Below are 50,466 nucleotides of genomic sequence, written 5' to 3' on the forward strand. Positions count from 1 at the left end.
AACTCCCCCGTCAGACGGCCGGGTCACCGTCAGACGGGTCACGGTCAGGCGACTGCCGGTCAGGCGGCCGGGTCCCCGGCGGGTGCGCCCGGCGGGATGAACGGCAGGCCCGACGGCGGACCGGATTCGATCAGCCGCCACAGTGCGGCCGTGTCCAGGTGCTCCTCGACCAGGTCCCCGAGCAGGTCCAGGGAGCGTTCGCGGGCGCCGGCGAAGGAGATGTCCGGGGCCGCTCGGAACCCATGTCGGCCCGCGTGCCGGGCCACCTCGGTCAGGAAGCGACGGCGGAACCCGTCCGACTCGAAGGCGCCATGCCAGTGGGTGCCGTACATCGCCCCGGCGATCGCGCCCTCACCGGTGCCGTCGGCATACGCGAAGAGCGGGGAGAGGTCGGGGTCGGCGGCCGAGACGTACCCGTGGTGAATCTCGTAGCCGCGGACCGGGACGCCATCCCACCCGGTGCCGGCCGACTGCCGGACCGTCTTGCTCGGGTCGAAGGTGACCTCGACCGGCAGCAACCCCAGACCGGGTACGCTGCCCTCCCCGCTCTCCACTGGATCGTGGATGCGGCGGCCGAGCATCTGGAAGCCTCCGCAGATGCCGAGCAGGGGCCGTCCGGCGGCGGCGTGGGCGAGCACGGCATCCGCGAGGCCGGTCTGGCGCAGCCAGGCCAAATCCGCCACCGTCGCCTTGGAACCAGGTAGCACGACCAGGTCGGCGGCGGCGAGTTCGGCAGGCTCGACGGTGAGGCGCACCCGCACACCCGGCTCGGTGGCGAGCGCTTCGACGTCGGTGGCATTGCTGATCCGGGGCAGCCGGACCACGGCCACGTCCAGCCAGTCGCTGCCGCGGGGTGCGGCCGGACGGCCGAGTACCCGCCCGTACGCCAACGAGTCCTCCGCGTCGAGCCAGAGGTCGAGCGACCAGGGCAGCACCCCGTAGGTGGGCCTTCCGGTGACCTGGTGCAGCATGTCCAGGCCCGGCGCCAGCAGGCCCGGATCGCCGCGGAACTTGTTGATGACGAAGCCGGCGACCAACGCCTGATCGGCCGGTTCCAGCAGGGCCACCGTGCCGAACATGGAGGCGAACACCCCACCCCGGTCGATGTCCCCGACCACGATCGCGGGCAGCTCGGCGTGCCGTGCCAGCCCCATGTTGACGTAGTCCCCGGCCCGTAGGTTGATCTCCGCCGGGCTACCTGCTCCCTCGCAGATCACCACGTCGTAGGCCGCCCGCAGGTCAGCCAGGGCCGCGTACGCGGTTTCGGCGAGGCGGGGTCGAAGCTGCCGGAACGACCCGGTGGTGAGGGTGTCGACCGCCTCGCCGAGCAGCACCACCTGGCTGCTCCGGTCGCTGCCCGGTTTGAGCAGCACCGGGTTGAACCGCAGCTCTGGGGCGAGACCACAGGCCGCTGCCTGCATCGCCTGCGCCCGTCCGATCTCACCGCCGCGCCCGTCCGTCCCGACCACGACTGCCGAGTTGTTGGACATGTTCTGCGCCTTGAACGGCGCCACCCGTACGCCCTGCCGGTGCAGCCAGCGGCAGATCCCGGCGGTGAGGACGCTCTTGCCGGCGTCCGAGGTGGTCCCGGTGACCACCAGTCCGCCGCTCACCGCCGCCACCCGCGCAGGGCCCGTTGGCTGCCGCCGCTCATCGCCCGGCGACCCGCGGCGGAGAGCAGACGCCCCACGGTCAGCGGGTACGCCGCGGCAAGCCCGAGCGTGGCGAGCCCGACGGCGGCGGAGATCCGGGCCACCCGGGGCAGGTGTCCCGCGTCTGGGCGTGGGCCGTCGCCGAGGAACGGACGCACCTCGACCCGGCCGGCGTAGATGTTGCGCCCGCCGAGCCGGACACCGAGCGCCCCGGCGACCGCCGCTTCGCACTGCCCGGCGTTGGGGCTGGGGTGGTCGTTCCGGTCCCGGCGCCAGACCCGCCAGGCCCGATCCCGGTCCCCTTGGGCCAACGGCGCCACGGCGACCGTCAGCAGCCCGGTCAGCCGGGATGGAACAAAGTTGAGCAGGTCATCGAGGCGGGCCGCGGGGGTGCCGAAACGCGCGTACCGGGAGGAGCGGTGGCCCACCATCGCGTCGAGGGTGTTCGCCGCCCGGTAGCCCAGCAGCCCGGGTAGGCCGGCGACCGCGCCCCAGAGCAGCGGGGCGACGACGGCGTCGGAGGTGTTCTCGGCGACCGACTCGACGGCGGCGCGGGCCAGCTCCGGCTCGTCCAGCGTTGACGGGTCCCGCCCGCAGAGGTGTCCCAGGCGTTGCCGCGCGGACGGCAGGTCACCATCGGCCAGCGACGCGCCGAGCACCGCCGCCTCCCGGCGCAACGTGCGCCCGCCGAGCACAGCCCAGGTGCCGGCAGCCACGACCGCGCCCCGCGCCAAGGGGCGCCCTCGGGTGGCGACCATTGCCGCGGCGCCGAGCGCCACCGGCGCTCCCACCGACAGCGCGGTGTAGGCCGCGCCGGCCGCCCGGTCCGGCCGGTAGATCCGCCGCTCCAGGGCACTCGCCGCGCGGCCGAACCCGGCCACCGGATGCCACCGGCGAGGGTCACCGACCAGCGCGTCCACCGCGTATCCCGCGACGAGCCCCGCTACCGTCGCCTGCCGCAACGCCCATCACCTCCGGCCGGTCAGCGTAGCCGAGCCCCATGCCCGGCCCGCCCGACCGTCTCGCTTGCTCCTTCGGCGGTGTCCGGAGCCGGGCGGCGACCCGGACGAAGGGTGCCGGGTGGGTTGCGGCCCGGTGGACGTGCGGGGGTGACCGCTGGCGGCAGGTGTGGGGTGACCGCCCGGTGGACGCACGGGGTGACGGCTACGCCAGCCGGCACCCCGCCCCCGTCGCGCCCTTCCCCACCAGAGCTTCACCGGCCGGCACGAACCACCGCCCGAGACCGGTTGACGTCAGGCGGACACCCGCCCGCGGCCCCGCCGAACCCGGCTACCGCTGGGGGCCGGCTCGGCACCCTGGCCGGCCGAATCGACGTGGCGGGCTCCGTCGGCCGCCTCCGCGGGCGGGTGCGGGATCCCGGCGGCGGACCCGTCGGTCTGACCAGAACCAGCGTCGCCCCGGCCCGGGTCAGCAATCGGAGCGTCCGGGAGACCCATGTCAGCACCGGCAACGGGTGGGGGGTCGGGCAGTGCGGGCAGCTCAACCCCCTCGGCGACTTGCTGGTCGGCTTGCTCGTCGGCTTGCTGGTCGGCGGGAGCAGCCGATGCCGACTCGATCTGCGCATCGGGCACCTGTAGCTCCGCTGCGGGGTCCACCGTGGGATCGGCTGTGGGATCCGCCGTGGTGCCGGTCGCGGCCACTGGTCGGTTGCGTAGGAACCGACCCCGACCGCGGGACAGATCGTGCCCGACCGCGACGGCCTCCAGTTCGTAGTGGGTCCGGGGGCTGCCGGCATCGTCGGTCCAGTCCCGGGTGTGGATCCGCCCCGAGACGATCACCGGGTCGCCGACCATCACCGAGGTCACGACCCCCTCGGCGAGCCGACGCCAGCAGTTGACCCGAAGGCGGAGGCTGTTGCCGTCAACCCAGCGACCGCTCTCGCGGTCCAGTCGGCGCGCGGTGGAGGCCACCTTGAAGTTGGCCACCAGGGTCTGGCTCTGGTTGGTGCGCCGCCACTCGGGCGCGGTCACCGCAGTGCCGATCACCGTGACGTGGGTGTCAAACATCGTCCCTCCCGGGTCAGGTTGTCATCGCGATTGCTCGACCTGAGCCTGTCCGGCCCCGTCCGGCACTGCCATTGCATGGGGGTGAGCTGTGGACAACGGAGCAGGGTGTGGACAACAACCTGTTCAAAGGCCCGTGTGCTAGGGGCCTCTGGCCCTGGGACAGCAGCGGAGCAAGCAGCAGAATTGACCATGTTCCGGAACGCAAGCAATTAGGTACACCTAGATCAGAAATAACGTAACCGGACGAAGGGGTCAGTGATCATGATGACGATCACCACCGGCACCGGCCAGGCGCAGTCATGAGCGGGGTCACCAACCCGGCCACCGTCAACGAGTGTCTCCGGATGGGGGCCGGCTTCGCGCAGGGCGACCGGGCCTGGATCGCCGACCATTTCGGCATGCTCGATGCCCGGCTCGCCAGCTTCCACGCCGACGCCACCGAGCTGGAGGTGTCGGTCAAGAACCGGGAGACGAAGGGCCAGAAGGTCACCCTGGAGTGCTGGATCGCCGGCCGGCAGAAGATCGTCACCACCTCCGCGGAGGAGGACCTGCAGGCGGCACTCAACGACGTCCGGGACGACCTGCGCCGCCGCCTCAACGACGCGAAGACCCGACAGGAGCCCCGGCACAACAAGCACCTGCGCGACATCGGCCCGCCGCCCAGGGCAGCACAGGACCCCGACGACTGACGGTCCGCATCACCACCAGCTCGGACGTACCCGGCCCTCCTCCCGCACATGGCCGGGGAGGAGGGCTACCGTCCGGTAGCTGGCCGGCGTACCGTCGCAGTCGTGGAACCAGACGTGCTGGGGCCGCCCTACGAGCGGCACACAATCGACCTGGGCACCGACGACGAGGGGCCGGTGGTGGCGACCCTGGTGCGCCGCCGCGCCGAGCGGCCCACCCACCGTGCGGTGCTCTACGTGCACGGATATGTCGACTACTTCTTCCAGACCCACGTCGCCGATCACTTCGCCGCCCAGGGCTGGGACTTTTACGCCCTGGACCTGCGCAAGTACGGTCGCAGCCTGCTCCCGCACCAGACGCCGAACTTCTGCCTGGACCTCGGTGACTACTTCGCGGAGCTGGACGCCGCCGTAAAGATCATCAGATCGAACGACGGGCACGACACCCTACTCGGCATGGGCCACTCCACCGGTGGCCTGATCATCTCGCTCTGGGCGCACGCCCGGCGGGACGCCGGTGTGGTTGACGGACTCTTCCTCAACAGCCCCTTCTTCGACCTGAACCTCCCCTGGGCGCTACGGCGCCCGGGAGCGGCGGCCGTCGCCCGCCTCGCCCACCGGTCACCCAAGCGCACCCTCGCCAACGGCCTCAGCACCGTCTACGGCGAGAGCCTGCACGCCACCCACCGCGGCGAGTGGAACTACGACCTCGCCTGGAAGCCACTCGGCGGCTTCCCGATCCGGGCGGGCTGGCTGGCCGCGATCCGGCGGGGCCAGCAACAGCTCCGCGCCGGGCTGAAAATCCCGGCACCGATGCTCGTGGCCGCCTCAACGCGCAGCTTCAAGGGACTGAAGTGGCGGGAGGCGGCCGCCAGCGCCGACTCGGTGCTGGATGTGGAGCACATGGCGCGCTGGGCGCCTCGGCTCGGCCGGCACGTCACCCTGCTCCGGGTGGACGGTGGGCTGCACGACCTCACGCTCTCCGCGCCCACCGTCCGCGACAGAGTCCTGACGGAGGTCGGACGATGGGCTGACGGCTTCCTCGGCGCCGAAAGAATCGACCGCGGCCGCCTAACAGCGCAGGCGGCACCACCGACGCCCGACCAGACCGCCGAGGCAGAGTCGCCGGCGCCGCAGGCCTGATTGCCGCCGGGAGCGGTCACCACCACCCGCTCCCTCGCCGATCGGGCCCGCGGCGGTACCCTTCTCGGGCGACGTTCCGTGGCACGCGCCCGTAGCTCAGCGGATAGAGCAGGGGACTTCTAATCCCAAGGCCGCAGGTTCGAATCCTGCCGGGCGCACAGGCACCTCTTCAATCTGAGTGGCGTTGTCAGGCTGTTCGTGGCGTACCGCTGGTCCTGGTGCCGCACCTCGTGACCGAGGCCGCACTGTCACGCGCCACCAGCTCTGGAAATAATCAGCTCACCGCCCCACGCGATGCCGACACTCAGCGGCGGGCGCGGTGGGTCACCGTGCGTTTCACCGTGCCGTCCGGGTTGAAGGTCGTCCACTCACCGACCCTTTGTCGGCGCCATAGTCGCCCCGGTCGATCATTTCGCCGGCTGCGTTCCACCTCGTCCACGTGCCATGCTTGCGTCCGTGGTCGAATCCGCTCCGCTGCATGATTCCGCCAGACGAGCGATACCACACCCACTCACCGTGCACGGTCCCGTCGTCGAAGCCGCCCTCCGCACGCAACCTGCCATCGGTGCAGAAGTGCCCCCAGGTGCCCTGCCGCTCACCCTCGACATACTCGCCCACCATCACACCGCCGTGCGGGTCCGGGGCGGTCCAGAGGCCGGTCTTGCGGCCCTGCGCGTCCTCTTCGTCCAAAGTCGGTGGAGTACTCACGTGCGTTCTCCTATCCGCTTAAGGGCCACCGCTCATGGTCGAGAGCGCAGTGGTGCGGCACCGAGATGATGGACCTGGGCACGGCCCGCCGACATCGCGCAGCTCCCCGAGCAGCCCTGACCCCCTCACCCAGGGCAGACCCCAACGCGACGAGAATCCCCAGTCCAGGTCCGACCGGGCCGGGTTTTCTCGACGGTGACGGGAGGCTAGCAAGAAAGCGCGGCCCGGGCAATTGCGTCCGCATTCTCGAGAATCGCGGACCCAACGCCAGGCCGGATTGTTTCGTTCAGCGACCAGGAAACCGACTCGATCGGCGGCCCGTAGGCGAAACGGTTCGGATGGGGGACGCCGGCGGCATCAATCAGCCGAAATGGCCGTGGGGTGACGTCGAGCCCGCCACTCTCGTAGGCACCGCTGGCGTCTGGAATACGGTACGGTCGGCACTTGCCGGCATCGAGCAGGGAACGCAGCAGCGGGTTGGCGCTGTGTGGTAGGTCTGGCTTGGGAATGCGCGCCTCTATCAGTGCCGTGGCCCGGGTTGGCTGCCCCGGGATCATGGTAGACCGTACGGTGAAACAGCCACCTTGCGGATCTGTTCGTATCTCCGGCTCGGGGCCCACCACCTGCAGCAAGCCGCACTCGATGAGCGCCACCATCTGCTCGACCCGCAACGGCGGTGGACCGGCGGAAAAAAGAGTGCTCAGCGGCGTGAACCAGTGGACCACCTCGTCGCGATACGAGGACCCGGTGACTCCGGACAGGTCGATGGCCAGTCGGATCTCCCCGTGCAGGTCGCGTATCACATCCAGCGCGGTCTTTATCGGGTCGTCAATATTACCAACCTTGGCACGGTCGATATCCTTGCGGAGGTGATCGAGCAGCCAATGATTGAAGTCAGCCCGTTCGGGAAAATCACGCGAACGCCAGGGCCGGCCGACGTTCTCCCAACTCCACTCGTCCGACTCGGTCACGCCGTGCCGTCGAAGAATCCCGGAGTCATCCGGCGCGGCAAGATACTCTTCCTGGAATTTGCTGGCGGCAGCTGATCCATGACGTTGCGTAACGAGAGCCACGTAGTAGACCATGCGAACCTCTGCATCCAGCAGGGGCCACACGTCTTGCCGGAAGGTGGATTCTGGAGCTTCACGAATACGATGGGCCGCGCTGGCGGTCAGGAACCGGGGGGTGTGCTTGCCCGCAGCGCCCTTCTGGTTCCGCCCCCGGGTATAGTCCGGAATGCCGTGATGTGCCCCGGCATAGAGAACTGGCTCCCGACCGGAGGGTTCATACCGTAACCCCTTTTCCAGCGGTGTGAACCGGCCACCACGCCCCTCCGTGACCAGGGCAAGAACGTCGAAGAAGGCAAGCCCGAGCCCCCGGACGGCGACCGCCTCCCCGGCATCGATTCCATCCAGGTCGAAATCCGCCGGATTTCCGGGCGGGAAGTAGCGCAGACCGTGACTCTCGGCGAAATCCGCCAGCTCACGCTCATCACCCGTGAGTTCCGTGTCGAGGTGACCGAGCGACAGCACCACGGCGTCCATGTCCGGCAGGCGCTCCCCGTTATCCAGCGTGACGCACTGACCGTCACTCCCGTCCTCCAAGGCCACTGCGGTGGCGCGGTGGACATTAACGCGGACGGTGTCGGGCGCACCGGACACCACGCGTTCAAAAGCCCATCTCAGATAGCGGCCGTACAATCTCCGCGAGGAGTATTCGTCCGGTCCCCGGTGCCCCTGGTCCGCCCCGGCGGCACGGCTGTCCATCCAACCGTGCAGACTCGGACCCGGCCTGATCGGACCCGCGCAGTTGACACTCTCATCGGTAAACTGACTCACCTGGGCGGTAACCGTGTTCATCAACAGATGGGGTGACTGCTGCTCCCGCCATATTCTTCCTGACCCCGGCGGAAAGGGATCCACCAGGTGGAGCACCAACTTGTTCTCACCGTCGTGGTTGGCACACAGTCGCTCCAGGACCGCGAGCCCCCGCGGCCCCATCCCCACCAGGCAGATCTTTCTGGTACGCACCGCGCGCAACCTTTCACGTTTTCTGACCTACCCAGTGGGCAGGAGCGAGCTCGCAGCGCCTCTCAACTTACCGCTCCTGCCTCGGGTGGCAGCCCAAACCGATGAACCGGAGATATTCGCGTCTCTTCGCCAGGATCGTGATTGACAGTCGGCCTGTAGGGCCTGGTCGACGACCTCGGACCGGTGTCATTTCCCCGGTTTTCCAGCTGGCCCACAGGCCGCACACAGTCACCACCTGAGATCAGCGGCCACAGTAGTGGCATGACTTCTCCTCAACACGATTCTGGTCGACCCACCCGCCGCGTCTTCCTGCTCGGTGGGCTCGCCGCCGCCCTCGGGGTCTCGGCGTGTGGCCGGACGACGGTCACCGGGGTCACCGACCCCTCGACGTCAGCCACCTCCATCGACGCATCGACCACCCCGGTGTCGACCGAGTTGACGGGCAACTACTCGATCGCCGACAGCGCCACCGGGACCCAGATCGACGTGACGGTCACCGGGGACAGTCGAATCATCCGCGCCAACGGACTGCCAAACCATCCAAGGGGCAGCTTCCCGAACGCCCACAACCCCCACACCGTCTCGGCCCAGGCATACGAGTTCCACCTGCCCCGCAACGGCACCCGGGCCAGCCGCGCCACCCCACTCGTCCTGCCGCAACCCTTCGGCATCGCGATCAACGGTGTCCCCTTCGACCCGCTCGCCGCCGAGTGGTACCGACGCGATCCGGCCTCCGGCTGGACAGTCGAGGCGATCAGCCCCAAGACGAATCTCGGTTTGGATGACAACAACGCGCATGTCCAACCGACCGGGGCATACCACTACCACGGGCTACCCACGGCAGTGGCCGGCCAGCGGGACGCGAGTCGCCACTCCCCGCTGATCGGCTGGGCCGGCGACGGCTTCCCCGTCTACGCGGGACTCGGTTACGCCGACGCGACGGACCCGGCCTCCGGCATCACCGAGTTGACCTCCTCGTACCGACTCCGCTCCGGTGTCCGACCGGACGGCCCGGGCGGAGCATACGACGGCACCTACAGCGAGGACTTCGAGTTCGTGGCGGGCCACGGCGTGCTGGACGCGGCCAACGGCCGACACGGAGTCACGCCCGAGTATCCCGACGGTACCTACTACTACGTCCTCACCGACACGTTCCCGTTCATCCCGCGACAGTTCGTCGGCACCCTCGCAGAGAGCTTCCGCCACTCCGGACCCGGCGGTAGGCCCCGGTAGCCGCCGGCCGTACGTCGGCTCCCGGTGACGGCCCCGGTCTCCGCCACCCGCGCGGCCCGGAGCCGTTTGTCATACCAGGGCTCGACAATCAGCCATCCGGTACGACGGCCGAGGAGATCTGCATGCGTAAGCTCGTGCTCTACACCCTGATGTCAATGGACGGGGTGGTGGAGGCACCCGACCGCTACATTTTCGACTTCGACGAGGTGATGTACGCCAATCTCGCCCGCACGATCAAGGCCCAGGACACGGTGCTGCTCGGCCGACGGACCTACGACGAGTGGGCGCCGTACTGGCCGAGGGCGGAGGAACAACCCTTCGCCGACTTCATCAACGAGGTGCCGAAGTTCCTGATCAGCTCGGCGGCTCCGACCGTGCCGTGGGCCAACACCACGGTCGTCTCGAGCCCGGTCACCGATCTCGTTCGCCGGCTCAAGGAGCATCCGGGTGGCGACATCGGCGTCCACGGCAGCATTCGCCTCGCCCAGTCCCTCCTGGCGGACCATCTGGTTGACGAGCTCCGACTCGTCATCGCCCCGGCGGTGCTGGGCTCCGGGCGGCGACTACTCGGCGAGAGAGGCGAGCAGCTACGACAGTGGAATCTGCTGCGGCTGGAGGGAACCCCCTCCGGCGCCGTGCTCGCCGACTACGAGCTCAACCGAAGCCGCTGACCGACCCACGTCCACCGCCCAGGCCGTCGGTGCCGACCACCCGGGCCAGCCCCGAGGGGTCACCTGCTCGCCGCGGCCACGAAGGCGGGCGGGTGAGCGGGTCCGCTCCGAAGCAATCCAGACCCGTGAGCGGCTCAGGAACGATCCAGGGCGCCCGCCTCGGCCGGGGTGGGTGCGCTGCCGCCGAGGTGCGCCGGGAGCCACCAGGTGTCGTCGGGGCCGGCCGGGCGCTCCGGGTACTCCCGTTGGTTCCGGTCGACCAGTGCGCTCAGCCGCTCGGCCAGGTCGGTGGTCATCGCGTTCGCGTCCGGGTAGGCGGCCGGCTTCATCGGCTCCCCGATCAGGATCGTGATCGGGGTGTGCCGCCGGCCGAGGGTGCGCGGCCGTCCCTTGGTCCACAGCCGCTGGGTTCCCCAGACCGCCACCGGCAGCACCGGCACGTCGGCTTCCCGGGCCATCCGGGTCGCCCCGCTCTTGAGCTGCTTGACGGTGAACGACCGGCTGATCGTCGCCTCGGGGAAGACTCCGACCACCTCGCCCCGCCGCAGCGCGGCGACCGCCTCGACGAAGGAGCCGGTTCCGGCCCGGCGGTCGACCGGGATGTGCCGCATGCCCCGCATCAACGGCCCGGAGATCCGGTGCGTGAACACGGACTTCTTGGCCATGAACCGGACCAGCCGCTTCGACTCGCGCGCGCCCAGGCCGCAGAAGATGAAGTCGAGGTAGCTGACGTGGTTGCTGGCGAGGACCGCGCCGCCCGTCCGCGGTACGTGGTGGGCGCCCTCAATGGTGATCTTCAGATCGAGTACCCGAAACATTGTCTTGGCGGCGGCGATCACGGGCGGATACACGAGTTCCGGCATCCGCCGACCTTACCCCGGTTTCGGTGACCGCTCGGTGGGTGGAAGCCCCCGTTGTTGGCACCGTCCGCCCGCCCCCCCGGCCCGGGGTCGGGCTGGGCCGGCTCACCTCACTCGCCGGGCCGGCTCAGGTCGGGCTGGGCCGGCTCACCTCACTCGCCGCGCCGCCGCAGTTCGAGCCGGCCGCGGGCGAACGCGTCCACCCGACCCCACCGGCCCGGGATGTCCAGCACCTCGATCCGCCCCATCCCCGCTGGCAGGCGCGGCTCGACAACCAGGTGGCCCTGGTGTGGCTCCAGCCCGAGCATCGTGCGCAGCAGCAACAGTGGGGCGCCGGTGGACCAGGCCTGGGGCGTACACGCGGTCGGGTATTCGACCGGGAACTTGGTCAGCTCCCGTGGGTAGCCGCCGAACGCCTCCGGCAGCCGACCGTCGAAGTAGCGGGCGGCGTCGAGGATGCCGTTGGCGACCGTCGCCGCCTCCTCCGTGAAGCCATACTTGCGCAGGCCCCAGGCGACGAACGAGTTGTCGAACGGCCAGATGGTGCCGTTGTGATAGCCGATCGGGTTGTATCGGGCCTCCCCCCTGGCCAGCGTCCGCACCCCCCAGCCGGAGAAGAGCCGTGGCCCCACCAGGTGTTCGGCGATTCTCGGGGCTCGCTCGTCGTCGACGATTCCGCTCCAGAGCAGATGCCCGATGTTGGAGCTGAGCACGTCGCACTGCCGGCCGTCCGGGTCCAGAGCGAGCGCATAGTACTCACCGTCCGCCACCCACCACTCCCGGTTGAACCGTTCCTTGAGGTCGGCCGCCTCCCGCTCCAGTTGCTCGGCGTAGGCCGGGTCGTCCCAGAACTCGCGGGCCAGCCGAGCGGCCCGCATCTTCGCGTCGTACGCATATCCCTGCACCTCGCAGGTGGCGCGGGGGAACGGTGGCAGGGTGCCGTCGCGGTAGGAGATGGAGTCCCAGGAGTCCTTCCAGCACTGATTCTCCAGCCCGGTGTCGGTGTTGCGTCGTTCGTACCAGATGTAACCGTTGCCCACCAGGTCGGCGCAGCTATCGATCCATTTCAACGCAGCCCGACACTCGACCTGCAGCGCCCGCACCAGTTCGGCGTCCCCGCTCCACCGCTCGTACTCGTCGAGGAGCACGATGAACAGCGGGGTGGCGTCCACCGAGCCGTAGTACGGCGAGTGGGGCTGCTCCTCGAAGGCCGCCGTCTCGCCGTACCGCATCTCGTGCAGAATCCGGCCCGGATCCTCCTCCCGGAAGTCGTCGAACCGGGTGCCCTGAAGGGCGGCGAGGATCTGAAGCGTCGTCTTGGACAGCTCCGGGGTGAACGGCAGTACCTGCAGGCAGGTCAGGATGCTGTCCCGGCCGAACATGGTCATGAACCACGGCAGGCCGGCGGCCGGTAGCGCCGCCCCACCCAGCGAGAACGGAACGAAGCGCAGCGCCGCCAGGTCGACCAGGCAGCGGTGGTACGTCGCGGTCAGATCCTCGCGTTCGCTGTTGACCTTGGGAGCGTTCGCGATCCACTCCTTGAGGTCCTGTTCCAGGGCGAGCCGCTCGTCGCCGTGCGCACGCAGGCCCCTGCGCAGGTCGCGGCCGCTGGGGCCAAGGGTCAGGGTCCGGACGTCGATCTCCGCCACCCACTGCTCATTCGCTGCCAGATCGATGGTGTACGCGAAGCCGCCCTGGTCGAACCGGGCCGGCACCGACGAGGTGATCGTGGTTTCGCGCCGGAAGTTGCCGCGCCGGTAGCCCAACCGCAGCCGGTCCGACTCGGCCTCGGTGTAGAGCTCGCCCTTCTTGTTCAGCTGGTCGTCCTTGATCTCGAACAGGTCGGCGAAGTCGGCTGCCGCCGCCATCCGGACCTCCAGCTCGACCGGATTCTCGTCGTGATTGAGGATGGTGAGCGTCTCCCGAAAGCTTCCCCCCACCGCCCGTTCCCGGATGACCGAGAGCTTGGCGTCCACGTAGTGCGTCGCCGCCCCCGGCACCAGGAAAAACCGCGCCTCGTAGTACTGCAGGTCGTCATAGGAGAGCGGGTTGAGCCGTTCGCCGTTGACCGTCAGCACCCAGGTGGACAGGAAACGGGTGTCGAGGGAGAAGAGACCGGTCGGCTCGGTCGGCGTCGCCTCGATGTCCCCACTCTCCGCGGAGACCACGAAGGTGTTGCCGTCGAGGATGCGCACCGTGTTACCCGGCATCAACGCACCTCCCGCTCGAAGGCTCGACGCGGTCCACGCGCGCGTGGGTCGCCCGGGAAGAGCCGCTCCACCTGGACGAAGAGCCGTGGATCACCGCTGACCCTCAGGTCTCCCCGCAGGCTGGCCGCGATGGCGTGTTCTCGACCGGCGGCCAACTCCTCAAAGAGCGCCGGGCTGAGCCCGATGACCGCGTCGGCCTCCAGGTCCTCCCGACTCACCCGCAACCGCCCCCGGTCGATCCGGAGGAACCAGTGCGTCGTGTGCGCCCCCTCGTGCAGGTCGAACCGGACCGTCGCGGTGGCCCGCATCAGCAGCGGCTCGTAGCCCCGCCGGTCGAGATCCTTGAAGAAGGCCGTGGTCGCTTCCGACATGGGTCCCCACCTCCCGCCGGCCCGTCCGTATGCGCGACTGGGCCACCCATGGCACCACCCCAACGTCGTGCCATCGCCTCCGGGCACGGGTCCCCCGATCCGAGGCGGCCAACCTCGCCCGGATCGGGTGAGACCTGACCGGGCCGCGCTAGTTGTTCGGGTCGTCCGCGCTGATGTCCGCGAGCACCGACTGTGGTTCGCGCTCCACCGCCAGATCCCCCATCGACACCAGGCCGATCAGCTGCCCGTCCTCGACCACCGGCAGCCGACGCACCGCGTATGTCCGCATCAGATCGGCGGCGGCCACGGCGTCGTCGTGCTGGCTGACCGTGATCACATCCCGAGTGGTGATCTCATTCAACCGGGTCGAGGCCGGGTCCATGTTCTCCGCCACCGCTCGAACAGTAATGTCACGGTCTGTTACGATACCAACGACGTCGTCACCATCCGTGACCACGACGTCACCGATGGCGCAGTCCCGCATCTCCTGGGCGGCCGCAATGAGCGTGTCGTTGCCGTCCATCGTCACCAACCGGGTCGTCATGAACTCTTCGACCGTTGTCATGGTGCTCCCCTCTCGCTGTCGGCACCGCGGACTACCCCCACGAGGGCGGCAGGTAACGAGCACGGACGCGATGGGGCGGCCGTCAGCCGCGCGGGGGCAGGCCGTAGACGCGCTCGACGTGCAGTCGCAACACCAGCCGGCGCTGCGCCACCATCTCCCGGCGGAAGTCGTCCCAGTCCGGGTGTTCACCCTGCATCGCCCGGTAGAGGGCGACCAGTTCCTCGACCGTGGGATCGTCCCCGCGCTCGGCGACCGGGGTCAGCTCGGCCCGCCCCTCGGCGACCGCGTACGCCCAACCGGCGCCGCTGCTGACGTGGAAGCTGGCCCTCGGGTCCCGGCGCAGATTGGCGACCTTGGCCCGGTTGTCGGTGACCGAGCTCCGGATCAGCCCGGCCGCCGGGTCGTACTGGTAGAGCACGGTGGAGAGCTGCGCCGGCCCGTCCCGCCGCAGCGTCGCCAACACACCCATCCGGTGCTCCGCGAGGAGTTCGAGCAGCGGCGCCTGGCTCTGGTCGGTCACGGTTGCCTCCCTCGTCGGGTCACCCATCATCCAAACACGTCGGCACCGCCCCGGGGGAAGAGCGGTGCCGACGGTTGGGCTCAGGCGCGTTCGGCGGCGACCAGTTCGGCGATCTGCACGGCGTTGAGCGCCGCCCCCTTCCGCAGGTTGTCGTTGGCGCAGAAGAGGGCGAGACCATGTTCGACGGTCTGGTCGGCGCGGATTCGGCCCACATAGGTCGGGTCCTGACCGGCGGCCTGCAGTGGCGTGGGCACCTCGGAGAGGGCGACGCCGGGCGCGTCAGCGAGCAGCTCCCGGGCCCGCTGCGGGGTGATCGGCCGGGCGAAGCGCGCGTTGACCTGAAGTGAGTGGCCGGTGAAGACGGGTACCCGGACGCAGGTGCCGGAGACCTTCAGCTCGGGGATCTCGAGGATCTTGCGGCTCTCGTTCCGCAGCTTCTGCTCCTCGTCGGTCTCCTCAGACCCGTCGTCAACGATCGAACCGGCGAGCGGGAGCACGTTGAACGCGATCGACTGGGCGAACGACCGGGACACCGGGAAGTCTACGGCCGCGCCGTCGAAGGTGAGGCCGCTCGCGTGCTCGGCCACCTTCCGGACCTGCTCATCCAGCTCAGCCACGCCGGCGAGGCCGGCCCCGGAGACCGCCTGATAGGTCGAGACGACGAGACCCACCAGCTCCGCCTCGGCGTGCAGCGGACGCAACACCGGCATCGCGGCCATCGTGGTGCAGTTCGGGTTGGCGATGATCCCGCGGGGCCGTTGCCGCGCAGCGTGCGGATTCACCTCGGCAACGACGAGCGGCACCGCCGGGTCCATTCGAAAAGCCGACGAATTGTCGATCACCACAGCTCCGGCTTCGGCGACCCGGGGAGCCAGATCCCGGGCGGATTCCTTGCCGGCCGAGAAGAGAACGATGTCCAGCCCCGAGTAGTCGGCGACGGCGGCGTCCTCCACCGTCAACTCGCCACCGCGCCAGGGCAGGGTCCGCCCCGCCGACCGCGCGGAGGCGAACAGCCGAACCTGTTCCGCGGGGAACTCCCGCTCTGCCAACACCTGCCGCATTACCCCACCGACCTGGCCGGTGGCCCCCACAATGCCGATCCTCATACCCGCGAGGCTACCCAGCGGAGCCCGCCAACCAAGAATCCTTTCCCACCGCCCGGACCTGGCGATCCGGGCGGTGGGCGGTCAGCGTGTGCTGGTGATGACCTCCCCCAGGTCGGTCGCCGCCAGCTCGGTCCGGATCAGGGCGGCGTCCCCCTCGACCACCAGGGTCAGCTCCTCCGGGTGCAGGTGCGCGGCGGCGGCCGCCGAGACCTCCTCGACCTCGGCGGCGAGCAGCGCCGCACGCAGCCGGGCGTGGTAGTCGTCGGGCAGGTCATGGACGACCAGCGTGGTCAGCGCCGCGGCGATCGCCCGCGGGGTCTGCAGCTCGACCGAGAGCTGGCCGGCCAGCCAGGAGCGGGCCACCGCCAGCTCCGGCTCGGTCACCCCGGTCTGCTGGGTACGGGTGATCTCGCCGACCGCCTCGACCAACGCGGGCGCGGTCACCGCGGTCTGCACGCCGGAGCTGACCGCGAACCGCCCGAACCGACGCGACGACACGAAGTCACCCCGGATCCCGTACGTGTAGCCCCGCACCTCACGGATCAGATGGTTGAGCCGGGAGGTGAAGGCGCCACCGAGAACGGTGCCGGCGAGCCGCATCGGCACATGGTCGGGGTGTGCGCGGTGCGGCGACGGATGCCCGAGCCGCAGCGTCGACTGCACCGAACCCGGCCGGTCCACCAAAATGATCTTGCGACCGTCACGCGGGGTGACCTGGACCGGGCCGCCCCGGTCCACCGCGCCGCCACCGGTGCCGGCGAACGCCGTCGCCGCGAGCGCGTCCAGGTCGAGGCGCTCCAGGTCCCCGGCGACGATCAAGGTGCCCGGCCGAAGGAACCACTCCGAGTGGAAGATGCGGATGTCCTCGACCTCCAGCACGGCCACCGTCTCCGGGTCGCCGTACAGCGGTCGGCCCCAGCGGTTCTCGACACCGAACAGGTCAGCCCGCAGCGCCGCATCGGCCCGCGGGCCCGGATTCGCCCAATCCATGCGCTGGGCGGTCGCCTCGTCGTCGCGGACCCGCCGGACGTCGTCCGGTTCCAGCCGCGGCGTACGCACCGCCTCCGCCAACAGCTCCACGGCGGCGGGCAGCCGATCCACCGGCGCCTGCACGCTCACCTGGAAGGAGTCCCAGTCCAGGCCGGCCACCAGCTCGGTGCCGAGCGCCTCGATTGCCAGCGCGTACGACGTCGCGTCCCGCTGCGCTGTCCCCTCTTCCAGCGCCTTGGCGAGCACCGCGCCCAGCCCCTCCCGCCCCGGTGATTCGCGGCCGGCGCCGGCGTCGAGTAGCAACAGCGCCACCGCCAGCGACTGCCCCGGCAGGTGCGCGGCGACCAGTTGCCCACCCGCGACACCGCGGCGGACCACCTGCGGAAACCGGTACGGTCGGGCGGCCCCCGGACCGGGCCGGGTGCTGATCAGCGTCATGAGCTCTCCTCGGGCAGGTAGGTCAGGGTCACCCGGTCGGCGGGGGCGAGCACCTCGGATGCCACCGCCGCGATCTGCTCGGCGGTCACCGCCAGCCACGCCGGCAGCCGCTCGGCCGCCCGGCGCGGGTCGCCGAACTGTGTCGCGTACCGGCCGAGGGTGTCGGCCCGGCCCTCCACCGTCGACATCTGCCGCCACCAGGCAGTGCTGAGCAGCGCCTTGGCCCGGTCCAGCTCCGCGGCGGTAACCGGCACGGTGGCCAACTCGTCAACGACCTCGCCCAACCCGGCAGCCAACCGCTCGGCCGACACCCCGGGGCGGGCCGTGGCGGTGGCGATCAACGGCGCCGGGGCATACGCCAGGTCCACCCCGTACGCCCCGACCAGGTCCGGCTGCGCGATCCGTTCCCCGTCGGCGAGCCGCTGGTAGAGCCGGCTCCCCCGCCCGCTGCCGAGGACGGTGGCGAGCACGCTGGTCACGTCGTAGCCGGCGGTGCCGAACGGGTGGGTCCGGTGCGCGACGTACACCCGGGGCGCGGGCACCTCGGTGACGACCGACTCCGTCGTCGCCACGCCGCTGCCGGGAACATGCTGGCCGTCCGGCGCGCCCGGGATCTCCGATCGGGCCGGGATCGCGCCGAAGTACTTCTCGGCCAGGGCGAACACCTCGTCGGCGGAGGTGTCGCCGACGACCGTCAGAACAGCGTTGTTCGGCGCGTAGTACGCGGAGTGGAACGCCTGGAAGGTGGGGAGGTCGGCGGCATTCAGATCGGCCATCGAGCCGATCGTCGCATGGTGGTAGGGGTGGCCCGGCGGGTAGAGCAGCGGCAGCAGCCGCAGCCAGGCGTCGCCGTACGGGACGTTCTCGTAGCGCTGCCGTCGCTCGTTCTTGACCACGTCCCGCTGGTTGTCCAGCGTCTCCTGGGTCAACGCCGGCACCAACCCGCCCATCCGGTCGGCTTCGAGCCAGAGGGCCAGCTCAAGGTGCTCGGCGGGGACCGTCTCGAAGTAGTTGGTGCGGTCCGGGTTGGTGGTGGCGTTGAGGGACCCACCACACCCCTGGACCAGCTTCATGTGTTCGGTCTTCGCCACGTTTGTCGAGCCCTCGAACATCAGGTGCTCGAAGAGGTGGGCGAAGCCGGTCTGCCCCTCCGGTTCGTGCCGGGAGCCGATGTCGTACCAGAGGTTCACGGCCACCGCCGGGGCGGTTCGATCCTCGCTCACCACCACGCGCAGGCCGTTGTCCAGTCGGGTTGTCTCGATGGGCCAGGGAAAACCGCTGTCGGGCATGGGAGGACGCTATCCGATCTCCGGGGCGCGTGGACGGTGCGCCGCGGGACGGGCCCGACGCGGGGACCGTCCGCCGCGGGACGGGGCCCGGCGCGCCGGTTCAGCCGCGGGCCCCGCCGGCTCGCTCAGCGGAACGGGCCGCGCACCTCGTAGGTGATGCCGCCGGAGGACGATCCGGAGGTGCCGCGCTGGGACGAGAAGTAGAACCGGGTGCCGTCGGGGGAGAACGCCGGACCACAGATCTCCGACCGGGACTGACCGGTGATCCGCAGGAACGGGGCGACGACCTCGTCCGGGGTAATTACGTTGATCTCCATGTTGCCGCCGTCCTCGGCGACGTAGAGGTCACCGCCGGCGGTACCGGTGATGTTGTCCACCCCGGTCAGCGGGGCGGTGCCGGAGACCAGCGAGTCGTCGTACGCCAGGTCGATCCGCTCGTTGACCGCGTCGTACGCCCAGACCCGGTTGTCCCCCTTCGTGGTGAACCAACAGGTCCCGTCGGCGTACCAACAGCCCTCCCCGCCGTTGAACCGCTTCGCCCCGGAGACCTGGTCACGCGTGTACGTCGGTGAACCGTCCGGGTCGGGCACCGGGGCCCAGGACACCGGGCCGCTGGTGGCGGCGCCGCCCACCAGTACCTCCAGGGTGCCGGCCGAGAGGTCACCCCAGGCCGTCGGCCGGAACCGGTAGAGGCAGCCGTCACGCTCATCCTCGGTGAGGTAGATCACCTGCCGACGTGGATCGCAGGCGGCGGCCTCGTGCTTGAACAAACCCATCGCGTCCCGCCGCAGGGCGTTCACCCCACCGGTCGGGTAGGTCTCGTAGACGTAGCCCCGGCTGACCTCCTCGCAGGAGAGCCACGTCTCCCACGGTGTCGCCCCGCCGGCGCAGTTCTGCCGGGTACCCGACAGGATCTGGTAGGCCGAGGCGATGCTGCCGTCAGCGTTGAACCGGACCGCCGACGCGCCGCCGCCCGGGGTGATCTCCGAGTTGGAGACGTAGATCCAGCCGGCACCGGCGGCGAAGCAGGCGCCACCGTCGGGTGCGTCGTGCCAGGTGTAGGCGGTACCGGTGACGGCCTGCCGGGAACGGGCCACGATCCGACTGGTGAATCCCACGGGCAGCTGGATACCCAGGGCGTCGGCCGACCGCAGGGGCCCGTAGGGGCTCTCCCCGGGCTGGGCGGGATCGGCCAGCGCGGCGCCAGCCCAGAGGCTGCCGGAGAAGGCGGCGGCGCCACCGGCGACGCCAGCGCGGAGCAGAGTACGACGATCCATCGAAACCTCCGGGAGAGGGAGTGGTCGGTCGTTGGCGTCACAAACCTATCGATATCAGCATCGAAGCTGGTGAAAATCAGATGAGTACTTCCGTACGGGCGGGTGGCCATCGTCGTCGAATCAGGTAGACTCAACGACGTGACACACTCGTATCGATGGTTTAGGCAGCCGGCTCTCCCGCCGGTGACCTCATCGTGAGCTGAAGTCACCCGCACGAGCCGGCAAGGCAGGAGCTTCCGCTCCTGCCTTTTTGCGTACGAGCAGCCGGCTCTCCCGGGCACCGGCCCCGGGCACGGTCGGCGAAGGGAAGCCCACCGTGACCACCTCCGAGACGAACCGGCTCAGCGACCAGCGGATCGACCGCGTGGTGCCGCTGACCACCCCGGCCCTGCTACACCACGAGCTCCCCCTGGACAGTTCGCTAACCTCGGCCGTACTTGCTGGCAGACGGGCCGTCAGCCAAGTGTTGGACCGCGCCGACGACCGCCTCCTGGTGGTGGTCGGCCCCTGCTCGGTGCATGACCCGGTCGCTGCCCTCGCCTACGCGCACCGGCTCCGCGAGCTCGCCGATCGGCTCGCCGACGACCTGCTCGTGGTGATGCGGGTCTACTTCGAGAAGCCGCGCTCGACCGTCGGCTGGAAAGGGCTGATCAACGACCCCGGGCTGGACGGCTCCGGTGATGTGAACACCGGCCTGCGTCGGGCCCGGGCACTCCTGATTGACGTGCTGCGCCTGGGTCTTCCGGTCGGCTGTGAGTTCCTGGACCCGATCACCCCGCAGTACATCGCCGACACGGTGGCGTGGGGCGCGATCGGCGCCCGGACGGTGGAGAGCCAGGTGCACCGCCAGCTCGCCTCCGGCCTGTCGATGCCGATCGGCATGAAGAACCGTCCTGACGGCAGCATCTCCACCGCGGCGGACGCCATCCGAGCGGCCGGGGTGCCGCACGTCTTCCCCGGCATCGACAACTCCGGCACCCCGGCGATCATGCACACCCGCGGTAACACCGACGGCCACCTGGTGCTACGCGGTGGCGGCAACCAGCCGAACTACGACGCCGAGTCGGTAAGCAACGCGCTGGCACTGCTGCGCGCCGCCGGGCTTCCCGAACGACTGGTCATCGACGCCAGCCACGCCAACAGCGGGAAGGACCACCGCAACCAGCCGCTCGTCGCCGCCGACGTGGCCGCCCAGATCGCCGGCGGCCAGCACGGCATCGTCGGCGTCATGCTGGAGAGCTTCCTGCTCCCGGGTCGGCAGGACCTGGACCCGACCCGCGAGCTGACGTACGGACAGTCGATCACCGACGCCTGCATCGGCTGGGACACCACGGAGGAGGTCCTGGCTGATCTGGCAGCCGCCGTACGCACCCGGCGTCGGGCTCCGGCCGTCACCCCTGCCTGACCACCGGGCGGGTGGTTTACGGGGTACGGCCCCGGGTAGGTGGGCGCCGTGACCGACAACCCACCCGTAACCGCGGTGCCCAAGACCGAGTCGGACCTGCGCCGTCTCGACGACCTACTCGAGGATCTCTACCGCGGCCAGGAACGGATCAGTCAGGGTGACATCTACCGGCGGGCGGTCGCCGCCCAGATGCCGGCGGCGCTCCTCACCCGCATCGGCGGACTACCCGAGGGCGAGTACTCCGTGGATGAGGCGGCCGACCTGCTGGGCGGATCGGCCGCCTGACGGGACCGCCGCCGAGGAGCCGGTCCGTGGGGGCCGGCAATGCACGGGACGGGGCGCCCAGCCCGGTGATCCGACGTGAAGGAGAGTGACATGTCCCAGCCCGCCCAGCGACGCTCGGAGCAGCAGGAGCAGCAGGAGCAGCTCGCGGCTCTCGGCCAGCCGCCGGAGGGTCGGGACACGCTACCGGAGCCGGACTTCGCCCGGGAACACGATGTAACGGCGGTTGATCGAGACATCATCACCGGCGCGGACGCCGACGAGCGGGAGGCGGAGTCCCCCCGAGGTTGGTCGGGGGAGGAGAGCTGAGAGCCTGCTCCGCTCGGCATGGACCGCCAGAACACCCCGTCTGCGGTCGTGGGCGGGGCCGGTAGCCCGGCCCCGCCCACGACCGCACGTCGGATGTCTCGATCGGCCGGGCTGACTAACTAACCCTCGCTCCGCTCGGCGCGCTGCTGCGCCGTCGCGTACGCCAGCTGGATGAAGTCTGACGCCGTCATGGCGGTGAGAGCAGTGGCGACGAGACGGGTCAGCCGCGGCGCCAGCACCAGGCCACCGGTGAGCCCGGTGGCCACCCAGACAGCCAGGCAGAACGGGCAACTGAGCAGCTCACCGACGGCGTGCCGGGTGGGACTGCCCGAGTCGCGCACCTCCTCCATCACCTCGCCGCTGCCGATCGGCCGGGCGTAGCGGGTGAACGGGGCCCGCAGCGGGCTGGTCACGGCCTTCTTGGAGAGCAACCGGCTGAGCTTGTGGGTGGCGATGGCCAGCAGGACCACGTCGGCCGTCGCCGGTCGCTCCGGCAGCGGCCGCCGAGTCACCTTCACCAGCCCGACGATCGCGGCCGTCGCCCCGGCGTAGGTACCCAGGGCCACGAGGTATCCGCCGAGCGGCCGGTACTCGTGCGGCGCGTAGGCTCGACGCAGACGGGTCACTTTCGCCTTCAACTCGGTCCCCGCTCCCTCGGTCTGGTCGCCGAGCCGAACAGCTCGACGGTTGCGCCCGGCTCAGCCCGCCTGCAGGTTGTCGGCCACCGCTTCGGCGAGGTCCGCCAACGCCTCGTCCACCAGCCGGTCGGCGGTACCACCGGTCAGATCGAGCCGGATCCACGCCCCACCGGCATCTGCCGGGTCAACCCGGATCTCGGCGGTCCAGTCCCCGGTGGCCCGCCAGCGGGCCGTCAGCTCCGCCGGACGGATATCCGTGGCCGGCCGGCCGCCGGCGCGGAGCGGCTCGGGGAGCCACGCCGACATCCGGTCGGGGTCGATTGCCGTGTTGAACACGACCTCCGGGGGGGCCGACATCCCCCGCTCGGCTGACGCCATCACGACCCCCGCAGTCGACTCGGGTCAACCTCCCGCCCCGGACGCCGGGCGAGGTACTCGGTCTCGAGCTCGGCGGTCCGACGCAGATGGGTGGCGAGCGCCGCGTCGGCGGCGTGCCGCAGGGTGTCCAGCCGCGTTCGGTGCAGGCTGTGCAACTCACGGATCAGGTCGGCCTCACCGAGTTCGGCAGCGTCGACGCCGAGCACCTCGCCGTCGGAGTCCGCGGTGCCGGAGGCCCGGTCGTGCAGGTGGTCTCCATCCCATTCGGGCATCCGCTGCTCCGGGCTCTGGTACTCATCCCGCCGCACAGATCCGGTCATCATCGCCCCCTTCGCTGTTCTGGGCTGGCGTCTAGCCGGATGCCCACCCGAGGTGCCGACAAACCAGCCCGCCGCCAGGACACGGCTGTCGGAACGCGCCCCCGTCCCCGGTACTCTCGAGGCCATGAAGCGGCTCTGGACCCCGGCGTGGATCGTGCGCCATGTGGCCATGGTCGTGCTCGTCGTGGGCTTCCTCGGGCTCGGCTGGTGGCAGCTCAGCCGCGCGGCCGGCGGCAATCCGATCAGCTGGGGATACGCCGTGGAGTGGCCGGTTTTCGCCGGCTTCGTCGTCTTCGTCTGGTGGCGGGAGGTCCGCCAAGAGCTCCGCGGGCCCGAGACGCCGGGCGCAGCGGCGGAAAGCACCGAGTCGTCCGCGACCGCCGAGCCCACCCAGCTGGCGGTGCGCCGGCCGGTGCGGGTCAGCCGTACGGCGACCACCGTGCCGGACAGTGACGATCCGGAGCTCACCGCCTACAACCGCTACCTGCGGTGGTTGACCGACAATCCGGGTGCTCGGCCCGGCGACTACCCCGGCTAGGCCGGGTCGGAAGGACGGACGACGGTGGGCGCAGCCCTGACCCGGTACCGCGTGATCGCCTGGATCGTCGGCGTGGTGCTGATCCTGCTCATGGTGATCGGAATGCCGCTCAAGTACGGGTTCGACTATCCGATCGTGGTGGAAACGGTGGGCCAGGCCCACGGATTCCTCTACATGGTCTATCTGGTGGCCGCCTTCGACCTGTCCCGGCGGGCCGGCTGGCCGTTGTCACGCATGATCTTGGTGATGTTGGCGGGAACCGTTCCGTTCGTCTCCTTCTTCGCCGAACGGCGGGTGAGCAGGTGGGTGACCGGACAGGCCTCGATTCCGGAGCCAGCGACCAAAACCCCCGTCTGACAGACGTTCACACGCTTCCGTTCGGCAACAATCGCCTCGACTTCCCCTGCGGTTCACTCCTGCCCCGGGTTACCTTGTCCAGGTCGGCCCGCCCAACGCCATCCGTCCGGAGGGCACGGGCCCGGCGCCGCCGGGCCTGCGCCCTACCCGGTGGCTGGTGGGGAGAAGGAGCCGTCACACTTGTCGTCCATCCGGAAACGACTACCCACCCTCGCCGTCGCGGCGATCTCGGCCATGCTGGTCGCACCGGTCGCGCCCGCCCAGGCCGAGCCCTCCCCCGCCGAGCTGACCCAGCGGATCGACAAAGCCTCCGCCGAGCTGGAGCAGGTCGTGGAGGCGCACAACACCCTTGCCGAAGACCTCAAGGCGAACAAAGCCACCCTGACCCGGTTAACCGCCCAGCTGAGCCCGCTGGAAGAACAGGTCGCGCAGCGCCGGGCCGAGGTCAACCAGCTGGCGGTGGCCGCGTACAAGACCGGTGAACTCGGCACCGCCACCGCATTGCTGAGCCCAGACGACAGCACGACCCTTGTCAACCGGCTCACCACCGTCGACCAACTCGCCCGGGAGCGGCAGAAACGGATCACCGCCTTCACCAACGACCAGCGTCAGCTCCTTGCGCAACGGAGCCGGGTGGAGGCGACCGTGGAGAAGGCGACCGCACAGGCCCGAGGGCTGGCCAGCACCCGCAAGCGGATCGAGCGCGACCTAGCCGACCTGTACGAGCTGCGACGGCAGGCGTACGGCCGGGCAACCGAACGCTCCACGGCCAGCCCAGACGACGTCCAAGCGGCACCGTCAGTCTCCGGCGCGGCCGGGGTGGCGGTGCGGTACGCGTACGGGGCGCTGGGCAAGCCCTACCGGTGGGGTGGGGACGGCAGCGGCGGTTACGACTGCTCGGGCCTGACCTCGGCGGCGTGGCGAGCGGCCGGAAAATCGCTTCCGCACAGCACTCGCCGGCAGTGGGGGGCGGTGGCGCACATCAAACGCCACGACCTGAGCCCCGGCGATCTGGTCTTCTACCGCGGGCTCGGGCATGTCGCCCTCTACGTGGGCAATGGTCAGATCATCGACGCCCCCACCGCCGGGCGTAACGTGCTCAAACGCGACATGAACATCATGCCGATCGTGGGGTACGGCCGGGTCCGCTGACCAGCCCGTCCGAGTAGGGCCGGGCCAGCGTCCCAGCGGACGCCGGCCCGGTACCACTCAGGCTGCTGCCTGCAGCCCCTCGGCGCGGGCCAGCTCGCGCAGCCGGCCGAGCGCCTGAATCTCCAGCTGTCGGATCCGCTCCCGCGAGAGCGAAAAGCGTGAGGCCACCTCGGTCAGCGAGTGCTCCCGACCGTCCTCAAGGCCGTACCGGGCGCGCATGATGCCCGCCGACCGGTCGTCCAGGTGACTGAGGAGGCCCTCGATGCGCTGCCGCTCCAGACCGGTGAGGACAATGTCCTCGGGGGACGGCGCATCGCTGTCGGCGACCAGGTCACCGAGGTTGGTGTCGCCATCGTCACCGACCGGGGTATCCAACGACACGGTGTCCTGCGACCAGCGAACCAGCTCGTTGACCCGCTCGACAGTGACGCCGAGGGCCGTGGCGATCTGCTCCGGCTCCGGGTCGCTGCCGAGCTCACGGGTGAGCTGGCGGGCCACGTTGCGCATCCGGTTGACATCCTCGACCAGGTGCACCGGCAGCCGCACGGTGCGCTCCTGCTGGGCGATCGCCCGGCTGATCGCCTGGCGGATCCACCAGGTCGCGTAGGTAGAAAACTTGAAGCCACGCTCGTAGTCGAACTTCTCCACCGCCCGGACCAGACCGGTGTTGCCCTCCTGGATCAGATCCAACATGGGCATCCCGGAACGGACATACCGTCGGGCGATCGACACGACCAGGCGCAGGTTGGCCCGGATGAACAGGTCCTTGGCCCGCGCCCCCTCAGCGACCAGCCGTTGGAGGTCCGCTTTCTCGACGCCGGCCGGGACGCGATCCTCGTCGAGCAGATGCTCTGCGTAGAGGCCAGCCTCGATCGCCTTGGACAGATCGACCTCCGTGGCGGCGTCCAGCAACGGCGTCCGGGAAATCTCGTGAAGGTAGACGCCGACCAGATCGCGCTCCTCGGCGACCTCGTCGGTCCGCATGCCGATATTCTTGTCCACGTTGCCCACGGTCCCCTCGCTCGCGCCGGTTGCCCGGTTCCTTGCCATCCCCACGTCCGCCAGCTCCCTCCCCGTACCCTCCGCTGCTGCTCATCGGCGCTGACACCTGAACAACAGTTGAGACGCGTCAGGGATTCCATATCGTGAGTCGAACGTGTCACGAATGCCTGATAATTTGCTGAGAGCACGATCCATATTTGCTGTCAGCACCTCAGGTGGCAGCCCTGAGCTGAGCACGACGTCCGTTAGCCTGGATCGACGGCCACCGGGCCTGGGTCAATGGCAACACCACCCCGACCAAGGGCACAGCGACCCGGGTCACCACCGAACTGCGATCCTGGTCACGCCCGGATCTGCCACGGCGGCCCGGTCGGTTCATCCACAGCCGTAGTGATACCCCGCGCCCGGGTGAACAATCCGCGGGCAGGTTCCATGCCGGGCCAGGGCCAGCCCGACCGCCACCCCACCACTTGTGTCGATCATCGAGGCACCGGAACCCGAGCGGACTCCGGTGCCGCGCCCCACCAACTGTGCAGGTGCTCCCTGATCTGCTGGCTCACTTCGTCCGCCGGACGGTCCGCATCCACCAGCACGAAGGTGGAGTGCTCTGGCAGGCTCCGGTACGCGCGGTCCGCCGCGATCAGGTATCGCATGCTCTCGTGGTCAGTGCCGCGCCGCTCGATCCGCCGGTACGCCTCAGCGGGATTGACCGCCAGCAGGAACGTTACCTGCGGCCGGGGAAAGACCCGGTAGCCGAGCCGGGCCAGCCGCTCCCACCGGTGACCGCCGTGCGCCCGAATGCTCGCATACTGGCAGGCGGAGTAGCGGTCCATCACCGCGACCCGGCCGGTCAGCCGGCGCACCAGCAGGGCTGCGGCGATAGCAAGCCACCGCAGAACAGACTCTGCGACCAGGAGGCCGGCCCGCCCGAGGAGTCGCTGCGCGTCCCGCCGACCCAGCCGCCGCGCCACCCGGCCGAGGAAACGCCGGCCACCGGCGTTGCGATGGTAGGTCGCGGGCAGCCCGACCGCGGTCAGCGCAGCAGCCAACCGGTGGGCCTGCGTCGTCTTACCCGAACCGTCGATGCCGATCAGGGCGACGGCACGCAGTCGGGCCCTGCCGCGTCGCGATCGGGCCCTGCCGCGTCGCGCCCCCTTGAGATCGGCCACCCTGCACACGCTATCCGACCCGCGCTCCCACTCTGTCGGCCTATCCACCACTTTTGGTGGCAGTTGACGCTTTCTCGCACGCTGCGCCAGGTGTGGCAGACCACGATGCCGGGTACCGACCTGGCACCTCCTCCCGACCACCAGGAACGGAGAGCCAGATGGCCGAGCGCGGGGCCGAAACCCTGGTGCACACGCTGAAAAAGGTCGCCGCCGTGCTCAAGCAGGAAGACATCCCCTTCGCGCTCGGCGGCAGCTTCGCGGTCTACGCGCACGGCGGCCACTCCAGCGAACACGACGTCGACTTCCTGATCCGGGAGGCAGACGTTGACCACGCCCTGGGCGCCCTGGTCGCGGCCGGCTTCCTCGCCGAGCGCCCGCCCGAGGACTGGCTGGTCAAGGTCTTCGACGACGACCGCGCGGTGGACCTGATCCACCGACCCGTCGAAACACCGGTGACGGACAAGACCTTCGTCGAGACCATCGTCCGGCCGGTGGACGCGATCCACATGCCGGTGCTCTCGGCGACCCAGTTGATGGTGCACAAGCTGCTCAGCTTCTCGCAGCACTACTGCGACTTCACCCGGGGCCTGCCCCTGGCTCGCTCGCTGCGCGAGCAGATCGACTGGGAACGGGTATGCCGGGACACGCGCCACTCGCCGTACGCCGAGGCGTTTCTGGTGCTGCTGGACCGGCTTGAGGTGGTGGCGTACGCCGGCACCCCGGAACGAAAGGGGACACCGTGACCGAACACCACGACATTGCCACGCGACGGGCGACCGACGCGTACGTGGCAGCCGAGATTCACCGGCTCCTCGCCGAGGACCCCGACGTGGCCGAGCAGGGCATCACCGTGGTCCGCCGGGAGCTCGGCCTGGTGCTGCACGGCGAGGTGGAGAGCGCACAGCGCCGGGACGAGATTCTCCGGCGGGTCTCCGAGCACTTCCCGGAGCTGGCGGTCACCAGCGACATCGGGGTGATCCGCGCGCACCCGCCCACGGAAATCGAACAACTGCCCTGAGGGAGACCCGATGGTGATCCGAATCGCCGCCGTGGGCGACGTGCATCTGGACGAGGACGTGGTCGGCCGCTTCCGACCGGCCCTCGAGGAGATGCCGAACCACGCCGACGTGCTGCTGCTCGCCGGTGATCTGACCCGCCACGGCACCGCGGCGGAGGCGCGGTGTGTGGCACGCGAGTTCGGTGGCCTGGGGGTGCCGGTGGTGACCGTACTCGGCAACCATGACTACCAGTGCAACGAGGTACCGCAGGTGGTGGAGGTGCTCGAGGCCGCTGGCATCACCGTGTTGGAGGGGAACGGGACGGTGTTGGACTGTGGCGGCAGCCGGCTCGGCGTGGCCGGGGCGAAGGGGTTCGGTGGTGGCTTCGCCGGGCGGTGCGCCGCGGACTTCGGCGAACCGGAGATGAAAGCGTTCGTGCAGGCCAGCACCGAGAGCGCGGACGCGCTCAAGGCCGCCCTACATTCCCTCGACTGCGACCTGCTGGTGGCCCTGACCCACTATTCCCCGGTGCCCGACACGCTGGCCGGCGAGCCGCCGGAGATCTATGCCTTCCTCGGCTGCTACCAGCTGGGCCAGGCGATCGACTCAGCCCCCACCACACTCGCCCTACACGGACATGCTCACCACGGGACCGAACGCGGCACCACGCCCGGAGGAGTACGGGTGCGTAACGTGGCACACCCGGTGATCAAACAGGCGTACAGCGTCTTCCACCTGGGTGAGCACCTCGAACCGGGCGAGGTTTCCCGAATGGGCAGCCTGGGTACTCGGCCGGCGTGGAGCTGATTCTCTGGCTGATCTCGGTCGTCCTGGTGGTGGCCGGCATTGTCGCCCTGTTCCGGCATCGGATCCTGTGGGGAGTCGTCCTCATCGTTGGTGGCCTGCTGGTCGGACCCGGTGGGGTCAACGCCATCAGCTGACGGTGGAGCGGAACCACTCCCGGGTGCGCCAGAGCGCGCGTAACTCCGAGGCCCTCGGCGGCCGACGCCGGTGGTGGGCCCTACTCGGCTTCGGCACGGCCGTCTGCTGCACCGCCGTGATCGGCGGGCTGACAGCCCGCGACAGCAGCGCCGACTACGCCCGCCTCGAGCAGCCGGTCTGGGCTCCCCCGGCCGAAGTGTTCGGCCCGGTCTGGACCGTGCTCTACGCGATGATCGCGGTCTCCGGCTGGCTGATCTGGCGGCGCGGCGGCTTCGGATCGGCGCTCTGGGCCTGGGGTGCACAACTGGTGCTCAACGCGGTGTGGAGCCTCCTCTTCTTCGGAGCTGGCCAGTACGGATTGGCATTTGCCGATATTGTTCTGTTGTGGTCGGCGATCAGCGGTACCGTCCTGCTCTCCTCCCGAATCTCCCGGGTCGCCGCGATCCTGCTGCTGCCGTACTGGGCCTGGGTCTCCTACGCCGCCCTACTCAACCTCGCCATCTGGCAGCTCAACGCCTGACCGGTCCGGCCGGCGCATCGACTTTCTCAGATCGTTACCCGCTCGTGTCGTCTTCGGGGTAGACCACACCGGCTGCAAACGCTTTCGTGTGGAGCACGCCCATCGGACCGGCGCCAGGTCTGTCGCACTGACCCGCGCCGGCCAGGAAGGAGGACGGCATGGCGGTCTTCGCCAGACCACGCCAAGCCTTCGTATTAGCTGGCGTGCTCGGCCTGGCCGTCGGCGCCACCGCCTGCGGTAGCGACGACGGCGACAACCTCAGCGCCGATTCGCCGGAGTGCGCGGTATACGAGCAGTACCAGGGCAACGGCGGCACCGAGGTCTCCATCTACGCGTCCATCCGCGATGCCGAGGCGGACCTGCTCGAACAGTCATGGGAGCAGTTCGCCGACTGCACCGGCATTGAGATCGACTACGAGGGCAGCGGCGAGTTCGAGGCACAGCTCCAGGTCCGGGTGGACGGCGGCAACGCGCCAGACATCGCCTTCATCCCACAGCCGGGCCTACTGCACCGCTTCGCGCAGGCCGGCAAGCTCAAGCCGGCATCGGCCGAGACCAAGGCGATGGCCGAGGAGAACTACGCCGCCGACTGGCTGCAGTACAGCACCGTGGACGGCGAGTTCTACGGCGCTCCGCTGGGCGCGAACGTCAAGTCATTCGTCTGGTACTCCCCGAAAATGTTCCAGAAGCAGGGCTGGTCGGTGCCGACCAGCTGGGACGATCTGATCCAACTCAGTGACCGGGCCGCTGCCGACGGCATCACGCCGTGGTGCGTTGGCATCGAGTCCGGTGACGCCACCGGCTGGCCAGCCACCGACTGGATCGAGGACGTGCTGCTGCGGACGCAGACCCCCGAGGTCTACGACCAGTGGACCACCCACGCCATCCCCTTCAACGACCCGCGCGTCGTGGACGCCGTCGACCGCGCCGGCACCATCCTGCGAAACGACAAGTACGTCAACGGCGGCTACGGCGGCGTGAAGAGCATCGCCACCACCTCGTTCCAGGAGGGCGGCCTGCCGATCCTCCAGGAGGAGTGCGCCCTGCACCGACAGGCGTCGTTCTACGCCAACCAGTGGCCCGAGGAGAGCGAGGTCGCCGAGGACGGCGATATCTTCGCGTTCTACTTCCCGCCCATCGACCCCGCGAAGGGCAAGCCGGTATTGGGCGGCGGCGAGTTCACCGTCGCCTTCGACGACCGCCCGGAGGTCCAGGCGGTACAGACGTACCTCGCCTCCGGTGAGTACGCCAACAGCCGGGCCAAGCTGGGCAACTGGGTCTCGGCGAACATGAAGCTCGACCTCTCGAACGTGACCAACCCGATCGACCGGCTCTCGGTCGAGCTCCTTCAGGACGCGCAGACGGTCTTCCGCTTCGACGGTTCCGACCTGATGCCCGCCGCCGTCGGCGCCGGAACGTTCTGGAAGGAGATGGTGTCCTGGATCAGCGGCAAGGACACCGCGGCGGCCCTGTCCGCCATCGAAAGTTCCTGGCCCAGCTGAGCAACCCGCCCCGGTGGCCCGGCCGTGGGGTCGGGCCACCGGCAGCGCACGCATCCCCCGGAGGGCGGATGAACTTCGACTTCGCCGACGAGGCGCCAAAGCTCGCCATGTTGCTGTACGGGGTGGTCGCCTTCGTGGTGGTGGTCGGTGGCCTCCTGCTGCTACTCGACGTCGTCCCCACCTGGCTCACCCGCCGTCGGCAGGCCCGGCGCACCACGACCGTCGCCGCCGGGACACGACTCGAGCCGGGCCGGCGCCGCTCCCGCGAGGGCCTGTTCGCCCTCTTCTTTCTGCTACCCACAGTCCTGATGCTCGGGATCGGGCTGGTCATCCCCGCGATCCGCACCCTCGTGCTGTCGCTCAAGAACGGCGACAGCACGCAATGGGTCGGGCTGCGCAACTACGCCTGGATGGTTGACCGGCCCGAGATCGTCGACAGCCTGTGGAACACCGCGCTCTGGGTACTGCTGGTGCCGCTGCTGGCCACCTCGGTCGGCCTGATCTACGCGGTGCTCGTTGACCGCGCCCGCCTCGAGACCCTGGCCAAGTCCCTGATCTTCCTGCCGATGGCGATCTCGTTCGTCGGCGCCGGCATCATCTGGAAGTTCGTCTACGCGTTCCGGCCCGCGGAGGCGGACCAGATCGGCCTGTTGAACCAGATCTGGGTGTGGCTCGGCGGCGAGCCCCAGCAGTGGCTGGCGAACTCGCCGCTGAACACCCTGCTGCTGATCGTGGTGATGATCTGGATCCAGGCCGGTTTCGCCATGGTGGTGCTCTCGGCCGCCATCAAGGCCATCCCACCGGACATGATCGAAGCTGCTCGCATCGACGGCGTGAACGCCTGGCAGCAGTTCTGGCAGATCACCCTGCCGGGAATCCGACCCGCCCTGGTCGTGGTGGTGGTGACCATCTCGATCGCCACGCTGAAACTCTTCGACATCGTGCGCACGATGACGAACGGCAACTTCAACACCAACGTGATAGCGACCGAGATGTACAACCAGGCCTTCCGGTACGGGCAGACCGGCCAGGGCTCGGCCCTCGCCGTCGTCCTGTTCATCCTGGTCATTCCCATCGTCATCTACCAGGTACGCAGCCTGCGCCGGCAGCGGGAGGTATGACCCCGTGACCACAACCACCCCGACACGGGCCGGAACCGAGGCGCCGCCGACCATCGCCGGCCGCGTCCGGCGGCGACTCAACACCCGCTGGGCGACCGCTGCCTCAATCGTGATCGCGATCGTCTGGACCATCCCGACCTTCGGACTCCTCATCTCGTCCTTCCGACCCGAGGATCAGATCAAGACGACCGGCTGGTGGACGTTCTTCGCTGATCCACAGCTGACGCTGGAGAACTACGAGCAGGTACTCTTCGGCCGCTCCTCGTCGGCCGGCCAGTTGGCCAGCTACTTCCTCAACTCGATTGTCATCACGCTGCCGTCGGTGTTGTTCCCGTTGGCCTTCGCGGCGCTGGCCGCGTACGCGCTGGCGTGGATCAACTTCCGGGGGCGGGACTGGATCTACATTGGGATCTTCGCGTTGCAGATCGTCCCGCTGCAGATGGCCCTGGTCCCACTGCTCAGCTTCTTCTCCCAGGGCATCAGTGTCGGCGGCATCGACCTCCTGCCCGCCTGGAACCTCGACGACGAGCAGCGCTTCATCCAGGTCTGGTTCGCCCACACCTGCTTCGCGCTGCCCCTGGGTGTCTTTCTGCTGCACAACTTCGTGTCCCAGCTGCCCCGGGACCTGATGGAAGCGGCCCGGGTCGACGGCGCCACCCACCCGAAAATCTTCCGTACGGTCGTGCTGCCGCTGATCACCCCAGCGCTGGCCGCGTATGGCATCTTCCAGTTCCTCTGGGTATGGAACGACCTACTCGTCGCGTTGATCTTCGCGGGCGGCGGGGACGAGACCGCTCCGCTCACCGTCCGCCTCGCCGAGTTGGCCGGAACCCGGGGCAACGAGTGGCAACGCCTCACCTCCGGCGCGTTCGTCGCGATCGTCGTGCCGCTGCTCGTCTTTCTGTCGTTGCAGCGCTACTTCGTCCGCGGGCTACTCGCCGGCAGCATCAAGGGGTGAACCCCGCCCGTACCGCATCCGCTTGGCGCGGGTGCGGAGCAGGACCCGCACCGCAGCGATGTCCCGTGGGGAGCTGCGAGCGGCGAGCCAGTACATGATCCCGGTTGGCACGAAGAACAGCTGGAACGCGGCGAGCCCGACCGCGTAGTTCAACGGCGGCGGGAAGGCCTCCCGCAGCCCACGGAACACCAGCCCGACCAGTCCGTTCCCGGCCGCCCGGCCGACCCCATTGACGAGGTTGCCGAGGCTGTACACAGTGCCGCGATGCTCCGGCGGGTTGACATCGGCGATCAAAGCGAACCAGTTCGGTGAGTTGGCCGAGGTCAGGGCGAGCGCCAGCAACGCCGTGAGCAGGCTCAGCCCGACCGTCGGCTCGGTCAGCACACTCGCCAGCACCGCCCGGACGATGGCGCCCGAACCGGCTCCGTCCGGCACATCAATGCGAATCGGCACGAAGAAGAGCGCCAGATAGAACGGCAGTGCCGCGAGGATCCCGACCGCGGCGACCATCGCCCGGCCGGACGGGGTACGACGTTGCACCGCATCGCCGACCAACCCGCCGACGATGGAGAAGACCCCACCGAGCTGGAACAGGGTGGCGAAGACGCTGCCCACCACGACCGCCGTCGCCGCCGAGTAGCCCTGCGCCTCGGCCCGTTCGGCGAAGAGCACCGGCAGCCAGACCAGCGAGCCGAACGCGGCCTGCGCGGTGAGCCCCTGCAGGACCAGCCAGCGATTCGTCCGCCGGCCCAGAATCCGCGGCAGGTCGGCCCGGCTGATCCGGTGGTCGTACTCGGCACCACCGGCCAAGCGGTCGGCCAGCTCCGGTTCACTCTGACCACGCTGGATGTCGAAGGTGAACAGGTAGGCCGCGGTGGCGCCGAGCCCCACGACGGTGAGCACCAGGAACGGACGTCGCCAATCCACCGCCCCGAGTAGGCCGCCCACCAGGGTCCCGGCCAGCGTGCCGACCCCCTGGGACAGCCCCCAGAAGCTCATCACCAGACCCCGTCGGCGGGGTGAGATCAAGTCGGTGACGACCGAGAAGCCAACCGAACCAACGGCGCCGAGCCCCACCGCACCGACCACCTGGGCGGCCAGAAAGGTGGGATAGCTGCCCGCCACCGCGCTGCCACCGGTGCCGAACGCCCAGATCAGCGTGCCGACCATGAGCAGCGGCTTGCGGTTGGTGTGGTCCCCGACATAGGCCCAGCCCACCGCCGCGACCGCGCTGACCAGGAAGTTGGCCGCGGTGACCAGACCGAGCAGGTGCCGCGGCACATCGAACGCGGCGGCGATCGAGCCATACAACGGAGGCACCAGGCCGATCGCCACGTTGTCCAGGGAGGCGAGCAGCACGAACACCACGACGCTGTAAAGCCGGTGCGCCGGGCTGCCACCCCACGCCCGCACCGGACCACCGGTGGCCAAGGTCATGCCGGCAGCCAACCAGGGCCGGCTCGCCGCCCGGTCACCGGGGTGGCGACGGTGCGCTCCCCTGGTCGAGGATGTGCTCCCGGGCCTGCGCATACCGTGCCCGAATCGCCGGCACCGGGTCCGCCTCGTAGGTGCGCGACGCGGCCACGGTCCACCTCGGCGGCCGCACCCCGCCCAGAACCGCCCAGGCGGCCTGGCGGGCGGCGCCGTCGGCGACAAACTCGCCCGGGGGTGGCACGACCACCGGCACACCGAAAACCTGCGGAGCGATCCGGCGTACGGCGGCGGAGCGGGCACCACCACCAACCAGGATCACCCGCCGGACGGCGACGCCCTGCGCGACGAGGGCGTCCAGTCCGTCGGCGAGCGCGCAGAGCATCCCCTCGACGGCCGCGCGGGCCAGGTACGCCGGGGTAGCGGTACGCAGCGTCAGCCCGTGCACCGCGCCGCTGGCATCCGGCCGGTTCGGGGTCCGCTCCCCCGCCAGGTAGGGCACCAGGACCAGGCCGTCTGCCCCGGGTGGCGCGGACAACGCCAGGGTGGCCAGCTCGGCGAGGCCGACTCCGAGCAGCGCGGCGGCGGCGTCGAGCACCCGGGCCGCGTTGAGCGTGCAGACCAACGGCAGGTATCGGCCGGTGATGTCGGCGAAGCCAGCGACGCCACCCGTCGGATCCGCCGTCGGCTGCTCCGCGATGCCGCACACGGTTCCAGAGGTGCCGATCGAGACGACCACGTCGCCGGGGCCGGCACCGGCCCCGAACGCGGCGGCGGCGTTGTCACCCGCCCCCGGACCGAGCGAGGCCTCCGGCAACTCCGGGGCTCCCGCGAGCACGGACGGGTCGAGTCGGCCGGCCAACTCCACCGGACCGAGTACCCGGGGCACGGTCACCATCCGGCCGAACGCCTGTTCGAGCAGGTCCCGGCGGTACGTGGCGCTGGCCGGGGACCAGTAACCGGTGCCGCTGGCGTCGCTGCGGTCGGTGCTCAGCGCCGCCAGGCCGGGGGCGCCGGCGAGGCGCCAGGTAAGCCAGTCGTGTGGCAGGCAGACAGCAGCCACCCGGGTGGCGTTGCCCGGCTCATGCCGGGCCAACCAACGCAGCTTGGTGACGGTGAGGCTGGCGACCGGCACAACGCCCACCGCGTCCGCCCAGAACCGCCGCCCGGCGTCACCCTCGCCCGCCTCGGCCACCAGGTCGGCGGCGGCGCCGGCGGAGCGGGTGTCGTTCCAGAGCAGCGCGGGGCGGACCACCGCGCCGGCATCGTCAAGGCAGACCATGCCGTGCTGCTGCCCGGCGACCGAGACCGCCTCGACATCGGCGAGCCCGCCGGCGGCCGACACCGCCGCGCCCAACGCGGACCACCAGGCCGCCGGATCAACCTCGGTACCGTCCGGGTGCGGCGCCCGACCCTGACGAACCAGGGCACCGCTCTCCGCGTCCCGAATGACGAGCTTGCAGGACTGGGTCGAAGAGTCGACCCCGGCGACGAGCGGCATGCCGACCCGCCTTCAGCGCGCACCGAGCAGATGCTCGACGGCGAGTTGGTGGAGCCGTACAAAGTGGTAGCCGCGGGCGCCGGCAGCGGCCACGTCGTACTCCTCGAAGGCAGTGCGGTCGGCGCGGAGCCCGGCGTGGGTCTCGCCCGGGGCGAGGGTCGGTGTTGCCAGCTCATCCACCCGGCTCGCGGCCAGCGCCGCGGTCACCTCCGGGTCTGCCCGGAACGCCGCAGCCCGCTCCTTGAGCAGCAGGTAGGTGCGCATGTTCGCCTCGGCCGAGGCCCACACCCCGGTCCGGTCCTCGGTACGAGACGGCTTGTAGTCGAAGTGCCGGGGACCATCGTAGGCTGCTCCGCCGCCCGGACCGCCGTTCTCGAGTAGGTCGACCAGGGCGAAGGCATTGAGCAGATCACCATGGCCGAAGACCAGGTCCTGGTCGTACTTGACCCCACGCTGGCCGTTGAGGTCGAGGTGGAACAGCTTGCCCTGCCAGAGCGCCTGAGCGATGCCGTGGGCGAAGTTGAGCCCGGCCATCTGCTCATGGCCGACCTCCGGGTTGAGACCGACCAGTTCCGGGCGGGCCAGGGTGGCGATGAAGGCGAGCGCGTGCCCGACGGTGGGCAGCAGCATGTCGCCGCGCGGCTCGTTGGGCTTGGGCTCGATCGCGAACCGCAGGTCGTATCCCTGCGCCACCACGTACTGGCAGAGCAGGTCAACCGCCTCGCGGTAGCGGTCCAGCGCCGCACGGACATCCTTGACGACGTCGTACTCGGCGCCTTCTCGACCGCCCCACAGGACGAAGGTGCGCGCGCCCAACTGTGCGGCGAGGTCCACGGCGTGCAGCGCCTTGCGGAGCGCGTACCGCCGGACATCCCGGTCGTTGCTGGTGAAGCCGCCGTCCTTGAACACGGGATGGGTGAAGAGGTTACTGGTGACCATCGGGACCACCAGGCCGGTCTCGTCGAGGGCCCGACGAAAGCGGGTGAGGTGGGCGTCGCGGGTGACAGCGTCCGCCCCGAAGGGGAGCAGGTCGTCATCGTGGAAGGTGATGCCGTACGCCCCCAACTCGGCGAGGCGGTGCACCGCCTCGACCGCGTCCAGCGCCGGTCGGGTGGCGTCGCCGAACGGGTCCCGGGCCTGCCAGCCCACCGTCCAGAGACCGAAGGAGAACCTGTCGGCAGGGGTGGGACGGGGCGCCATGCCAGCCTCCGGGGTGTCGTCCGCCATGTTCTGTGGTTGGTCTACCAGACCAAGGCCGAATCGCCCACCACGCACGCCAGCCCCGAGCCACGAGGGCGAGGGCGAGGGCAGCCGAAGACTCCTAGTACGCGCCGCGGCGGTTCAACACCGCGCCGAAGGTCTTCCACAGGATGGTCAGATCGGCAGCGAGGGACCAGTTCTCCACGTAGTAGAGGTCGAGCCGGACGCCGTCCTCCCAGCTCAGGTCAGACCGGCCACTGATCTGCCAGAGGCCGGTCATGCCGGGCTTGACCAGCAGCCGCCGGGCGACATCGCCGTCATACCGGGCGACCTCCGAGGGTAGCGGCGGGCGGGGGCCGACCAGGCTCATCTGCCCGCACAGGACGTTGACCAGCTGTGGCAGCTCGTCCAGCGACCATTTGCGCAGTAGCCGGCCGACCCGGGTCACCCGGGGGTCGTCACGCAGCTTGAACAGCAGGCCGTCGGATTCGTTCCGCGCCGCCAACTCCGCCAGCAAGGCGTCGGCGTTGACCACCATCGTGCGGAACTTCCACACCCCGAACTCCCGGCCCCCCTGCCCGACCCGGGTCTGCCGAAACAACACCGGACCCCGGCTGTCGGCCAGCACGGTCAACGCGATCACCACCAGCAGCGGCGACAGCAGGGCCAGGGCGAAGAGCGCGGACACCCGGTCAACCAGTCCTTTCACCAGTTTGCGGGTGCCTCGGAACTCCGGGGCCTCGACGTGGATCAGCGGCAGCCCGGCCACCGGGCGGGTGTGGATCCGGGGTCCCGCGACATCGGTCAGGGCCGGGGCGACCACCAGATCAACGCCGGTGCTCTCCAACTGCCAGCCAAGCCGACGTAGTCGGGTGGCGGTCAGCTCTCCGGAGGCGGTCACCGCCACGGTGTCGGCGCCAATGGTGGTGGCAGCCGCAGGGATGCCCCGAAACGAGCCCACCACGGGCACGTCCCCCAGCTGCTGCGGAACCGGGGCGAGCAACACATCTGGTATGCACGCCCCGACTACCTGGTAGCCCGCGTACGGCTCGCGCCGCAGCGTGTGCACCAACTCCAGAACGTGTGCGGTGTCGCCGACCACAAGGACCTTCCGGGACCAACCGCGGCCGCGTGACCGGAAGCGATGCAGTCTCTTGCGGGCAGCGAAACGGGCCAACGCGAGCCCGACAACGCCGGCGGCGAAGGAGGTGACGAGGAAGCCCCGGGGCACGCCGACATCCAGGCCCCAGCCGGCGATCACGATCCCACCGGCAAGGCGCAGACTGGCCACGCTCACCCGCCGATACTCGTCGGCACCATAGCCGACGACCCGATCGTCGTAGCAGCGAAATGCCTTGAGCGAGACCAGCCACGCCAGCACCAGGCCGGGCGCCAACAGGATGTGGGGGAGGTCGGTGCCACCGGGGGAACCGACGCCGAGGCCGGCGAGGTACCCCACGAGAACGGCGAGGCTCAGCACCGCGGTGTCGAGCACCAACAGGGCCCGGAGGTAGGACCGCAGGGCGGCACGCGCCCTCGGTGGGGACAGCCCGCCCGCCGCTGACGGGCCGGGGGTCAACAGCGTCGCCGAGTTCACCGGCCCTCCCCACCTCACCTCGCCCCCGGTGGTCACGGCCGGGGACAGCCCGGTGGTCCGGGCCGAGGATGGCCTGGTTCCGCCGGAACAAGAACATCCTGCCCGAGCATTGTAGACAAGAATTCTTTCCGACGTATTGCCGTCACTTTGCGCGCCGCCCCGGCCGACTCAGACCGCCGCCCAGGCCGACTCAGACCCGCCGCATCGACCTCGACGCCGGCGGCGGACTTGACGCTGCGCCCTGGTCAGGAATCCGTCTCGCGCAGCGCGATGGCCTTCAGGAAGATGTCACCAATCTTGGTCGGGTCCTCGGTGATGAAGGAGCCACCGCCGGTAACGTTCGTGATCGACTCCAGCTCTGTCTTGCTGACGTCCGCACCGATCCCGATCAGAACCACCTGTACCGGCCGCTCCGGGTCCTTGATCCGCTCCAGTTCGGCGATCAGTTGCTGCTGGCTGATGCCGTTGTCGTCGTCGTTCTTACCGTCGGTGAAGAGCACGATCGAATTGACCTGCCCCTGTTCCCAGTCCTCCTGGACCGTCTCGTACGCCGCCAGCACCGTGTCGAAGAGACCTGTGTCACCCCGGGTCGGCTGGATCTGGGCCAACGCCGCCTCAAGCTCGCTCCGCTGACTACTCAGTGGGCCGATCTCGACTAGCCGCCGGTAGTCCCGCCCGCTGCCCAGGTTGGTCGAGAACTCCCATAGCCCAATCTGCCAGCTGTCATCGAAGAGGCCGAGCCCACGCCCCGCGGCTTCCAGCGTGACCTGCTGGCGGCTCGCGCCGTTGGCGCTCGCCACGGACTCCCGCATCGAGCCGGAGACGTCGATGACACAGAGCATTCGGCCGGACTGGGTGGCGATCGACCAACTGGAGACCGCTCGCTCGACCGTCAGTGGATCTATCTTGCCACCGTCGGCCGCCGGGCTCGGCGCCCCTTCGGGCGCGCTGAAACCGGCACCCCAGGTACCGTCCGGCGCTCGCAGCGACAACGACGCCAACCGATCCTTGAAGCTAGCCGTGGTGAGCATGTCAAACAGCATCCGGGCAGCCGACGCCTTGACCGACCCGATCCCCGGCAGCACCGCGTACGGATAGTCCAACGGTGTCGCCGCCGGCTTCGGATAGAGCGCGGCCAACGGCACCGCCGGCTTCCCGGCGTTGTAGGAGAGTAAGTCCTCCTCCGACAACGCTGCCGCGCCGAGACTCCGGGCCATCGTGGTGGGATCGGACGAGGTAGGGAACTTCGCGAACAGGTCCTGGCGCCGATCCGCACTGCTGGTGGACAACGCTCGCAACGCGCCGACGGTTGCCGCCTGACCGCCCTCCCCGGCCGCGGCGGCGGCACTCAACGCGAGGAGCCCGGAGAGTCCGGCGGCATCCTGGGTCGGGTTCACGGTGCCGGCCCTGAGTGGCTCAACGTTGTTGACCTGGCTGACCAGCGCGGACCAGGTGAACTCCTGCTCTGGCCAACCAAGCTGGGCGGCGATCGGCTCGGGTACGCCCACCACCACCGGGCTGTGGGCGATCGATGCTCCGTTGCCCGGGTTGAATTCGGAGGCTCCACCGCTCTTCAGCCGCAGCAGCCACGCCGACGAATCCGGCACCCAGATATCCGGGCTTACCGCGGCACCGCTGACCTGACCGACCCCGGGCAGGACGGCACCGTGTTTGGCGGCGACGGTGGCGGCGATCCCGACCGGCTCGGACGCGGTCACGCTCACCTCAACGCAGGTGCCGTCTACCGCCGCACCCGCCCGCTCCCACTCAGTCGCCGCGGAATCGACCGCCGGTGCCAGCTCAGCCGCGACCGCTACTGTCAGCTCGATTGAGCCGGAACAGCCCGGCGCCGCGAGCTGCCGGTAGCCAAAGTATCCACCAGCAGTAACGACCAATACGCCGACGGCTGCGACGACGCTGGCGACATGGATGTTCGTTCGCATGCGATGGCGACCTGCAGACACGGACTCATCTTCCGACCGCTGACGAGTAACGGCTACCTCCGTTCAGCTTTAGTTACGCAGAAGCAACAAGTACCCCCACTTTGACTACTTTCCGTTAACAAGAGAACTCCGTGTGCCGTGCTCCTCCGTCCAGGGCAGGACACAGGTGGGGCTCTGCACACCAACCGCCTCGCTGACCAGCGACGGCACGCCGGTCGCCGGGTTGACCCGGAACACGCCGATCAGGTCGGCCCGCTCGTCCGCGACGTACAGGTTGGCGCCAACCCGCGCGAAATGCCGGGGCCACTCCCCGCCGGAATCCACCTCGGCGACCAACACCGGCAACTCACCGTCGAGCGCGAAGACAGCGATCGTGCCGACACCCCGGTTCGCGACGTAGAGGAACTGCCCCTCCGGCCCGACCGCGACCTCGGAAGGCTGCACCGGCCCCGGCCGCTCGCTGGCCGGAACCCGACCCCGGAACCGCAGGGAAGCGTCTGTGGTGACCTCGTAGGCCAGGACCGAGCCGTCCAACTCCCCCACCAGCCAGCAACGCCTTCCATCCGGGTGACGGGCCAGATGCCGAGGGCCGACACCAGCCGGGATGCGCACCCGCGGAGCCCGTGCCACCAACCGTCCCGTCCCGGCGTCGAGCTCGTACCGATAGACCGAGTCGGTGCCGAGGTCAACCACGAGCAGCGGCCCTCCGTTTCGGCCCGGAGCGACCATGTGGGTGTGCGCCCGCTCCTGCCGCTGTGGGTCCGGACCGTGGCCCGCATGCCGGACCTGGTCGGTGCTCTCTCCGGGCACCCCCTGCCCGTCAAGCGGGAACACCGTCACGCTCCCGTCGCCGTAATTGGCCACGAAGAGGTGCCGGCCGTCACCGGCGACTGCGAGATGGCACGGGTCGGCGCCACCGGTGGGCCGGCTGCCCAGGGCGGTGAGATCCCCATCCGCGGCGACTCGGAACGCACTGACCCCGCCGTCGGTCACCTCGTTGACCGCGTACAGGACTGGCAGGTCCGGATGCCGGGCGAGAAACGACGGTGCCGGGGTGACCGCGGCCGTGCCAAGTGGTGTGAGCGCACCCGAATTCGGCTCCCGCTGCGCGACGACGATCCCCTCGCCGCGGCCCCCGGCGCCCGCCGTGTAGCAACCGAGATGGACGAACGCACCCTGAGCCATCACCGGACCACCCTCCGCGCCGACTCCTCCGATCCAACCAGAGGTTCACCCGAGCCGCGGCGCATCACGCCGGAACGCTACAGCGCGGTTCCACGCCCGGAGCCGGCTACCGCGTTGGCCGGCCGCTCACCACGGCGAGGCGGGGTGCTCACCCCGGCCCGCACCGGGTCAGACCGGCACCCGCTCCCCATGCTGCCGGGCCACATGTTCGACGAGCGCGATCAACACCTGCTTGCCGGACTGCCGTTCCCGGGCGTCGCAGAGCAGCATCGGCACGTCGTGGTCCAGGTCCAACGCCTCCCGTACGGTCTCCAGGCTGAACCGGCGTGCCCCGTCGAAACAGTTGACACCGACCACGAACGGAATACCCCGCTGTTCGAAGTAGCCGATGGACGGGAAGCAGTCGGCGAGTCGCCGGGTATCGGCGAGCACCACCGCGCCCAGCGCCCCGAAGGCCAACTCGTCCCAGAGGAACCAGAACCGATCCTGTCCGGGCGTACCGAAGAGGTAGACCAGGAGATCTTCGTTGATGGTGATTCGCCCGAAGTCCATCGCCACGGTGGTGGTGGATTTTGCCTCCACCCCGGCGAGGTCGTCGGTGCCGATCCCGGCGTCGGTCAGCATCTCCTCGGTCTGGAGCGGACGAACCTCACTCAACGCGCTCACCAGCGTCGTCTTCCCCGCACCGAAACCCCCGGCAATGAGGATCTTGAGCGCGATCGGGATGTGGGCACCGGTTCTTGGGAGTTCAGAGCGCACGGAGTCCACTGACCACCGCCTTGAGGATATCGTTGTCGGGCAGGTACGGGCCGGCCGCGGGCTGGTGGACTGTCACCAAACCACGATCCACCAGATCGCCGAGCAGCACCCGGACGACGCCAACCGCCAGGTCGAGGCCGGTCGCCAGCTCAGCCACCGGGACCGGCCGGGCGGCCAGTGCCACCAGCCGTCGGTGCTCGGGGTGCAGGTCGAGATGTACGGCGGGCTGCGCGTTCCGGTCGGCGAGGACGTACGCGACCAGGTCGAAACCACCGGCGGCCTGAACGCGCCCCCCGGTCAGCGTGTAGGGGCGCACCACCGGACCGGCATCGGCATCCAGCCACCACTCATGCGGCGTGCCGGACTCAGCCCACATCGCGGGTGCCCGCCGTTGGCCGAGCCGGGATACTCATCGTCTCGCCCACCCGGGTCACCAACATCGCCATCTCGTACGCCACCAGCCCAATGTCGGCCTCTGCATCACTGACGACAGCGAGACACGCGCCCTGGCCGGCCGTGGTCACGAACAGAAATGCCGATTCCATCTCGACGACAGTCTGCCGGACGGGACCACCGGTCACATGCCGGCTCGTGCCCCGGGCCAGGCTGGAGAGACCAGAGGCGAGAGCGCACAGATGCTCCGCGTCGTCCCGTTCCTGCCCCGTGGACGCCCCCAGCAGCAGCCCGTCGGCGGAGAGCACCACCGCCTGCCGGGCCGGCGGCACCCGCTCCACCAGTTCGTCGAGCAACCAGTCGAGATCAACATTCTGCCTGGCAGATTGCCGCATCACGCGTCCCTCTCAGTTGCGGTCGGGGATTCGAGATCGTCCGACGGATCGACCGGCCGAGGGCCGGGTCCAGCTTCGGACATTGTTACCTGGGCGGCGACCCGACGTCCCCTCGCCGTGCCGGCTTGTAGCTCCGCCATGATCCGACGGGCTTCCTCCGGTGAGCGGGGGGTCGGGTCCGACGATGGTGACTGCCGAGCCCCCACGACCGGCTGCCGCACCGTCGGCCCATCCACTGGCCTGGACCGCTGAACAGCGGCGGTCACCCCGTCTGGCCCGCTCGTGAAGCGGGACCCGCCGTGCGCGTCGGCTCCGGCCACGCCCGCCGATTCCGGCCTGGGCAGTCGTTGTTGCCCGGGCTCGCCTGGGACGCCAGCGGGCGGCGCCGTCGCACCCACCTGGCTCCGCGGCCCCGCCCCCGGACGACGGCGAATCCGCCGCGGCAGCCCATCGATCTCGCCAGCCACCTCGACGGGTATCGGGCCGACATCGACCACGGCCGGGTCGCCAGCAGTCGGGGCCGACCGAGTGCCGGCGAGCGCCAACGGCTCCGACCCCATGGGCAGCGGACCCGATGTCTCCCGGCGGGGGGCCGGGGGCCCCAGACGCTCCCGCTCACCGGGCGGCGCACCCGAAGGCAGCGGCTCCTCGGCGACCAACTCGTCCGGGATACGGACAACGGCGATCAGACCAGCCGCGCCGGACCGACGCAACCGGACTCCCACCCCGTGCCGGGCGGCCAGCCGAGCCACCACGAAGAGCCCGAGCCGGTCGGTCCGGGTTGGGTCGAACTCGGGCGACGAGGCCAACAACGAGTTGGCGTCCGCCAACGCCTCGGTGCGCATACCGATGCCCTGGTCGGTGATCTCGAAAATGTAAGCGTCGCCCCTGAGTACCCCGGTGACCCGCACTCGGGTCCCTGGTGGCGAAAACCTGGTGGCGTTCTCGATCAACTCGGCGAGCAGGTGGATCAGGTCACCAACGGTCCGGCCGACGAGACCCGCCGACTGCACGCCGCCGATGTCAACCCGCTTGTACGCCTCAACCTCGGACAGCGCCCCCCGAATCAGGTCGACCATGGCGACCGGGTTACGCCAGCCCCGACTCGGAGCCGAGCCAGCCAGAATCACCAGGTCCTCCGCGTGCCGCCGCAGCCGGGTGGCAAGGTGATCGACCTGGAAAAGATCAGCCAGTTCGTCCGGGTTCTCGGCGCGCCGCTCCATCCGATCGAGCAGGGCGAGTTGGCGGTGCACCAGCCCCTGGCTACGCCGGGCAATGTTGAGGAAGACCTCGTTGAGGCCACGGCGCAGGTTTACCTCACCCTCGGCAGATCGGATGGCGGTCCGTCGCACCGCGGTGAAGGCGCGCCCCACCTGGCCGATCTCGTCCGTACCGAAATCGACCGACGGCGCCTCCCGTTCCACGTCCACGGTCTCACCGTGGCGCATCCGCGCCACCAGCTCGGGCAGCTGACGTTCTGCCCGCTCGAGTACGGTGTGCAACCCGGCCAGCCGGCTCGCCAGGGAACGGCCAACCCGAACCGCCACCACCAGGGAGACAATGACTGCGATGAGGCCCAGCAACCCGGCGGACGCAAGCAGCAGAAAGACGCGTATGGCCAGGGGCTTCGACCGATCAGCCAAGCCATCGGCCTGGTTCAACTCGTAGTCCCGCATCGCCTGCTGGACCGTGTTGTAGTCGGCCTGCCAGTTCGCAGCCACTACCGGCAGGCCGTCGGCGGAGTTTTCGATCAGGAGTTCCTGCATCTGACCCAGTCGACGGAACTCCGCCTGCTCGGTCAACTGCTGATACGCGCCACGTTCCGCCGCCGGCAGGTCGGCTACCGCCGAATCAGCGAGGAACCGCTGGTTCATGATCGTCTGCACGAGCTTTCGATGCTCGCCCTCGGCGAAGCTGCCCGAGACGAATGCCCCGGCCAACACGGCATCGGCCTGACCGAGCAACTCGCGGGAGTGGCCAAGCGCGGTTACCGCCAACGCCTCCCGGTGCAGCTCGGGGTCCGGCAGCGCGGACAGCGCCGCGAAGGCCTCGAAAGCCGACGAGATCATTCCGCTATAGAGGTCAACGATGTCGGACCGGTCCGCCTCTCCCCGGTCGATCTGACCACGCCCGGCTGGCAACGCGTCCAAGGCGACGAGGAGCCGGTCCAACCGCATATCCAACAGGTCGTTGGTGGCGTCCCGAAGGTCGTCGCCAGCAGCTCGACGACGTAGCTCGGCGATCACCTCGTCCGTCTGCTCCCGCTGTTCATCGAGGCCAACCTCAGCAGACTCGGCAGCCAGGTACACGACCGAGAGCCGGCGTTCGCGTTGCAGCTCAGCAACGACCGCCTCACCGGGCCGTCCGAACTCATTGAGCAGAGTGTGGGCGGAGAGCAGACTCTGTGCGGGACCAAAGGTGAGCGCGGTGGCAAAGATCCAAAGTGCGAGGAGCGCGGTCACCGGCGCCACGACCAGTGCGGTCAGCTTGGAGCGGATCGACCAATCGCGGGTGTTCAATCAGGACCTCGTCCAGCTGGTGGGGGCTGCGGGGACGTCGGCACATGCCGGGCAGCACCCGCCGGGGCGCGCCCCAAAGTCGTGCCGGGACGGCATCGGCGGTCGCCTTGGGCAGGATACGGAATCTACGCCAGTTCCACTACTGCCCGTCTAAGCTCTCGCCACATAAGACGGACGTCGTTTAGCCGAGCGGGCGGAGCGGGCAACGTCCGCTCCGCCGCCAGCGGAAGGGGCACAGCCAGGGCAGACCACCCGTAGGGCCACCCTCAACGCTCAACCTCAATGCGCTATCCGTCGACTTTCATACCTTTCAGCACTTTTGTCGGTAGACCACTGCTATAGGTGATTCCTTGGCACGACACCGAAAAGTGCGCCGGACCGGGATTGATGAGCTGCATCAGGTGGGAATACCCAGGGCAGCGGAGGAGCCAGGTTGAGGAGACGAGCATGCGCCGAGACAAGCAGCAGGCCGACACTGAGCGCCCGGAGGCCGCGCCCTTCGCCGCCGCACCAGCGCGACCGAAGGGTGGCCAACCGGCGACCACCGACAAAGACGACCAGCGCATCGCCGCGGACGGGAACCGGGACGACCGGCCCGAATTCCACCGGCCCGGACCGGTCCCGAGTGCCCTCGGTGCGCCCTCGGTCGGCGGGGCGGTCGCCGCGTCCGCGCTGGCCGGCGGGGAAGAAAAGGCTCCAGACGTGCGCGACGAGTCAACCGCCCGGCCCGGCGACGGTGCCGTTGACGTTGCGCGAGAAGGCTGGCGGGCGGACCCTACGGCCGAATTCCGCGGCGGCCCGGGGTGGGTGCAGCGGCGGGCCGAGCGAGCCTCCACAACTGCCGAGCCTCCCACCGCTGAAGGCCACCGCGAGCAGCGGGGAGACGGCGCGCCCCGGACCGCCGGCTCCGCCGCTGAGCCAGGACCCGATGCAGGTGGCATGGCACCCGATGCACGGGGTACGCGGGAAGGTAGCGCACGTACGGACGGGAGGACGACACCATGACCGATCGTGACCGGTACCGACCGTTGGAGGAGAGCGCTGAGGCAGCCGCAGCGGTCGAGGACGACACCGGCGTCCCCCAGCTGATGACCGGCGGGGGTGGCGACCAGAACACCCCCACCTTCGCCGCCGCTGGGGAGCAGGCCGACGGCGGTGCGTTGACCGAGGATTTCCTTGGCGACCCATACCGCGCCGGGGCCGGCGGAGACACCATCCGCACCGGAGCGGAGCAACCGTGGGAGCCGGAGGATCTGGTGGCGGCACGCGGTCAGGACCTGACCCCGGAGAATGTTGAGCGGGCCCGCCGAGACCTGGTCGAGAAGGGTCGGGCAGCGATCGAACGCACGGTCCCCTGACCCGTAGCCGCCGGCGCCCCGGACCCGATCGAGCTGATCGGGTCCGGGACTCGGGGAACCCGCCGCCCAAGCGCCTCACCACCCCAGCGGCTGGGTTCCACATCAGGGCAGCGGCGGATGGGCGTTCTGCATGAGCTGCTGGAACTGCGCCGGGAACCAGGCACCGGAGATCGGCGCATCGGGCAGGGCACCGGTGGGGTTGAAGCCGTTCCGGGCGTTGCCCTCGTACGTCGGGTCGCACATCCGGTCAAAGCCCTTGCCATCGTCGTTCGGGATCTCCTCGCTGGAGCCGTCCGACTCGCCCGGCGGCTTCACCCAGACGTAGGCATCGATTCCCGGCTCCGGCGCCGCCTGCGGCCGCTCGCCCAGGCCTGCGCCAGATTGGTTGCACCAGTTGCCGGCGTGGATTCGCCGATCAACCCGACCGCCATCGACGTAGCTGTCGACATCGGTCATCGGCCCGGGGCCGGCTGGTCGGGCGCTACCACCCCAGCCGTTTCGGGAGGTGTCAATCAACATTCCCACCTCTGAGTCGAAGCCCTTGCCAACCAGTTCGTCCCGGAACGCCTGCGCAAACGTCAGCTCGTCTACGTACTGGTTCCAGTCCACCCACGTGGACTGGCGAATCGTCTGCCCGTTGACCGTGTCGGTGATCTCGAAGTAGGGCTCGCGCAGTGCCGAGTAGTTGGCGGTGTTGACGATGAAGCCGTGCACGTTGTCGACCGTGCTGCCCGAGGCGGTAGCGGCTTCCTCCAAGAGCAGAGCGACCGGGCTGAAGTTGGTGTCCCAGCCGATCCAGCCGTGGTGGGCGGCGTCCACGTAGTTGTAGACGTTGCTGATCGCACCCAACGTCGCCAACGCGTAACCGATGCCGTTGACGTAGGCGCCGTTCTGCTTGACGAGGTCACAGGTCGGAGTGGCACCCGGGCTACTGCCGGTGTTGGCGTGCAGGTTCGGCAGCGAGTCGATCTCGATGATGTTGATGATCCGGAGGTCCTGATACGCCGGGTCACTCTGGATTGCCGCGATCGGATCGATGAACTCGGCCTTGTAGCGGGGCAACTCGTCCGGTCCCAGTTCACCGTTCGAGGCGAGTGCAGCGCAGTCCCGGCCGGGCAGGTTGTAGACGACAAACTGGATGTAGTCCGCCCCCTGGCTCAACGCCTCGTCCAGGTGATCCCGCACGCCCATCGGTCCGTTGGACTGGCTGTCGTCAGTGCCCTCGATGGCGGCGATCCGGTCGATCCAGACGGCGGTCGACGTATCCGAAACCCGATCGCCACCGGGCACCGACTCGGCCTTGGCCTTCCACTCCGGGTTCACGTAACCCACCGCGTTCAGGTACGGATTATCGACCCGGCTTCCGGGTGGGGAGGTGGTGGGGGGTGGTGGTGGGGTTGGCGGTGCCGTGGTGGGAGGTGGGGTTATGGGAGGTGGTGTCGTCGGCGGCGCGGTGGTGGGTCCGCCACCACCACTGCAGGCCACATCGTTGAGAGTGAACGACGTCGGTTTGGGGTTGCTACCACTCCACGAGCCGTTGAAGCCGAGATCGATCGTGGCGCCGCTGGCGACCGAACCGTTGTACGACTCGTTCTCTGCAGTGACGTTCTGCCCGGACTGGCTATACCGGGCCGACCAGCCGTGCACCACCTGCTGACTGCTGTTCGGGAAGGTAAAGCGAAGGGTCCAGCCGTCGAGCGCCTCCCCGGTGTTCTTGATACTGAGGGAGGCGGTGAAACCGCCGGGCCAGTCATTCGTGGTATACGACACCTCACACTGGGTCGCGGCGTGGGCCATGGTGACCGGCAGGGTCACCAACCCACCTACGACCAGGACGCCCGCGCCGGCCAGCGCGAGGGACGGGCGCGGCCCGGCGAGTCTTCTCCACACATTCATGCCACAGATCTCCTTGGGCGAGACCGTTCCGCGGAGGGCCCGGCCGACTGGCTCGGTGGATGCCGACGTGGACAGCCACCGATGCCAGCGGAACCTTCCGGGACCGTCCTGGACCGGGTGGTGGTGGTCTTTGCAGACCTGCGATGCAGGTCGGTCGGATCGGCAGGATGATCGTCCGGCGGTCCGGTTGCCCTCGATGCCCCTACCGCTGCTGGGTGGCTCCCTAGGTATGCCGATTCTCCCATGGGAGCGCTTCCATCGCAATCCTTCGACGGAATCTACTCGACCGTCAGCCTCGCAGGAATAGAAGTGCGCTACGCGGGAAGGACCGCACCAGCCATCAGGGCCGAAGGTCATCAAACCCTACATAGCCCCTTAAGCCGGAAAATACGAAATTTCTCCTTCATAGGTTGTGAAACGGACTAACGTCTGCCCTAGCTCGGTTGTCACCGAGTTCAGGACAACAGGGGATGGAGTGACGCACGTTATGGCAAAGAAGCTGCTCGGGAAGGTCGTGGCAGGTGCGGCCCTCGGTGGCGCCTCCCTGCTCGTGTGCGCGCCGGGTATCGCGGTCGCGGACGATCATCACCGGGGTGATGAAGGCAAGGTCCAAGCCAAGCCGCACGCGGTCGAGGCCGGCCACGAGGTCAAGCTGCTCCAGTTCTGCCCGACGCCACAGGAGCACGCCTATGTCTGGTCGAAGGTGACCGGCAAGGTCCCGCTCCGGCCAGCTGAGGACCAGCGGGACGGCAAGGACGACCGGGGCAAGGGCGGTCACGACCGGAAAGACAAGGGCTACGACTACAAGGGCGACTGGGGCTCCAAGGGCCACGACTACAAGCGCCACGACTACAAGGGCTACGACTACAAGGGCTACGACTACAAGGGCGGCTGGGGCAGCGAAGCCCGCGAAGGCTCCGAA

At 69.4% G+C, this 50,466-nt stretch carries 49 protein-coding genes, 1 tRNA gene and 2 pseudogenes; 22 read left to right on the top strand and 30 right to left on the bottom strand.

The genetic code is table 11. The features are described 5' to 3' along the window. Positions 1-59: 59 nt before the first annotated feature. The 3 genes from AC1UKG_RS10965 to AC1UKG_RS10975 form a co-directional block, all read right to left on the bottom strand. Positions 60-1,613 carry a cobyric acid synthase gene (locus tag AC1UKG_RS10965; protein WP_482642343.1) on the bottom strand — a complete coding sequence of 518 codons (1,554 nt, stop codon included), beginning with the start codon at positions 1,611-1,613 and terminating at the stop codon, positions 60-62. Continuing rightward, positions 1,610-2,614 (bottom strand): cobalamin biosynthesis protein, encoded by a 1,005-nt coding sequence (locus tag AC1UKG_RS10970; RefSeq protein ID WP_018814731.1) that lies wholly within the window; start codon positions 2,612-2,614, stop codon positions 1,610-1,612. Before AC1UKG_RS10970 ends, AC1UKG_RS10965 begins: the two co-directional genes overlap by 4 nt. A gap of 291 nt (positions 2,615-2,905) precedes the next feature. Next, on the bottom strand, positions 2,906-3,679 hold the full coding sequence (locus tag AC1UKG_RS10975) for a single-stranded DNA-binding protein (protein WP_482642344.1): 774 nt from the start codon (positions 3,677-3,679) through the stop codon (positions 2,906-2,908). A 299-nt stretch (positions 3,680-3,978) separates the two neighbouring features. On the opposite strand from AC1UKG_RS10975, the gene AC1UKG_RS10980 reads away from it, so the two are divergent. From AC1UKG_RS10980 to AC1UKG_RS10990, 3 genes are all read left to right on the top strand, one after another. Beyond that, positions 3,979-4,368: an HPF/RaiA family ribosome-associated protein gene (locus tag AC1UKG_RS10980; protein WP_018814733.1), complete on the top strand. Its 390-nt coding sequence runs from the start codon at positions 3,979-3,981 to the stop codon at positions 4,366-4,368. A gap of 102 nt (positions 4,369-4,470) precedes the next feature. Continuing rightward, the gene (locus tag AC1UKG_RS10985) at positions 4,471-5,508 is read left to right on the top strand and encodes an alpha/beta hydrolase (protein ID WP_026271568.1); all 1,038 of its coding nucleotides are present in this window, start codon (positions 4,471-4,473) and stop codon (positions 5,506-5,508) included. An 85-nt stretch (positions 5,509-5,593) separates the two neighbouring features. After that, positions 5,594-5,666, top strand: a tRNA-Arg gene (locus AC1UKG_RS10990). Between the two features lie 146 nt (positions 5,667-5,812). On the opposite strand, the pseudogene AC1UKG_RS10995 reads toward AC1UKG_RS10990, so the two are convergent. After that, a pseudogene (locus AC1UKG_RS10995) lies at positions 5,813-6,216 on the bottom strand (toxin-antitoxin system YwqK family antitoxin). Between the two features lie 206 nt (positions 6,217-6,422). Continuing rightward, positions 6,423-8,216 carry an FAD/NAD(P)-binding protein gene (locus tag AC1UKG_RS11000; RefSeq protein ID WP_482642419.1) on the bottom strand — a complete coding sequence of 598 codons (1,794 nt, stop codon included), beginning with the start codon at positions 8,214-8,216 and terminating at the stop codon, positions 6,423-6,425. 291 nt (positions 8,217-8,507) lie between these two features. Here AC1UKG_RS11000 and AC1UKG_RS11005 point away from each other — a divergent pair, with 291 nt between their 5' ends. Together AC1UKG_RS11005 and AC1UKG_RS11010 are read left to right on the top strand one after the other, a co-directional pair. Beyond that, positions 8,508-9,479 (top strand): YHYH protein, encoded by a 972-nt coding sequence (locus AC1UKG_RS11005; protein ID WP_018814738.1) that lies wholly within the window; start codon positions 8,508-8,510, stop codon positions 9,477-9,479. 122 nt (positions 9,480-9,601) lie between these two features. Further along, positions 9,602-10,150, top strand: coding sequence for a dihydrofolate reductase family protein (locus AC1UKG_RS11010; protein ID WP_482642345.1), 549 nt, complete (start codon positions 9,602-9,604; stop codon positions 10,148-10,150). Positions 10,151-10,284: 134 nt separating this feature from the next. On the opposite strand, the gene AC1UKG_RS11015 is transcribed toward AC1UKG_RS11010, so the two are convergent. The 9 genes from AC1UKG_RS11015 to AC1UKG_RS11055 form a co-directional block, all read right to left on the bottom strand. Beyond that, a complete protein-coding gene (locus tag AC1UKG_RS11015) occupies positions 10,285-11,013 on the bottom strand; it encodes a lysophospholipid acyltransferase family protein (protein ID WP_018745281.1) in 729 nt (242 codons plus the stop codon). Positions 11,014-11,162: 149 nt separating this feature from the next. After that, positions 11,163-13,220 carry a glycogen debranching N-terminal domain-containing protein gene (locus tag AC1UKG_RS11020; RefSeq protein ID WP_018745282.1) on the bottom strand — a complete coding sequence of 686 codons (2,058 nt, stop codon included), beginning with the start codon at positions 13,218-13,220 and terminating at the stop codon, positions 11,163-11,165. After that, complete coding sequence (locus AC1UKG_RS11025) at positions 13,220-13,591, bottom strand: SCP2 sterol-binding domain-containing protein (RefSeq protein ID WP_018732752.1); 372 nt, start codon at positions 13,589-13,591, stop codon at positions 13,220-13,222. The genes AC1UKG_RS11020 and AC1UKG_RS11025 overlap by 1 nt, the downstream gene beginning before the upstream one ends. Positions 13,592-13,739: 148 nt before the next feature. Beyond that, positions 13,740-14,156 carry a CBS domain-containing protein gene (locus tag AC1UKG_RS11030; protein WP_018814741.1) on the bottom strand — a complete coding sequence of 139 codons (417 nt, stop codon included), beginning with the start codon at positions 14,154-14,156 and terminating at the stop codon, positions 13,740-13,742. Positions 14,157-14,238: 82 nt separating this feature from the next. Continuing rightward, positions 14,239-14,703, bottom strand: a complete 465-nt coding sequence (locus tag AC1UKG_RS11035) for a PPOX class F420-dependent oxidoreductase (RefSeq protein ID WP_482642420.1) — start codon at positions 14,701-14,703, stop codon at positions 14,239-14,241. A 53-nt stretch (positions 14,704-14,756) separates the two neighbouring features. Further along, positions 14,757-15,782, bottom strand: a complete 1,026-nt coding sequence (locus AC1UKG_RS11040) for an aspartate-semialdehyde dehydrogenase (protein WP_026271570.1) — start codon at positions 15,780-15,782, stop codon at positions 14,757-14,759. Between the two features lie 81 nt (positions 15,783-15,863). Continuing rightward, the gene (locus tag AC1UKG_RS11045; protein WP_482642346.1) at positions 15,864-17,210 is read right to left on the bottom strand and encodes a M16 family metallopeptidase; all 1,347 of its coding nucleotides are present in this window, start codon (positions 17,208-17,210) and stop codon (positions 15,864-15,866) included. Then, positions 17,207-18,499, bottom strand: coding sequence for a M16 family metallopeptidase (locus tag AC1UKG_RS11050; protein WP_482642347.1), 1,293 nt, complete (start codon positions 18,497-18,499; stop codon positions 17,207-17,209). The genes AC1UKG_RS11045 and AC1UKG_RS11050 overlap by 4 nt, the downstream gene beginning before the upstream one ends. A 125-nt stretch (positions 18,500-18,624) precedes the next feature. Then, positions 18,625-19,776: an alkaline phosphatase PhoX gene (locus AC1UKG_RS11055; protein ID WP_018745288.1), complete on the bottom strand. Its 1,152-nt coding sequence runs from the start codon at positions 19,774-19,776 to the stop codon at positions 18,625-18,627. Between the two features lie 316 nt (positions 19,777-20,092). Between AC1UKG_RS11055 and AC1UKG_RS11060 the strand changes: the two genes are divergently transcribed. The 3 genes from AC1UKG_RS11060 (at position 20,093) to AC1UKG_RS11070 (ending at position 21,772) form a co-directional block, all read left to right on the top strand. Beyond that, positions 20,093-21,181, top strand: a complete 1,089-nt coding sequence (locus AC1UKG_RS11060) for a 3-deoxy-7-phosphoheptulonate synthase (protein ID WP_018745289.1) — start codon at positions 20,093-20,095, stop codon at positions 21,179-21,181. Positions 21,182-21,220: 39 nt separating this feature from the next. Next, a complete protein-coding gene (locus tag AC1UKG_RS11065; protein WP_196230291.1) occupies positions 21,221-21,466 on the top strand; it encodes a hypothetical protein in 246 nt (81 codons plus the stop codon). Between the two features lie 90 nt (positions 21,467-21,556). Continuing rightward, on the top strand, positions 21,557-21,772 hold the full coding sequence (locus AC1UKG_RS11070; RefSeq protein WP_018814745.1) for a hypothetical protein: 216 nt from the start codon (positions 21,557-21,559) through the stop codon (positions 21,770-21,772). Positions 21,773-21,891: 119 nt separating this feature from the next. Here AC1UKG_RS11070 and AC1UKG_RS11075 read toward each other — a convergent pair whose 3' ends face one another. The 3 genes from AC1UKG_RS11075 to AC1UKG_RS11085 all read right to left on the bottom strand — a co-directional run bounded on the left by AC1UKG_RS11075 (position 21,892) and on the right by AC1UKG_RS11085 (position 23,111). Beyond that, a complete protein-coding gene (locus tag AC1UKG_RS11075) occupies positions 21,892-22,398 on the bottom strand; it encodes a DUF1360 domain-containing protein (RefSeq protein WP_029123678.1) in 507 nt (168 codons plus the stop codon). A 72-nt stretch (positions 22,399-22,470) separates the two neighbouring features. Next, positions 22,471-22,788 carry a hypothetical protein gene (locus AC1UKG_RS11080; RefSeq protein WP_018814746.1) on the bottom strand — a complete coding sequence of 106 codons (318 nt, stop codon included), beginning with the start codon at positions 22,786-22,788 and terminating at the stop codon, positions 22,471-22,473. Further along, positions 22,788-23,111: a DUF6158 family protein gene (locus AC1UKG_RS11085; protein WP_482642348.1), complete on the bottom strand. Its 324-nt coding sequence runs from the start codon at positions 23,109-23,111 to the stop codon at positions 22,788-22,790. Before AC1UKG_RS11085 ends, AC1UKG_RS11080 begins: the two co-directional genes overlap by 1 nt. A 121-nt stretch (positions 23,112-23,232) precedes the next feature. On the opposite strand from AC1UKG_RS11085, the gene AC1UKG_RS11090 reads away from it, so the two are divergent. The 3 genes from AC1UKG_RS11090 to AC1UKG_RS11100 all read left to right on the top strand — a co-directional run bounded on the left by AC1UKG_RS11090 (position 23,233) and on the right by AC1UKG_RS11100 (position 25,155). Further along, positions 23,233-23,646 (top strand): hypothetical protein, encoded by a 414-nt coding sequence (locus AC1UKG_RS11090; protein WP_018745294.1) that lies wholly within the window; start codon positions 23,233-23,235, stop codon positions 23,644-23,646. A 24-nt stretch (positions 23,647-23,670) separates the two neighbouring features. After that, entirely contained in the window at positions 23,671-24,003 is a 333-nt protein-coding gene (locus tag AC1UKG_RS11095) for a DUF3817 domain-containing protein (RefSeq protein WP_475889994.1), read from the top strand. 180 nt (positions 24,004-24,183) lie between these two features. Further along, positions 24,184-25,155 carry an NlpC/P60 family protein gene (locus AC1UKG_RS11100; RefSeq protein ID WP_475889992.1) on the top strand — a complete coding sequence of 324 codons (972 nt, stop codon included), beginning with the start codon at positions 24,184-24,186 and terminating at the stop codon, positions 25,153-25,155. Between the two features lie 57 nt (positions 25,156-25,212). On the opposite strand, the gene AC1UKG_RS11105 is transcribed toward AC1UKG_RS11100, so the two are convergent. After that, complete coding sequence (locus AC1UKG_RS11105; protein ID WP_026271571.1) at positions 25,213-26,205, bottom strand: sigma-70 family RNA polymerase sigma factor; 993 nt, start codon at positions 26,203-26,205, stop codon at positions 25,213-25,215. Positions 26,206-26,636: 431 nt separating this feature from the next. Next, the gene (locus tag AC1UKG_RS11110; RefSeq protein ID WP_018745298.1) at positions 26,637-27,326 is read right to left on the bottom strand and encodes a thymidylate kinase; all 690 of its coding nucleotides are present in this window, start codon (positions 27,324-27,326) and stop codon (positions 26,637-26,639) included. Positions 27,327-27,484: 158 nt separating this feature from the next. Between AC1UKG_RS11110 and AC1UKG_RS11115 the strand changes: the two genes are divergently transcribed. The 8 genes from AC1UKG_RS11115 to AC1UKG_RS11150 all read left to right on the top strand — a co-directional run bounded on the left by AC1UKG_RS11115 (position 27,485) and on the right by AC1UKG_RS11150 (position 33,367). Continuing rightward, positions 27,485-28,069, top strand: coding sequence for a nucleotidyltransferase family protein (locus AC1UKG_RS11115; protein WP_018745299.1), 585 nt, complete (start codon positions 27,485-27,487; stop codon positions 28,067-28,069). After that, positions 28,066-28,344 (top strand): hypothetical protein, encoded by a 279-nt coding sequence (locus AC1UKG_RS11120; RefSeq protein ID WP_018745300.1) that lies wholly within the window; start codon positions 28,066-28,068, stop codon positions 28,342-28,344. Before AC1UKG_RS11115 ends, AC1UKG_RS11120 begins: the two co-directional genes overlap by 4 nt. Positions 28,345-28,354: 10 nt before the next feature. Continuing rightward, positions 28,355-29,131: a metallophosphoesterase gene (locus AC1UKG_RS11125; RefSeq protein ID WP_018745301.1), complete on the top strand. Its 777-nt coding sequence runs from the start codon at positions 28,355-28,357 to the stop codon at positions 29,129-29,131. Next, entirely contained in the window at positions 29,122-29,265 is a 144-nt protein-coding gene (locus tag AC1UKG_RS11130) for a GPGG-motif small membrane protein (protein WP_018745302.1), read from the top strand. Before AC1UKG_RS11125 ends, AC1UKG_RS11130 begins: the two co-directional genes overlap by 10 nt. A gap of 2 nt (positions 29,266-29,267) precedes the next feature. Beyond that, positions 29,268-29,786, top strand: coding sequence for a TspO/MBR family protein (locus tag AC1UKG_RS11135; RefSeq protein WP_482642349.1), 519 nt, complete (start codon positions 29,268-29,270; stop codon positions 29,784-29,786). Positions 29,787-29,944: 158 nt separating this feature from the next. Next, on the top strand, positions 29,945-31,288 hold the full coding sequence (locus tag AC1UKG_RS11140) for an ABC transporter substrate-binding protein (protein WP_026325457.1): 1,344 nt from the start codon (positions 29,945-29,947) through the stop codon (positions 31,286-31,288). A 68-nt stretch (positions 31,289-31,356) separates the two neighbouring features. Next, the gene (locus tag AC1UKG_RS11145; RefSeq protein WP_018814752.1) at positions 31,357-32,409 is read left to right on the top strand and encodes a carbohydrate ABC transporter permease; all 1,053 of its coding nucleotides are present in this window, start codon (positions 31,357-31,359) and stop codon (positions 32,407-32,409) included. 4 nt (positions 32,410-32,413) lie between these two features. Then, positions 32,414-33,367, top strand: coding sequence for a carbohydrate ABC transporter permease (locus AC1UKG_RS11150; protein WP_018745306.1), 954 nt, complete (start codon positions 32,414-32,416; stop codon positions 33,365-33,367). Here AC1UKG_RS11150 and AC1UKG_RS11155 read toward each other — a convergent pair. From AC1UKG_RS11155 to AC1UKG_RS11200, 10 genes are all read right to left on the bottom strand, one after another. Further along, positions 33,341-34,804: an MFS transporter gene (locus AC1UKG_RS11155; protein WP_018814753.1), complete on the bottom strand. Its 1,464-nt coding sequence runs from the start codon at positions 34,802-34,804 to the stop codon at positions 33,341-33,343. The two genes, AC1UKG_RS11150 and AC1UKG_RS11155, sit on opposite strands and share 27 nt — an antisense overlap. A gap of 34 nt (positions 34,805-34,838) precedes the next feature. Further along, the gene (gene xylB, locus AC1UKG_RS11160; protein WP_482642350.1) at positions 34,839-36,299 is read right to left on the bottom strand and encodes a xylulokinase; all 1,461 of its coding nucleotides are present in this window, start codon (positions 36,297-36,299) and stop codon (positions 34,839-34,841) included. A gap of 12 nt (positions 36,300-36,311) precedes the next feature. Beyond that, positions 36,312-37,499 carry a xylose isomerase gene (gene xylA, locus AC1UKG_RS11165; protein ID WP_026271573.1) on the bottom strand — a complete coding sequence of 396 codons (1,188 nt, stop codon included), beginning with the start codon at positions 37,497-37,499 and terminating at the stop codon, positions 36,312-36,314. Between the two features lie 121 nt (positions 37,500-37,620). Continuing rightward, positions 37,621-39,096, bottom strand: coding sequence for a sugar transferase (locus tag AC1UKG_RS11170; RefSeq protein ID WP_482642351.1), 1,476 nt, complete (start codon positions 39,094-39,096; stop codon positions 37,621-37,623). A 245-nt stretch (positions 39,097-39,341) separates the two neighbouring features. Continuing rightward, on the bottom strand, positions 39,342-41,060 hold the full coding sequence (locus AC1UKG_RS11175; RefSeq protein WP_029123669.1) for a substrate-binding domain-containing protein: 1,719 nt from the start codon (positions 41,058-41,060) through the stop codon (positions 39,342-39,344). An 84-nt stretch (positions 41,061-41,144) separates the two neighbouring features. Next, the gene (locus AC1UKG_RS11180; RefSeq protein ID WP_018745312.1) at positions 41,145-42,224 is read right to left on the bottom strand and encodes a lactonase family protein; all 1,080 of its coding nucleotides are present in this window, start codon (positions 42,222-42,224) and stop codon (positions 41,145-41,147) included. A 168-nt stretch (positions 42,225-42,392) separates the two neighbouring features. Continuing rightward, entirely contained in the window at positions 42,393-42,992 is a 600-nt protein-coding gene (locus AC1UKG_RS11185; protein ID WP_018745313.1) for an ATP/GTP-binding protein, read from the bottom strand. Further along, positions 42,973-43,359, bottom strand: coding sequence for a DUF742 domain-containing protein (locus tag AC1UKG_RS11190; protein ID WP_018745314.1), 387 nt, complete (start codon positions 43,357-43,359; stop codon positions 42,973-42,975). The genes AC1UKG_RS11185 and AC1UKG_RS11190 overlap by 20 nt, the downstream gene beginning before the upstream one ends. Then, complete coding sequence (locus AC1UKG_RS11195; protein ID WP_018745315.1) at positions 43,349-43,774, bottom strand: roadblock/LC7 domain-containing protein; 426 nt, start codon at positions 43,772-43,774, stop codon at positions 43,349-43,351. The genes AC1UKG_RS11190 and AC1UKG_RS11195 overlap by 11 nt, the downstream gene beginning before the upstream one ends. Next, positions 43,771-46,290 (bottom strand): sensor histidine kinase, encoded by a 2,520-nt coding sequence (locus AC1UKG_RS11200; protein ID WP_482642352.1) that lies wholly within the window; start codon positions 46,288-46,290, stop codon positions 43,771-43,773. The genes AC1UKG_RS11195 and AC1UKG_RS11200 overlap by 4 nt, the downstream gene beginning before the upstream one ends. 447 nt (positions 46,291-46,737) lie before the next feature. Between AC1UKG_RS11200 and AC1UKG_RS11205 the strand changes: the two genes are divergently transcribed. After that, entirely contained in the window at positions 46,738-47,295 is a 558-nt protein-coding gene (locus AC1UKG_RS11205) for a hypothetical protein (RefSeq protein ID WP_026271575.1), read from the top strand. Next, a complete protein-coding gene (locus AC1UKG_RS11210; RefSeq protein ID WP_018745317.1) occupies positions 47,292-47,648 on the top strand; it encodes a hypothetical protein in 357 nt (118 codons plus the stop codon). The genes AC1UKG_RS11205 and AC1UKG_RS11210 overlap by 4 nt, the downstream gene beginning before the upstream one ends. 102 nt (positions 47,649-47,750) lie before the next feature. On the opposite strand, the gene AC1UKG_RS11215 is transcribed toward AC1UKG_RS11210, so the two are convergent. Beyond that, positions 47,751-49,544: a glycoside hydrolase family 6 protein gene (locus tag AC1UKG_RS11215; RefSeq protein ID WP_026325460.1), complete on the bottom strand. Its 1,794-nt coding sequence runs from the start codon at positions 49,542-49,544 to the stop codon at positions 47,751-47,753. 487 nt (positions 49,545-50,031) lie between these two features. Here AC1UKG_RS11215 and AC1UKG_RS11220 point away from each other — a divergent pair. Beyond that, positions 50,032-50,466 (top strand): annotated as a pseudogene (locus AC1UKG_RS11220) (hypothetical protein); the annotation flags it as partial.

Source organism: Salinispora sp. CH2A1_6, assembly GCF_056820975.1.

Coding starts and splice junctions, on each gene's coding strand:
- AC1UKG_RS10975 (WP_482642344.1), bottom strand. CDS start 3,679: ATGTTTGACACCCACGTCACGGTGATCGGCACTGCGGTGACCGCGCCC.
- AC1UKG_RS10980 (WP_018814733.1), top strand. CDS start 3,979: ATGAGCGGGGTCACCAACCCGGCCACCGTCAACGAGTGTCTCCGGATG.
- AC1UKG_RS11000 (WP_482642419.1), bottom strand. CDS start 8,216: ATGGGGCCGCGGGGGCTCGCGGTCCTGGAGCGACTGTGTGCCAACCAC.
- AC1UKG_RS11005 (WP_018814738.1), top strand. CDS start 8,508: ATGACTTCTCCTCAACACGATTCTGGTCGACCCACCCGCCGCGTCTTC.
- AC1UKG_RS11010 (WP_482642345.1), top strand. CDS start 9,602: ATGCGTAAGCTCGTGCTCTACACCCTGATGTCAATGGACGGGGTGGTG.
- AC1UKG_RS11015 (WP_018745281.1), bottom strand. CDS start 11,013: ATGCCGGAACTCGTGTATCCGCCCGTGATCGCCGCCGCCAAGACAATG.
- AC1UKG_RS11020 (WP_018745282.1), bottom strand. CDS start 13,220: ATGCCGGGTAACACGGTGCGCATCCTCGACGGCAACACCTTCGTGGTC.
- AC1UKG_RS11025 (WP_018732752.1), bottom strand. CDS start 13,591: ATGTCGGAAGCGACCACGGCCTTCTTCAAGGATCTCGACCGGCGGGGC.
- AC1UKG_RS11030 (WP_018814741.1), bottom strand. CDS start 14,156: ATGACAACGGTCGAAGAGTTCATGACGACCCGGTTGGTGACGATGGAC.
- AC1UKG_RS11035 (WP_482642420.1), bottom strand. CDS start 14,703: ATGGGTGACCCGACGAGGGAGGCAACCGTGACCGACCAGAGCCAGGCG.
- AC1UKG_RS11040 (WP_026271570.1), bottom strand. CDS start 15,782: ATGAGGATCGGCATTGTGGGGGCCACCGGCCAGGTCGGTGGGGTAATG.
- AC1UKG_RS11045 (WP_482642346.1), bottom strand. CDS start 17,210: ATGACGCTGATCAGCACCCGGCCCGGTCCGGGGGCCGCCCGACCGTAC.
- AC1UKG_RS11050 (WP_482642347.1), bottom strand. CDS start 18,499: ATGCCCGACAGCGGTTTTCCCTGGCCCATCGAGACAACCCGACTGGAC.
- AC1UKG_RS11055 (WP_018745288.1), bottom strand. CDS start 19,776: ATGGATCGTCGTACTCTGCTCCGCGCTGGCGTCGCCGGTGGCGCCGCC.
- AC1UKG_RS11070 (WP_018814745.1), top strand. CDS start 21,557: ATGTCCCAGCCCGCCCAGCGACGCTCGGAGCAGCAGGAGCAGCAGGAG.
- AC1UKG_RS11080 (WP_018814746.1), bottom strand. CDS start 22,788: ATGGCGTCAGCCGAGCGGGGGATGTCGGCCCCCCCGGAGGTCGTGTTC.
- AC1UKG_RS11085 (WP_482642348.1), bottom strand. CDS start 23,111: ATGATGACCGGATCTGTGCGGCGGGATGAGTACCAGAGCCCGGAGCAG.
- AC1UKG_RS11090 (WP_018745294.1), top strand. CDS start 23,233: ATGAAGCGGCTCTGGACCCCGGCGTGGATCGTGCGCCATGTGGCCATG.
- AC1UKG_RS11105 (WP_026271571.1), bottom strand. CDS start 26,205: ATGGCAAGGAACCGGGCAACCGGCGCGAGCGAGGGGACCGTGGGCAAC.
- AC1UKG_RS11115 (WP_018745299.1), top strand. CDS start 27,485: ATGGCCGAGCGCGGGGCCGAAACCCTGGTGCACACGCTGAAAAAGGTC.
- AC1UKG_RS11125 (WP_018745301.1), top strand. CDS start 28,355: ATGGTGATCCGAATCGCCGCCGTGGGCGACGTGCATCTGGACGAGGAC.
- AC1UKG_RS11140 (WP_026325457.1), top strand. CDS start 29,945: ATGGCGGTCTTCGCCAGACCACGCCAAGCCTTCGTATTAGCTGGCGTG.
- AC1UKG_RS11145 (WP_018814752.1), top strand. CDS start 31,357: ATGAACTTCGACTTCGCCGACGAGGCGCCAAAGCTCGCCATGTTGCTG.
- AC1UKG_RS11155 (WP_018814753.1), bottom strand. CDS start 34,804: ATGACCTTGGCCACCGGTGGTCCGGTGCGGGCGTGGGGTGGCAGCCCG.
- xylB (WP_482642350.1), bottom strand. CDS start 36,299: ATGCCGCTCGTCGCCGGGGTCGACTCTTCGACCCAGTCCTGCAAGCTC.
- xylA (WP_026271573.1), bottom strand. CDS start 37,499: ATGGCGCCCCGTCCCACCCCTGCCGACAGGTTCTCCTTCGGTCTCTGG.
- AC1UKG_RS11180 (WP_018745312.1), bottom strand. CDS start 42,224: ATGGCTCAGGGTGCGTTCGTCCATCTCGGTTGCTACACGGCGGGCGCC.
- AC1UKG_RS11190 (WP_018745314.1), bottom strand. CDS start 43,359: ATGTGGGCTGAGTCCGGCACGCCGCATGAGTGGTGGCTGGATGCCGAT.
- AC1UKG_RS11205 (WP_026271575.1), top strand. CDS start 46,738: ATGCGCCGAGACAAGCAGCAGGCCGACACTGAGCGCCCGGAGGCCGCG.
- AC1UKG_RS11210 (WP_018745317.1), top strand. CDS start 47,292: ATGACCGATCGTGACCGGTACCGACCGTTGGAGGAGAGCGCTGAGGCA.
- AC1UKG_RS11215 (WP_026325460.1), bottom strand. CDS start 49,544: ATGAATGTGTGGAGAAGACTCGCCGGGCCGCGCCCGTCCCTCGCGCTG.